Origin of the sequence: Pseudoalteromonas sp. PS5 (assembly GCF_004103255.1) — a bacterium.
GTDB classification, from domain to species: domain Bacteria; phylum Pseudomonadota; class Gammaproteobacteria; order Enterobacterales; family Alteromonadaceae; genus Pseudoalteromonas; species Pseudoalteromonas peptidolytica.
On record NZ_RCSQ01000083.1, the window covers coordinates 1 to 47,292 of the forward strand.

General features: G+C 42.5%; 36 protein-coding genes and 2 pseudogenes. 31 read left to right on the forward strand and 7 right to left on the reverse strand.

Features of this window, described 5'->3' with window-relative positions; all coding sequences use genetic code 11:
* The first annotated feature begins 99 nt into the window (after positions 1–99).
* Positions 100–2,154 (forward strand): TonB-dependent receptor, encoded by a 2,055-nt coding sequence (locus D9603_RS11705; protein WP_128731447.1) that lies wholly within the window; start codon positions 100–102, stop codon positions 2,152–2,154.
* Positions 2,155–2,333: 179 nt separating this feature from the next.
* Here the strand turns inward: D9603_RS11705 and dapD are convergent, their stop codons facing one another.
* Together dapD and glnD are read right to left on the reverse strand one after the other, a co-directional pair.
* On the reverse strand, positions 2,334–3,161 hold the full coding sequence (gene dapD, locus D9603_RS11710; protein ID WP_128731448.1) for a 2,3,4,5-tetrahydropyridine-2,6-dicarboxylate N-succinyltransferase: 828 nt from the start codon (positions 3,159–3,161) through the stop codon (positions 2,334–2,336).
* Between the two features lie 10 nt (positions 3,162–3,171).
* Positions 3,172–5,789 (reverse strand): annotated as a pseudogene (gene glnD, locus D9603_RS11715) ([protein-PII] uridylyltransferase).
* A gap of 297 nt (positions 5,790–6,086) precedes the next feature.
* Here glnD and D9603_RS11720 point away from each other — a divergent pair.
* The 5 genes from D9603_RS11720 to D9603_RS11740 all read left to right on the forward strand — a co-directional run bounded on the left by D9603_RS11720 (position 6,087) and on the right by D9603_RS11740 (position 12,566).
* Complete coding sequence (locus D9603_RS11720) at positions 6,087–7,175, forward strand: efflux RND transporter periplasmic adaptor subunit (protein ID WP_128731449.1); 1,089 nt, start codon at positions 6,087–6,089, stop codon at positions 7,173–7,175.
* A gap of 10 nt (positions 7,176–7,185) precedes the next feature.
* The gene (locus tag D9603_RS11725) at positions 7,186–10,320 is read left to right on the forward strand and encodes an efflux RND transporter permease subunit (protein ID WP_128731450.1); all 3,135 of its coding nucleotides are present in this window, start codon (positions 7,186–7,188) and stop codon (positions 10,318–10,320) included.
* On the forward strand, positions 10,317–10,919 hold the full coding sequence (locus D9603_RS11730) for a TetR/AcrR family transcriptional regulator (RefSeq protein WP_161972738.1): 603 nt from the start codon (positions 10,317–10,319) through the stop codon (positions 10,917–10,919). Before D9603_RS11725 ends, D9603_RS11730 begins: the two co-directional genes overlap by 4 nt.
* A 171-nt stretch (positions 10,920–11,090) precedes the next feature.
* Positions 11,091–11,924 carry a sulfite exporter TauE/SafE family protein gene (locus tag D9603_RS11735; protein ID WP_241651647.1) on the forward strand — a complete coding sequence of 278 codons (834 nt, stop codon included), beginning with the start codon at positions 11,091–11,093 and terminating at the stop codon, positions 11,922–11,924.
* 27 nt (positions 11,925–11,951) lie between these two features.
* Positions 11,952–12,566, forward strand: a complete 615-nt coding sequence (locus tag D9603_RS11740; protein WP_128731452.1) for a TetR/AcrR family transcriptional regulator — start codon at positions 11,952–11,954, stop codon at positions 12,564–12,566.
* Between the two features lie 43 nt (positions 12,567–12,609).
* Here the strand turns inward: D9603_RS11740 and D9603_RS11745 are convergent, their stop codons facing one another.
* Positions 12,610–13,845, reverse strand: coding sequence for an FAD-dependent oxidoreductase (locus tag D9603_RS11745; protein WP_128731453.1), 1,236 nt, complete (start codon positions 13,843–13,845; stop codon positions 12,610–12,612).
* A 13-nt stretch (positions 13,846–13,858) separates the two neighbouring features.
* Entirely contained in the window at positions 13,859–14,179 is a 321-nt protein-coding gene (locus D9603_RS11750) for a 2Fe-2S iron-sulfur cluster-binding protein (RefSeq protein ID WP_125253119.1), read from the reverse strand.
* Between the two features lie 166 nt (positions 14,180–14,345).
* Between D9603_RS11750 and D9603_RS11755 the strand changes: the two genes are divergently transcribed.
* The 4 genes from D9603_RS11755 to D9603_RS11770 are packed head-to-tail and all read left to right on the forward strand — an operon-like array spanning position 14,346 to position 19,314.
* Positions 14,346–15,419: an alpha/beta fold hydrolase gene (locus tag D9603_RS11755; RefSeq protein WP_125253118.1), complete on the forward strand. Its 1,074-nt coding sequence runs from the start codon at positions 14,346–14,348 to the stop codon at positions 15,417–15,419.
* Positions 15,419–16,639 (forward strand): NAD(P)/FAD-dependent oxidoreductase, encoded by a 1,221-nt coding sequence (locus D9603_RS11760; RefSeq protein ID WP_128731454.1) that lies wholly within the window; start codon positions 15,419–15,421, stop codon positions 16,637–16,639. Before D9603_RS11755 ends, D9603_RS11760 begins: the two co-directional genes overlap by 1 nt.
* Positions 16,640–16,678: 39 nt before the next feature.
* The gene (locus D9603_RS11765; RefSeq protein WP_128731455.1) at positions 16,679–17,821 is read left to right on the forward strand and encodes an acyl-CoA dehydrogenase family protein; all 1,143 of its coding nucleotides are present in this window, start codon (positions 16,679–16,681) and stop codon (positions 17,819–17,821) included.
* Positions 17,818–19,314, forward strand: coding sequence for an amino acid adenylation domain-containing protein (locus D9603_RS11770; RefSeq protein WP_128731456.1), 1,497 nt, complete (start codon positions 17,818–17,820; stop codon positions 19,312–19,314). Before D9603_RS11765 ends, D9603_RS11770 begins: the two co-directional genes overlap by 4 nt.
* Positions 19,315–19,454: 140 nt before the next feature.
* Here the strand turns inward: D9603_RS11770 and D9603_RS11775 are convergent, their stop codons facing one another.
* On the reverse strand, positions 19,455–20,102 hold the full coding sequence (locus D9603_RS11775) for a helix-turn-helix transcriptional regulator (RefSeq protein ID WP_125253114.1): 648 nt from the start codon (positions 20,100–20,102) through the stop codon (positions 19,455–19,457).
* 712 nt (positions 20,103–20,814) lie between these two features.
* Between D9603_RS11775 and D9603_RS11780 the strand changes: the two genes are divergently transcribed.
* Complete coding sequence (locus D9603_RS11780; protein ID WP_128731457.1) at positions 20,815–21,492, forward strand: hypothetical protein; 678 nt, start codon at positions 20,815–20,817, stop codon at positions 21,490–21,492.
* Between the two features lie 203 nt (positions 21,493–21,695).
* On the opposite strand, the pseudogene map reads toward D9603_RS11780, so the two are convergent.
* Positions 21,696–22,486: pseudogene (gene map / locus D9603_RS11785) on the reverse strand (type I methionyl aminopeptidase).
* A gap of 280 nt (positions 22,487–22,766) precedes the next feature.
* On the opposite strand from map, the gene rpsB reads away from it, so the two are divergent.
* The 19 genes from rpsB to D9603_RS11880 all read left to right on the forward strand — a co-directional run bounded on the left by rpsB (position 22,767) and on the right by D9603_RS11880 (position 43,950).
* Complete coding sequence (gene rpsB / locus D9603_RS11790) at positions 22,767–23,495, forward strand: 30S ribosomal protein S2 (RefSeq protein ID WP_128731458.1); 729 nt, start codon at positions 22,767–22,769, stop codon at positions 23,493–23,495.
* Positions 23,496–23,716: 221 nt separating this feature from the next.
* Positions 23,717–24,568: a translation elongation factor Ts gene (gene tsf / locus D9603_RS11795; RefSeq protein WP_125253110.1), complete on the forward strand. Its 852-nt coding sequence runs from the start codon at positions 23,717–23,719 to the stop codon at positions 24,566–24,568.
* Between the two features lie 139 nt (positions 24,569–24,707).
* Positions 24,708–25,445, forward strand: coding sequence for a UMP kinase (pyrH, locus tag D9603_RS11800; protein ID WP_125253109.1), 738 nt, complete (start codon positions 24,708–24,710; stop codon positions 25,443–25,445).
* Between the two features lie 127 nt (positions 25,446–25,572).
* Positions 25,573–26,130: a ribosome recycling factor gene (gene frr / locus D9603_RS11805; RefSeq protein WP_125253108.1), complete on the forward strand. Its 558-nt coding sequence runs from the start codon at positions 25,573–25,575 to the stop codon at positions 26,128–26,130.
* A 171-nt stretch (positions 26,131–26,301) separates the two neighbouring features.
* A complete protein-coding gene (locus tag D9603_RS11810; protein WP_128731459.1) occupies positions 26,302–27,075 on the forward strand; it encodes an isoprenyl transferase in 774 nt (257 codons plus the stop codon).
* 10 nt (positions 27,076–27,085) lie between these two features.
* On the forward strand, positions 27,086–27,952 hold the full coding sequence (locus D9603_RS11815; RefSeq protein ID WP_128731460.1) for a phosphatidate cytidylyltransferase: 867 nt from the start codon (positions 27,086–27,088) through the stop codon (positions 27,950–27,952).
* A complete protein-coding gene (ispC, locus tag D9603_RS11820) occupies positions 27,949–29,139 on the forward strand; it encodes a 1-deoxy-D-xylulose-5-phosphate reductoisomerase (protein ID WP_128731461.1) in 1,191 nt (396 codons plus the stop codon). Before D9603_RS11815 ends, ispC begins: the two co-directional genes overlap by 4 nt.
* 2 nt (positions 29,140–29,141) lie before the next feature.
* Complete coding sequence (gene rseP / locus D9603_RS11825) at positions 29,142–30,494, forward strand: sigma E protease regulator RseP (RefSeq protein WP_128731462.1); 1,353 nt, start codon at positions 29,142–29,144, stop codon at positions 30,492–30,494.
* Between the two features lie 166 nt (positions 30,495–30,660).
* Positions 30,661–33,132, forward strand: a complete 2,472-nt coding sequence (gene bamA, locus D9603_RS11830) for an outer membrane protein assembly factor BamA (protein ID WP_125253103.1) — start codon at positions 30,661–30,663, stop codon at positions 33,130–33,132.
* 11 nt (positions 33,133–33,143) lie between these two features.
* Positions 33,144–33,662 carry an OmpH family outer membrane protein gene (locus D9603_RS11835; RefSeq protein ID WP_125253102.1) on the forward strand — a complete coding sequence of 173 codons (519 nt, stop codon included), beginning with the start codon at positions 33,144–33,146 and terminating at the stop codon, positions 33,660–33,662.
* On the forward strand, positions 33,662–34,705 hold the full coding sequence (lpxD, locus tag D9603_RS11840; RefSeq protein ID WP_128731463.1) for a UDP-3-O-(3-hydroxymyristoyl)glucosamine N-acyltransferase: 1,044 nt from the start codon (positions 33,662–33,664) through the stop codon (positions 34,703–34,705). The genes D9603_RS11835 and lpxD overlap by 1 nt, the downstream gene beginning before the upstream one ends.
* Positions 34,706–34,715: 10 nt before the next feature.
* The gene (fabZ, locus tag D9603_RS11845) at positions 34,716–35,168 is read left to right on the forward strand and encodes a 3-hydroxyacyl-ACP dehydratase FabZ (protein WP_128731464.1); all 453 of its coding nucleotides are present in this window, start codon (positions 34,716–34,718) and stop codon (positions 35,166–35,168) included.
* Positions 35,168–35,941 carry an acyl-ACP--UDP-N-acetylglucosamine O-acyltransferase gene (lpxA, locus tag D9603_RS11850; protein WP_125253099.1) on the forward strand — a complete coding sequence of 258 codons (774 nt, stop codon included), beginning with the start codon at positions 35,168–35,170 and terminating at the stop codon, positions 35,939–35,941. The genes fabZ and lpxA overlap by 1 nt, the downstream gene beginning before the upstream one ends.
* A 72-nt stretch (positions 35,942–36,013) precedes the next feature.
* Entirely contained in the window at positions 36,014–37,168 is a 1,155-nt protein-coding gene (gene lpxB / locus D9603_RS11855; protein ID WP_128731465.1) for a lipid-A-disaccharide synthase, read from the forward strand.
* Positions 37,158–37,751, forward strand: a complete 594-nt coding sequence (gene rnhB, locus D9603_RS11860) for a ribonuclease HII (protein ID WP_125253097.1) — start codon at positions 37,158–37,160, stop codon at positions 37,749–37,751. Before lpxB ends, rnhB begins: the two co-directional genes overlap by 11 nt.
* 2 nt (positions 37,752–37,753) lie before the next feature.
* The gene (gene dnaE / locus D9603_RS11865) at positions 37,754–41,245 is read left to right on the forward strand and encodes a DNA polymerase III subunit alpha (RefSeq protein WP_128731466.1); all 3,492 of its coding nucleotides are present in this window, start codon (positions 37,754–37,756) and stop codon (positions 41,243–41,245) included.
* Positions 41,246–41,261: 16 nt separating this feature from the next.
* On the forward strand, positions 41,262–42,218 hold the full coding sequence (accA, locus tag D9603_RS11870; protein ID WP_125253095.1) for an acetyl-CoA carboxylase carboxyl transferase subunit alpha: 957 nt from the start codon (positions 41,262–41,264) through the stop codon (positions 42,216–42,218).
* 90 nt (positions 42,219–42,308) lie between these two features.
* Positions 42,309–43,628: a tRNA lysidine(34) synthetase TilS gene (gene tilS / locus D9603_RS11875; RefSeq protein ID WP_128731467.1), complete on the forward strand. Its 1,320-nt coding sequence runs from the start codon at positions 42,309–42,311 to the stop codon at positions 43,626–43,628.
* Positions 43,600–43,950 carry a hypothetical protein gene (locus tag D9603_RS11880; RefSeq protein WP_241651648.1) on the forward strand — a complete coding sequence of 117 codons (351 nt, stop codon included), beginning with the start codon at positions 43,600–43,602 and terminating at the stop codon, positions 43,948–43,950. Before tilS ends, D9603_RS11880 begins: the two co-directional genes overlap by 29 nt.
* A gap of 34 nt (positions 43,951–43,984) precedes the next feature.
* On the opposite strand, the gene D9603_RS11885 is transcribed toward D9603_RS11880, so the two are convergent.
* Positions 43,985–44,881 (reverse strand): GGDEF domain-containing protein, encoded by an 897-nt coding sequence (locus tag D9603_RS11885; protein ID WP_128731468.1) that lies wholly within the window; start codon positions 44,879–44,881, stop codon positions 43,985–43,987.
* A 152-nt stretch (positions 44,882–45,033) separates the two neighbouring features.
* Here D9603_RS11885 and D9603_RS11890 point away from each other — a divergent pair, with 152 nt between their 5' ends.
* Entirely contained in the window at positions 45,034–47,004 is a 1,971-nt protein-coding gene (locus D9603_RS11890; protein ID WP_128731469.1) for a monovalent cation:proton antiporter-2 (CPA2) family protein, read from the forward strand.
* Positions 47,005–47,292 lie beyond the last annotated feature (288 nt).

Consider the following 47,292-nt stretch of genomic DNA (forward strand, 5'->3'; position numbering starts at 1 on the left):
AAAATTTTTGCCTAGTTATCGACAAGATTTTATCGCCTCAAAATAGACCACTTAATTAAGAAAATTGGTATTAATTAAGTTAATTGAATTGGTAATAGAATGAAAAAATTAGTGTCTGCTCTAGCAGTGCTTGGTTTTGCGCCACAGTTAAGTATCGCTGCATCAAGTAATGAATTGGAAACTATAACCACAACCGCATCACGGCTGGCGGTTACTAGCACAGAGAACCCCGTTAGCCTGTCAGTATTGTCCGAGGTGCAGTTAGAGGATATCGGTGTTACTCATATTGAAAGGGCGCTTAGACTAGTAGCGGGTGCCAATATGCAGCATGGAAATGGGCAAGAATATCTGCCAGCGCTAAGATCACAAGTACTATCCGGTGCAGGAGCCTGTGGAGGACTCTTAACGGCGGAGGATGGCATTGCGCTTAGAGCCGCTGGATTTTGCAATATCAATGAACTATTTGAATCTCATTTTGAAGCAGCAAAACGTATAGAAGTGCTGAAAGGGCCAAACAGCGTACTTTATGGCTCTAATGCCATTCATGGGGTGGTGAACGTGATCACTTCTGACACTACCTCGGATGAAGCACGTATTGGCTTGGATATTGGTTCGTATGGCTATAGTCGAGCACGTATGCAAGCGGGCAGTGAGTCATTAGGGCTCGGCTCAGCGCTGACGATCACAAAAGATACTGGTTATCGCGATGGTGAAGGCGTAGAACAGCAGAAGTTAAGCCTCAAGCACAAACACCAAGGTCAGTTTGCTAGTGTTGTTTCAGGTATGACGTATACTCATTTAGACCAGCAAACTGCAGGCTATATAACAGGTGCTGATAGTTATAAAGATGAGACACTAGCAAAGCAAAATGAAAACCCTGAGGCATTTAGAAAAGCTTCATCATTTCGGGCATGGAGTGAAGTTTCTTGGCTTTGGAATAATACCGATACAGTATTACTAAAACCTTACTTACGTTGGCAGGAGATGGATTTTGTTAAACATTTTTTACCAGGTAAGCCCTTTGAAGAAAATGGTCAAACGGGTGTCGGGTTGCAGACTCTAGTGCAAAGTGAACTAAGCACAAATATTCAATTAGACTGGGGGTTAGATGCCGAGTATACCCAAGGTGAGATGTTGCAATATCAACCAACCCCAACGCAAGGTTCTCCTTTTTTACAAGCTACGATCCCAACGGGAAGACACTACGACTATGAAGTAGATGCTCGCCAAATCGCACCTTTTGCAAAATTCACCTGGCAGCAAGATAACTGGTTGCTTGAATTAGGCGGGCGTTATGAATCAATGCGTTATGACTATCATAACTTCTTACCGGTAGGACGAACCAAAGAAGATGGTTCAGAATGTAGCAAAGGGGGGTGTCGTTATAGTCGCCCAGCCAGTGACATAGACCGCTTTGATTATTTTTCCCCAAAGTTTGCGATACGTTATGCGTTTGCGCAGTCTCATATAGCCTACGCGAATATATCTAGTGGTTATCGTGCCCCACAAGCCGCTGAGTTATATCAGTTGCAACGAGCACAGCGCAAAGCATCGCTCAAAGAGGAAAACGCTAACAATATTGAGTTTGGCGTAAAGGGTAGCACAGAAAAACTGACATACCAGGCAGCCGTTTATGTCATGGAAAAAGAAAACCTAATTTTCCGTGATAGTGATTTTTTCTATATTAATAATGGACGTTCGAAACATGCAGGGATGGAATTAGAATTACGCTATCAGCTATCATCAAATTGGAAGATTGACCTGGCAGCGACTCATGCCAAACACACCTTTGAACAAAACAGCATCCTCAATGGCATTAATATCAACGGGAATGATTTAGACTCGGCACCAAGGCATTTAGCGAATGTGCAACTACATTGGCGGGCATTAGAAAATCTACGCTGGTCGTTAGCTTGGCATCATGTTGGAGACTATTTTACTGATCCTGAAAACCAACATCGTTACGCAGGTCACGATCTGCTTACACTAAGAGGAAGGTGGCAGATCAGCCCTCAACTTGCATTGACTATGAGAGTGAAAAACCTCACGAATACGCGTTACGCAGAGCGAGCTGACTATACGTCGTTCAGCGGTGAAAGGTATTTTCCTGGTAGGCCGAGAAATGTCCTCGTTTCACTAGATTATCGTTGGTAATACCTGAAAAAAGGGAGCCTCAAGCTCCCTCATACTAAAAGTGTGATTGTTATACCAATTAGTCTTAATGCTTGCTTACAGTAGGACGTAGGTACCTCGCTGTGAGCAGGGCAAGAAAGCAGTGTTATCGACAAGAGTTCTTTGCCCCAAAATAGACCACTTAATTAAAGTAATGAGTATTAATCGTCTATTGAGCGAAGTAGTGCATTAATGCCGACCTTTTCACGCGTTTGTTGATCCACTTTTTTCACAATAATAGCCGCGTATAGGCTATGAGAGCCATCTTTGCTTGGAAGTGAACCTGGCACTACAACTGCGCCAGCTGGTACTCGACCATAATGGATTTCACCAGTCTCACGGTCATAAATACGTGTACTTTGTGAAATATATACCCCCATCGAAATAACTGCACCTTCTTCAACAATAACCCCTTCGACAATCTCAGAGCGAGCACCGATAAAGCAATTATCTTCAATAATGGTTGGATTAGCTTGTAACGGCTCTAACACACCGCCGATACCGACACCGCCAGATAGATGAACGTTTTTACCAATTTGTGCACACGATCCTACCGTAGCCCAAGTATCTACCATCGTGCCTTCATCAACATAAGCACCAATATTTACGTAAGATGGCATCAGCACAACGTTTTTACCCACAAAGCTACCTTGACGAGCCACCGCATTTGGTACAACGCGCATGCCGCCTAGTTGGAACTGCTCAGGTGTGTAATCAGAAAACTTCAGTGGCACTTTATCGTAAAACTGATTTACACCATCGCTCATCGGTTGGTTATCACGAATTCTAAAAGACAGTAACACCGCTTTTTTTAGCCATTGGTGCACAACCCACTCACCACTAATCTTCTCAGCAACGCGCGCAGCACCAGAGTCCAAAAGCTCAAGCGCTTGAACAATCGCTTGCTTTACTTCGTCTGATACTGCCGTTGGGGTAATGGTATCGCGGTTTTCCCACGCGGTTTCAATCGTCGTTTTTAAATCAGACATAAATTCCTCTTTACTCTGTTTCAGCATTTAATTTTTTAAGTAGCGCTCGGTGAAGCTCGGCTTTTTGTACTTCGTCGAGCGCCTCATAGTCTTTGTTCGAGACCACGAAAAAGTCTTCTGCACGTTCGCCGACGGTTGTAATGCGTGCGGCATGAATATGAAGTGAATAGGCTTGGAACACCTCAGCAATTTTAGTCAGCAGTCCAGGAATATCAATAGCCTGAATTTCAATTAGGCTACGATTTTCGCGTGCATGTGGGCGCAAAATAATTTTTGGTCTGATGTTAAAGTCTTTAAACTTTTGCGAGCGGTTCTTTTTAATTCGGATTTTTTTCTTCGGATCTTTAAGTAGCGTTTCCAGACCTTTTCTGATGCCAGCTGCACGGCTGGTACTGAGCGGATCGCCGTTCACTTCTAAAATGACAAAACTAAAGACGACGTAGCTGTCTTTGGTTGTCATTACCTGTGCGTGTTGGATCTGTGCTTTTTTAGAGCCAATGACACTGACTAGCTTGGCAAACAGTGCCGACTCATAGGGACTATACACAAATACTTGCGTGCCACCGTGCATGGGTTTATTTGAAACAATAACACTTGGCTGGCTAAGGTCGTTTGATTGCAGTAAGTGCTCTGAGTGCCACGAAATTTGTTGCTCGCTAAAGGCAGTAAAGTAATTTGCTTTAAAGCGTGACCAAATTAAATCAATATATTCCTCAAAATAGCCTAAATTAATCAACCGCTGTTTTGCTTGGCGCTTTTTATCCCGGATTTGATCGCGCATATCCATAGGGTTTTCAAGACCCAATCTGAGCGCGCGTTGAGTATGTAGGTATAGCTCTCGTAATAACGTGTTTTTCCAGTCATTCCAAAGATTGTCATTGGTGGCTCTAATGTCGGCAACTGTTAAGCAATAAAGATAATCTAGTTGACGTTCGTTTTTTATTTTTTGTGCAAATTCCGCGATAACATCAGGATCGTTAATATCCTTGCGCTGAGCCGTCACTGACATCAATAAATGGTGCTGCACCAACCACGCCACAAGCTTCGCATCTGACTGTGTAAATCCGTGCATCTTAGTAAAGGCCATGGCATCTACTGCCCCAAGTTCGGAGTGATCGCCGCCCCGGCCTTTGGCAATATCATGAAAAATACCGGCTAAGTACAGCAGCTCTGGTTTGTCCATGCGGGCAACTATCTCAGAGCAAATGGGAAATTCACTGATGTGTTCTTTGTCAAAGTAGCGATAAATATTGTTGATAAGTTTGTGCGTATGCTCATCAACGGTATAGGCATGGAATAGGTCAAACTGCATTTGGCCGAAAATATTGCGCCATTGCGGTAAGTAAGCGGCAATAAGACCGTGCTTGTGCATTAATGTAAAGGCTCTACCCATGCCATTTGGATGTTTGAGCAAGCGTAAAAAGGCATCTCGACACCCTGCATAATCTTGCAAGTCGCCCAATAAACGACGTCTTACCTGACGCATCGTACGGATGGTACTTGGGTCAATTTGGGTGATCCTTGGGTTATCCGCAATATGCTCAAAAAGAACAAAGAGGTTTTCACGACGAAAGAATACTGAGGGGTTTTTCACTCGGATCTTATTACCGAGCCGCTCAAAATTTCTATCAAGAGGAATGGCTTCAAGTTCAACCTGCTCTGGTAAAATACTTTGCTCAAAATACGACAGCAGCATTTGGTTCATTTCGCGTACTCGGCTCATGATCCTAAATAAACGCTTCATCATTCGTTCAACGGATGCCTTACCTTCAGAGCCAAACCCAAGTAGTTCTGCTGCGTGAGGCTGGTGATCAAACAATAATCTATTTTCGCTGCGCCCAGCTGCTAAATGCAGTGCAAAGCGGATATTCCAGAGGTTTTCGATACATTCCAGTAACTCTTGGTACTCCTCATGAGTGAGGTAACCATGGTTAATTAGCTCTTCGAGGGTTTCAGCATGAAAGTGCTTTTTGGCTACCCAGAATATAGTCTGTAAGTCTCTCAGACCACCGGGGTTTTCTTTGATATTTGGCTCTAAGTTATACGCGGTACCATGACATTTTTTGTGGCGAATTTTTTGTTCGTTGACCTTAGCTATGAAAAAGTCACTCGATTGCCAAATAGGAGTTTCTATGATGTGTCGCTTAAGGCGCTCATATTCAATGTGATTACCGCAGATCAAACGGCTCTCTAATAGACTAGTAGTGAAGTGCACATCATTCTGTTTTTGATCAAGTACCTGTTCGTGTGTTCTCACACTATGACCAATATCAAGACCGAGATCCCAAAGATATGTGACAAATTGCTCAAGTCCAGTGGTCACTTGCTCGCAAGGAGTATCTTTGTTAGTACCAGGAAGTCGATGTCAGAAAACGGGTGTAATTCTCCTCGCCCGTAGCCGCCGATTGCGATAAGCGCAAGGTCAGGGTGCTGTGCAAGACCGGTATCATTAAATAATTTGATAAGTAGTCGGTCGATAAACTCAGCGCGCGAGTTAATTAGGTTTCGAACGGGCTGTTTGGAAAACTGGTTACTTAACCATTTATAAAAATAAGCCAGGCAGTCTCGATAATCTGACAACGCTTGTGCTTCATCAAGGAGCGTTTTTACTTTGTTCGGTAATGCCACTTAGGATCCTGTATCGTGCACGCAACATCAATAGAAACCTGTTTTACACTAATTAGATAACAATTGCGAGTGATGAGCGCGCGATGGTGCAAGGTTTGATCAGTAAGCTGCTAACTGGCGCGAAGTAATAAATTAACTGCTGATAAGTTGCAGTTATTTTGTTCGTTTTAGTTTAACTTGCAAATAAACTAAACCGTGTAGTATAGTTTTGTCGTCATATACATTTCTCACGTCGGATCAGTGGCGCCATTTACTGTTCACGATAAGAAACTTACTCACAGGCATAAGGGATAAATTATGTTGGTATCGAGAGTTAATAGCCTTTATTTGGTTGGTTTTTTGGCGTTACATTTATCAGGCTGTGGCAGTGCTGCACCAAATAAAGACGAGGTTAAACAAAGACCTCAAGTGAGCATTACTCGGGTAGAGCCTGGTAATGACTATATTGAGCAATCTTACTTGGGCTATGTACGAGCGCATGACCGCGGTGAGTTAAGTTTTGAGGTTAGAGGTAAAATTGTTTCATTGGATTTGGACATCGGTGATAGTTTTAGCAAAGGTCAGATACTATCAAGGTTAGACCCAATTACCTCTGAGCTTGCTTTGAAAGAAGCAGAAGCGAGTGTAAATCAAGCTAAATATGATTTAGAAAACGCAGTCATTGAATTGGAGCGAAGAAAAGCACTGAGCAAACGCTCATTAGTTCCCGATACTGAAGTCGATTTATGGAAATTAAAAGTAGACAGTGCATTGGCGCAAGTGAACCTACTTGAGGCTAAACGAGATATAGCAAAAAAAGGGGTATTGGATACTAAAATCATCGCGCCTTTTGATGGTAGTGTAACTGGAAAGTTCGCGCAAAAAAATCAGCATGTATCAGCCAATCAAGCCATATTATCAGTAAAATCAGACAATACCACGCTAGAAGTATTGACGCGGATCCCGTATCAACATGTTAATCAGCTTACTGTAGGTCAGCAGGTATCCATGTATACCTTAGAGCAGCATCAACTTTACGGGATGATCAAGAGCATTAATCGCCAGGCAAGTGCCAATGGCCTTATTGAAGCGTTAATCGTATTAAAGAGTAAGTATTCAGAGTTTGTGCTACCGGGCGCTCCAGTTAATGTTTCATTGAATATTAAAAGCACACAGCACAATTATTCTATCCCAGTCACAGCATTACGTCGTGATACCAATAATAGTCACTTTGTTTGGGTTTTAGAGCCTGATACCCAAACGGTATCCAAAAAAGTCGTGAAAATCGCGCGGATCCGCAGCGGCCGAGTATTTATACATGGTGAATTAGAAGTAGATAGCAAAATTATTTTACATGGTGGTCAGGGGCTTGCAAGTGGACAAGCTGTTGAGCTAGTTAACTTGTAAGGAGCCTGTTATGTCTATTTCGGTAATCGCGTATAAACAACGAGCGTTAATCTTGACCTCAGTATTACTAGCCATGTGTTTTGGAATAGTGAGCTTTTTCACTTTACCAGCAAGGGAAGACCCCGAGGTGATCATCCGAGAGGCTGTGATTTCAACTAATTTTCCAAATATGAAGGCCGAAGATGTAGAGAGGTTGGTTACAAGGCCATTAGAGGCTGCCATCGTTACCTTGCCTGAACTGGATGAAGTCAGGTCTTCCTCTATGGATGGACGCTCTATTATCCATGCGAAGGTTGAGGACAAGTATAGTGAACTTGACCAGATATGGGATGAACTAGCCGAAGCCGTGGAATTTGCTAGCCTCAGCTTGCCTCAAGGTGCGAGTAAACCGGTAGTTAATGACGACTTTGGTGATGTGGCTGTTATGACCTTTGCATTGACATCAAAGTCAATAGCATTGGACGACATATACGATGTTGCACAAGGTATCAGAGATCAGCTAGTTTTTATCGAGGGGACGCGTCGAGTAGGCATTCATGGTAGCCCTGAAGAAGTGTTTTATATTGATTTTAATGATGCTGCACTAGAGGCCTTTGGGCTGACCAAAAATGAAATTTCACAAGTGATAAAAAAGAACAATAACTATGAAGCGATTGGAGCTGTAAATACCAATGCGTATTCTATTCTTGTGAGCGCCAATATCGGATTGGATAGAGAAGACAAGTTACTGAACTTACCCATTTTAATTCGCGATAAAAGCAATACTGCTCCGCATGGGATCATCACGCTAGGCGATGTCGCGACTGTCACTAAAACAACGAAAAGTCCCTATCAACAAGCGGCATTCTTTAACGGATCGCGAGCCGTTGTGTTATCTGTGGTGATGCAACCAGAGCAAAGTGTGATCAATTACACTAAACGCCTCGACCAAGCATTATTCGATATCCAGAAAAACTTATCCCAAGAAATAGAACTGAATATTGTTTCAAAACAGAGTATTGAAGTGGAAAAAGCGGTTTACGGTGTGTCTCTAAACGTGTTACAAACGCTGTTTATTGTACTGGCAGTAGTGATGGTCTTTTTGGGTCTTCGGATGGGGCTAATCGTTGGTGCCATAGTACCGTGTGTGATGCTAGCCACACTTGCGGTAATGGGACTGTTTGAAATGCAGCTAGAACGAATGAGTCTTGCCACTTTAGTCATTGCGCTAGGTTTGCTTGTGGATAATGGAATTGTCGTGGCAGAGCAATTTAAACGACGGTACGAAGAACACCAAGATAAATATCACGCGTTAGCTGAAGTCGGCAAAGAACTAGCATTACCGCTACTTTCTTCAACAGCAACGACAGTGATTGTATTCATTCCGTTGATGATGGCTGAACATGGGGCTGGTGAGTTCACTCGGAATATCTCACTGGTAGTATTGATATCATTGGCAATTTCATGGTTATTTGCGATGACAGTTACCCCTACTATGTGCTACTTCTTTGTCTCTAAAAAGCCGGTACAAACAACATCGGTCACGCGAGTATTTAAAAAGCTGGAAACACAATACCGAACGTTACTAACGCTTGCACTTAACCATAAAAAATGGGTGATATTGGGTGCGCTGGCGCTATTTTTTGTCGGTGTAAAGCTAATTTCATCAACGCCAAAGCAATTTTTTCCATCCAGCGAGCGGCATCAACTCTTAGCTTATATCAATACGTCAGCGGGAAGCTCTACCTTAGTCACAGAGGCGGCCATGACAGAACTGACAGAAGCACTTAATGATGACGGCACTTTTCCTTATGTGAATCATGTAATGGGATATGTTGGATTTGGCGGACCAAGGTTTATTTTTTCCCTTGCGCCATTAGACCCTGCAAATAACGTTGGCTTTTTGCTTATCGATTTAACATCCCGTGAAGCGGTAGAGGAAACATTAGTGCAGCTTAGAAAGGTTGCCAAGCTTGTGATACCTGATGTGCAATTTAGGGTATCCGGGATGTTTACAGGTCCCTCTGATCCGACAGTGTTACAAGTCCAGTATAAAGGCCCTGATTACGCCCAAGTCTTTAACGGATCACAGCAAGTGATCAAAATGTTTGAAGCATATCCTGATATGATCCACATTTGGTCAAATTGGTTCAATTTGTCGACAAGAGCCAATATTAGTGTCAACAAGATATTGGCAGAGCAAGCTGGCATTTCAGAGGTTCAAGTCCTTACTACTATTTCTCAGTTTTTGAATGGCACGGTTGTGTCTGTATCTAGGCAGGACGATGACAACGTGCCGGTGGTATTAAGAGGAGCTGAACATCTAGATGTGATTGCATTAAAAGCGGAGACAATTATTTCACCTCTTTCAGGTGAACCAATTCCATTGGAACAACTCATTACCGTGAGTTATGAAACAGGGTTTCCAGTCATTGAAAAAGAAGATGGTATACCTACGGTGACAATCGAAGGGCGTAATTTGAAATATTCACCAGAAGATCTTGCGCCGATGGTACAGAAGCAAATCACAGAGCTAAATGCGCATCTACCGGAGGGTTACTCCATTGAATTTGATGGTATCATTGCAGATTCTAAAAAAGGAAAAGCGGCGTTGGCGGCTAATTTTCCATTGGCATTTTGTATCATCGTCTTGATATTGATTTCACAGTTTGGTGGATTTAGGCGACCAATAGTCATATTGTTGACCATACCTTTGGTGGTATTTGGTGCAGGCAGTGGACTACAGCTGATGGGAGGAGAGTTTGGCTTTATTGTGATCCTTGGTTTACTCGCGCTTGCGGGTATCATTATCAATAATGCAATTGTGTTGATTGACCGTGCCGACATTGAACGTAAAAACACCGGTGTGTCGTGTAGAGAAGCACTTGTTGAGGCGGCCAGTGTAAGGATGAGACCAATATTGATCACATCAATTACAACAATAGTGGGGTTATTGCCACTCATTATGGGCAATGATGTATTGTTTTTTTCCATGGCTGTCGCTATTGCGTTTGGGTTAGGGATCGGGACGCCATTAACCTTGTTTGTGATCCCAGTATTATATGAAATTCTAACCAGTAAAGAAAAAGTCTTTCATCGTGATGCCAGCAATAGCATTGAGATTAATGAGCAGCCACTCACATCATCGGGAGAAGAAAATATTTGAGTACCAGAGCAGAACAAAAAGACAAGGCTATCAAAGATGCGGCAACCAAACTTTTTATCAAAAATGGTTTGGATGGTGTATCAGTCGATGACATCGCCAAAGCAGCTAAAGTGAGTAAGCCGACTATTTATTCTAGATATAAAACGAAGGAAAAGTTGTTTGTCGCTATCTTAATTGGTGAGTGTGAAAAGCAGATAGAAAAGATGTTTGAACCGCGTGGTGACAAGCAAACATTAGAGGACTTTATTTACAAAAAGGCTTTTGAGTACATCAGTTTTATCACCGATCCATGGTATGTAAACTTGCTAAGAAATGCTATTTACTATTCTGGACACTTTGATGAGATAGGAGAAGCATTTTTACGGTTTGGGCCTAGAAAAGGAGTCTCAAAGCTTGCTAATTCACTTGCCGTTGAGATTGACAAAGGGGAATTGAAGGCAGTAGACCCTAGTGATGCTGCAGAATTTATTATTTCTCGTTCTAAAAGTAACTGTTTTTTTAATGCAATCCTCGCCCGCACCTTGGAAAATGCTGATGAAGATATAAAGGTTGAAGCGATGAAAATAAAAAAAGAGTTCTTACTATTATTCAAAGCTTAAAAGTGAGTTGAATGTGGCGTTAGTCAACATGGTCCACATTGACTATTTTTTATTTATATTTGTTGTGTAGTATTTATTTATATTTTTGAAATTTTATAAATAAAAATGGTCTATTTAAATAAATTATACCGAACAAGCTATTTCCCTTTATATTTCACCCTATTGGTTTATTTGTCACTAATATGGCTGCAAGGATTTAGCTCTGCGCTATATCAAATCGTGAGTGAGTTTCAAATTGCCTTGACTATGGTATTTGGCTCATTCGTGGCTGGTGGTACGGCGCTAGGCGGTGGTGCCGTCGCGTTTCCAATTATGACTAAAGTACTTAATATTGAACCGTACACAGCGAAAGTATTTTCTCTAGCGATACAGAGTTTTGGTATGACTGCGGCGGCATTAACCATTATTTCTCGTGGTATACCTTACTACCGACGTGAAGTCTTAGTCGCTTTGCCGATGTCGGCAGTAGGTATTGCACTGAGTTTAATCATTTTGGCTCCGATAGTTGAAAGCACTATTGTCAAAGCTATTTTTAGCTTTTTATTGCTTTGTTTTGCTATCACAATGATCTACAGGATCCGAGGAAAGTTACACCATCAAGTGACATGTTTCTCAATACAACCTAAAAAACGTCAGATTATGATGGTTGCCTTGATTGGCGGCATTGCAAGCGGACTCGTGGGGTCTGGCTCGGACATCATACTATTCGCGTTTTTAGTTATTTTTTGTCATGCGGATATGAAAAAAGCGACAGCAACCTCTGTTATTGTTATGGCGTTTGTATCTGTACTGGGGAGTGTTATTAACGCATGGCATTTAAATGTAATTGACCATCAAATACAGGGCTACCTGTTGGCTGCCATTCCCATTGTGGTTATTGGTGCGCCGCTCGGTGCATACGTTTGCTCAAAAGTGAGCGTCGGCCAACTCGTTAGCTTTTTATTGCTATTAATAGCGGCTGAGGTTGGCTCAACAAGCTATCATATTTATTTACATTATCACTAGTTTTATAATAATAACAAGAATCTACCTATGAAGAATACAAAAAAGGGTCGTCCGGTTGACGGTGAAAGACAAGCCAAACAAAAAAGTAAATTAATAGAGGCAGGAAAGTCATTACTAGACAATAAACCATATAGTAAAATTACAATCAGAGACATTGCAAATGAGGCACAGCTAAACTCAGCAATGATAAAATATTATTTTGGCAGCAAAGAAAATCTATTTATTGCAGTTGTTGAAAGCTTGTCAGCCCCTTTACTGGATAAGCTTGAAAAAATAGAGAGTGAAAATAGGCCGTTATACGAATTTATAATATCATTAAGTGATATTGTAAATTTTAACCCAGCAGTGGTTTCGATTTTAAAAGAAGAGGTTATGTTTAAATCAACACCATTGAGTGACGCTTTTATCAATGCTTTTCCTGGTAAAGTGTCTGAATTGCTACCTAAACTAATCATGAAAGAAACCTCTATTGAAGATGAAGTAAAAGCAAATCTCGCAGCATTTAATTTGGTTTCTTTGATTATATCACCCTTTCTACTTGATGATATTAGAAAGGGTGTTTGGAATATTAGTGATGATCAAGTCTTTGGTGATGAGTGGGCAGACTATATTTATAGCCTATTTATAAATGGTATAAGCTAGGAGCTAATGCTGGAAGCGATAGTTATATACTTCCAGCAGAGTATTAAGCTGGTACAGGACTGGTGTTAGGTATAATTGGGTTAACTACATTTTTTAATTCTGATAAAGAGATAGTAATATTTTCTTTTAGAATTTTCTTACCAGCTTGAAAGTCAGAAGGACAATTAATGCAAGTAACCGCAATTATTTTATTAGACTTTACATACCAGTAGCTCTTACTATCGCAGTTATACACTCTCTCAATTACCGTGTCGTAACCTTGATACAAACCAGCTATTTGTAATTTACAATCAAAGATATCAGACCAAAACCACGGCACTTGTATTTGTGGTTGGGGGACGTCACATATCGCTGCTGCTACCATTTTGGCCTGTTGCACAGCACTAGGTACAGACTCTAAAGTGGTATTTTGGCCACTAAAGGGCTCAATACCAACAGTGCAATCACCAGCCGCATAAATATCAGGCACAGAGGTTTTTCCTTGCTGATCGACTTCTATTCTACCTTGCTTTGTCATGACGCCAGCATGGTTTGCTAGGCGAGTGTTTGGCTCTGCACCTATGCCGATCACAACGATATCTGCTTTAAAAGATTCTCCTTCACTACAATGAACTGCTTGCACAGTTTTCTCTCCAGTCAATGCGATGACGCTTTTGTCGGTGAAAATACTGACGCCCTGAGACTGATGTAGTTTTGTGATATGGGCGGCAATGGGTTCGGCTGCAATACGATTTAAAATGCGGTTGCCTCTCTCCAAAATAGTGACGTGATGGCCTAGCTTTTTAAAAGATGCAGCAGTTTCCAAGCCTATATACCCACCACCAATCATGACGATATGTTTAGGGGGCTGGTTACTCCCAAGTGCGCGTGCAATATGTTCGATGTCGTCTAATGTTCTAATTGAGAATACATTGCCAAGTTCAGCGCCTGGCACAGTCAGTTTTCTTGAACTACAACCTGTGCATAGGATCAATTTATCATAATTAAGTAACTCACCTGAATCTAAAGTGATAGTATGTTTTAGTGCATTAATATCAACTACTTGTGCTGTCAACTTGATACTGATATTTGCTTTTTCGTAGGCCGCCGCTGGTTTAATGTACAGCCGCTTGAGAGGTGTCTCTCCCGTTAAATAAGTTTTTGAAATAGGAGGACGATGATAGGGTAAATAACTCTCTGCACTGACTATGATGATTTCTCCTTGCCAGCCTTTTTTGCGCAGCTCAAAAGCGGCTTCTGCTCCAGCATGGCCACCACCAACGATAATACACCTTTTCATTGTGCTTCCTTTTTTAATATTGAGACTCGGGCAGCGTAACGCTTAATCCATTATGCTCTTTGGTAATTTTTACTTGGCAACTTAGGCGGCTAAAAGCTGTTGTATCGTTAACCATTTCCAGCATTTGACTTTCATTATTGTCAGGTTGCGTCACTTTATCTGACCATTGTTCTGACAAATAACAATGACAGGTTGCACAGCTTCCCGAACCACCACATTCTCCTTCAATACCTTCCACTAGGTTTTCTATTGCAGCCTGCATAATAGACATACCTGGCTCCACTTCGGTCTCGATGGTTTCACCGTCATGCTGAATAAATGTGATTTTTAGCATAGTAACTCCATTATTAATTTTTAAAATAAGAACTAATAAATTACCTGTTAGTTTGTTTTTTCATATAGTCCGATGTAACTAATTTTATAGTCCCACTTGGCTATTTTATTGTTTTAATATTTCTATATTGTTTTATTTGAATTTTAATCTAATGGAGTTTTAAAAGGTGGAAAAAGAATTAATAGACTTTATAAATAACGATCTACTCGAAGGTGCTGCGCCAGATTTGGATGAAAATACACCATTGCTTGAACTTGGTATATTAAATTCTCTATCTATGGTTCGGTTACTTGCACATGTCGATCAACGTTACGGTGCAAAAATCCCTGAGAATAATATTACACCAGTGCATTTTGAAAATATAAAAACACTTTCACTGTTAATTAAATCGTTATCTGGAGTTGATAACACTGAGCGCAATGATGATGTATCAGAGTTGGAGCGTCTAGTCTGTCTACAAGAGAGCTACGGGATCCAAAGAGAACTTGTGGATGCAGGCAATGGATTTAAACAGCATACGCTACGAGTCAAAGGCAAAGGCCCTTTGTGGATCATGCTTCCGGCACTTGGTAACCCTTCAACCTCATGGTCTTCAACATTGCGCTCTTTGCAAGGTCGTCATAATGCAGTGGCATTAGACTTAGCAGGATTTGGCTTGAGTCAGAGTCAAAACGAAGCACCATCATACGTAGACCATGTAGAGTTTACCTTACAGTATCTAGAAACGTTGGAAGAGCAGGAGTGGGTATTAGTGGCCAACTCAGCTGGTAGCATGATCGCAACAGAAGTAGCACGTCGTTATCCTGATAAAGTCAAAGCACTAGTTTGTACAGGCTTTGGTTTGGTTGATGATGTCGAGAGCTGGTGGGGTGATCTGAAGAAAATGTCCTCAAACCCAGAACAATTTTTAGCTGCTGCGTACTACCATCCTCCAAAAATGACACCGGCTCTGGAAGACTTACTTAATGATGTACTTTCTCGCCCTGCATATCATTCTTTCCTCGATGAATATGCACGTAAATCAATGGCAACTACGTTTGATGACGTGAAGGTACCTACTTTATTTATTGCCGGTAACCATGATCAAATTATTCCCCCTGAGTGGAGTGAAAAAGCAGCCGAGCGCCTTGAAAATGCGACGGTTACGCGTTTATCACGTTGTGGACACTTTTCTGCCTCAGAGCGACCAGAAGAGTTTGTATGGGTAGTTGAAGATTTTTTAAATAAGGTGGCAATGTAATGAACGGATTTACACATTATGACGTGGTAATTATCGGTAGTGGACCTGCTGGTAGCTTGTGTGGAATAGAATGCCGTAAGAAAGGCCTATCTGTTTTGTGTATTGAGAAAGAGCAATTTCCAAGGTTCCATATCGGTGAGTCGTTAACAGGAAATGCAGGACAAATTATCCGTGACTTAGGTTTAGCGGAGGATATGGATGCTGCGGGCTTTCCTGACAAACCGGGCGTAAACGTAATTGGCTCACTGTCAAAAAATGAATTCTTCATCCCTATTCTTGCACCCACGTGGCAAGTACGTCGAAGTGACTTTGACGATATGATCAAGCGCAAAGCCGTTGAGCATGGAGTAGAGTATAAGCTTGGTATGGTCACTGATGTGATTAAAGATGGAGAGAAAGTGGTCGGTGCGCTTTACAAAGCCGATGGCGTCGAACACCAAGTTAGGTCAAAGGTATTGGTTGATGCCAGCGGTCAGAATACTTTCTTATCGAGAAAAGGCGTGGCTGGAAAACGACAAATCGAGTTTTTCTCACAACAAATTGCATCATTTGCTCACTACAAAGGTGTGGAGCGAGACTTGCCACCATTTTCGACCAATACCACCATACTGTATTCAAAGCAGTATCACTGGTCTTGGATCATCCCAATTTCACCAGATACTGACAGCTTGGGTGTGGTTATTCCAAAAGATCTTTATTACAAAGAGTGTAAAAACCCAGATGATGCGATCGCATGGGGAATGGATCATATTAGTCCTGAACTTAAGCGACGCTTTAAAAATGCTGAACGTCAAGGTGACTCTCAGTCAATGGCTGATTTCTCATACAGAATTGAGCCATTTGTAGGTGACGGTTGGATGTGTATCGGTGATGCACATAGGTTCTTAGATCCCATTTTCTCTTACGGTGTGTCATTCGCGATGAAAGAAGGGATCCGAGCTGCAGAAGCAATTGCACAGGTTGTTGCTGGGCAGGATTGGAAAGCGCCTTTCTATGCTTATCGTGATTGGAGTAATGGCGGCCAGCAGATTGCAGCTGATCTGATCCGCTATTTTTGGATTTACCCTATTTTCTTTGGCTATCAAATGCAAAACCCAGACCTCAGAGATGAAGTTATCCGTCTGCTCGGTGGCTGTTGTTTTGATTGTGAAGGGTGGAAAGCGCCTGCCATCTTTAGAAATGCGATTGAAGAATACGACCGTAAACAAATGGCAAGTTAAGGGAATTACCCAATAACGTATAACAAGTAGGGGATACAAATGAATTTTGAATGGAATGAGGCACAGCTGTCATTATTTGAGCATGCTTTAAGTTATTCGTCTGACTTAAGGTCTACCACCCAAAAAGCAGGGGAATTTCCGTTTGATTTATGGAAATCTTTAGGTGATTTCGGTTACTTTGGATTACCTGTCGACAGTAAATACTCACCTTGTGGTTCTGGCCTAGATATTTTAACGACAGTAAAAGTATTAGAAGGGTTAGGGCAAGGCGGTGCAGACACAGGGTTATTGTTTGCAGGAGCCGCACATACTTTTGCTTGTGTCATGCCAATTTACGAACATGGTAGTGAGGAGATAAAGCAAGAGCTATTACCTTCGCTCACCACAGGAGAAAAAATTGCTGCAAATGCGATATCAGAAGCAGAAGCAGGTTCCGATATCGCGAAGTTAGCGACAACTGCACGTCTTGAGGGTGATTATTATATCATCAAAGGAGCAAAATCCTATGTGACCAATGGCAGTGTTGCTGACTACTTTATTGCCTATGCAACGACCAATGCTAAGTACGGGTACCTCGGTCAGACAGCATTTGTTATCCCCGCTAACTTACCAGGAATAGAGGTAGGTAATAGTTATAAAAAGCTGGGTTTGCACTCGGCTCAGCTAAATCAGGTTTTTTTTGATGATGTGAAAGTCCACAAAAAGTACGTATTAGGTGACGAAGGCCAAGGTGCGAGGATATTTGCGGCATCAATGGATTGGGAACGCTGTTGCTTATTTGCATTATTTATTGGTGTGATGCAACGCGATATAGACTGCTGTATTGAGTATGCAAACTTGCGAAAGCAGGGCGACAAGACGATAAGTAAATTTCAGGCGGTATCACACCGTATCGCCGATATGGAAGTGAGACTTCAAAGCGCAAGATTATTACTTTATTTTGCCGCTTGGCAGAAGTCGCAAGATGTAGACAACACCAAAGCAGTGGCCATGAGTAAACTCGCCATCAGTGAAGCTTTCGTCCAATCAGGATTAGATGTGATTAGAATACATGGAGCACTGGGTTATCTTGATGAAGGCGGCGTAAATGGAAGCATTAAGGATGCGTTAGGGTCAGTACTTTTTTCTGGCACGTCTGATATTCAAAGAGAATTAATATGTAACAGGCTGGGCTTACTATGAAAAATCTAAATGAGGTTTTACTCCAAGGTAAGTCTATTGCAGGTGAACACAAGTTGGCTGTTCATGATGGTTTGTTAAGCATGGATTATGATGAGTTGTGCGAAGCGGTCTTCCATTTTGCAGGACATTTAGAGCGTTTGGGAGTCCGCTCTGGTGACCGTGTTGGCTTATGGGTAGACAAGTCATGCCGTGCCCTCGCTGCTATGCTTGCTGTTACTCATATTGGCGCGATTTACGTGCCAATAGACCCTGCAAACCCAATTCGGCGTGTTGAGGAAATAAGAAAGGATTGCCAGCTTAGTGTATTAATTACCTCAGCTGAGCAGTTAGATCAGTGCACTCGCGACTTTTCGATTCAGTGCCAAGTTATTGTGCTGAATGAAGAGTACTATGGCAAAGCTGAACTTATTTCGTCATTGACTTGCTGGAATGATGCGATGCAAGCGACGAGGCTTTCATCCCCTGTAAAGGTCAATCCGCAGGCCGTAGCCTATATGTTGTATACATCAGGTTCTACAGGTACACCAAAAGGTGTCCAGATAACCCATGAAAATGCGCTAGCATTTATTGGTTGGGCGAAAGAAAAGCTCACCTTGAGTGAGCAAGATAGGTTTGCAAACCATGCTCCATGGCATTTTGACCTTTCAGTATTCGATATTTATGTGTCTTTACTGTCTGGTGCAAGCGTACATTTGGTGTCTGAGTTATTAAGTTATGTGCCAAAGCAGTTAATCGACTTCATTGAGCAGCAAAAGATAACAGTGTGGTACTCAGTGCCTACTGCACTTAAGCTTATGTTAGAAGCAGAACCGCTATTTGGCGAGCGCTGTGAACGCTTAACACACGTTATTTTTGCTGGAGAGGCGTTCGAGATAAAAGCATTAAAAGTATTACGAGCACAATTACCGGATACGCGACTATACAACTTTTATGGCCCAACAGAGACTAATGTGTGCACCTACTATGAAGTGGGTAAGCATGTTCCTGATCTTCTTCCTATTGGCTATCCCGCCAGTAACAGCGTTATCACCATTAGAAACCAGCAAGGAGACAAACTTTCACAAGGTTTACGGGGCTTTATTTGTGTTTCAGGACCTACCGTATTTGCCGGATACTGGGGAAAGACTGCTCAGAATAGTGAATACTATAATACAGGGGATCTAGGCTACTTTAACGAGTTCGGTGAACTTATGTACAACGGTCGAGAAGATCATATGGTTAAAGTAAAGGGCTATCGCATTCATTTAGGTGAAGTAGAGCATGCTTTGAATCAACACAAGCACGTAGCAGAATGTGTTGTAGTACTAAATGAAGACAAACAATTACATGCCCACATTACAATCAAGGAAAAAGCACCGACCTTGCTTGAATTGAAAATGTATTGTGCAAAGTTGTTACCAAAGTACATGTTGATTGACAGGCTACAGATCTGGTCACAATTGCCATTAACACGTAACGGCAAATATGCCCGTAAAGCACTAATGGCGACTTAAAATCTTATGTCGAAAAGTCTGTATTTCTTTAATTATGTAAAGGTGGCTCAGAGATGGGTTGCAATGTGAATAAAAAAGCCTCTGAATAATAATTTCCCCTCTGAAGCCCCATATCCAGCATATAGGGGCTTCTTTATGCGCTAGTTGCACAGTGCTAAGGCCGCAGAGCGGTTTGGAGCATTGAGCTTATCTAAAATACTCGCCACATGATTTTTCACTGTGAAAGGGCTGATCCCAAGAATAAGGCCTATTTCTCTATTCGTTTTTCCTGCCGAAAGCCAGTCATATACTTCTTTCTCTCTTGCTGTCAAAGCATCTAGCGGGTGTTGCTCCGCCCATTTAGGTTCTAGGCTTGTGGTATATGCTTTGTGTAAATAAGGAGTGATCAAATCAATAAGGTATGATGCGGGTGTCAAAGTGCTAGAAAGGCTATTTTGGAAAATGACCAGCAACATAAATGCAGCACTGGGATCGTCCTGACCATAAAGTGCTACGTCGGACAAAATACTGCTGGTTTTACAGACATCGCGTAACTCTTCCAGCGGGAACTCATCGTTGTAAATCATTTCTTGTAATTTTTTCACTAATTGGCTGCAAGCTGATATATTGATGTCTGAGACTACTTTTCTTTCTTTTTTCTTTACTAACGCGATATACAGGCCGGAATTGTTGGCAAAAGACATGACGCTCTGAAACGTATCATGATTAAAATTCTTGTATTTTGCGGCTGCTTTTAGTTGCATTATCGCGGACGTTACTACAATCAGCTCGTTATTTGTGTTTGACATGGCTGCTTTCCTTAACAATTTTGTTTCATTTTGTATTCAATGTGTTTCTTTTGTTTACTTATGCAGATAATGGTCTTTTTTTTTCACAATGGTCAAATTATTTAATCAATTGATTACATATTGTGTCTAGACGTCTTGATGGTGTTTTTTTTGCGCTTGACTGCGCAGGCTGGTTTGACCAGTGCTATCTAAATCTTAAAGATTAAGGTTCTAATTTTTAAGCATTAAATTTTTATTAAGTTATTTTTCTGGTGGGGTACAAGGAGGCAGTTTTTATATCGAAGTGATTGTTAGTTGTGATGCTGTAGGGTGTTGTATTTGTTAAATTTAGTTTCAGAGATAGAAACGTTTATCTCGATATTGAGGTTAATACTAATTTACTATATAGCTCGCTTGCTAATAATTAAGATTGCACAATGATGTTAGACCAAAGAGCGCGAAAAGGAGTTGGAGACGGTTTTGATTGTTTGAGAGTACCTCGGATTGCAGCAAAAGGCGGTTGATAAGAAAGTTGATCATGAGTATTACCATGTTTGCGGTGATGAGGAGAATGTTTGCCGCTTAATGTTACCATTGATATTGTACCGCGTGGAGCTTGTGAAGTTTAAACCTTTGTAATTAAAGGTTTTAATAGGATTTTGTTGAAGTGTTATTTCTGGCTTGAAGGTTGCTTGTTTTTTAAGATGAATACATTCAACACAAAAGGATTAGTATGAATATTACGCAAACCATGCAAACACAAGCTGCCACACTAAATCAATCTGCTCACCGTAAGCAATATTCTGCTCAGAGTGATTTTGCCACGGCACTGTCAGCGGCTCACGCTGGCAGTGAGAACGGCGAAAGCAAGGCTGCAACGAGCAGTAACAGCTATTACACTATGATGACAAATGAAGGGAAGACAGCCCTAAACTTAGATAATCACTTTAAAGCCGCGGCTAATGTGCCTGGAAGTACAGCCTTAACTAAAGCTGTGCTTATCTTACCGACTAAGCAAAATGTTGATAATTTGTCAGCCTATTCTGAGATGAAAGTAAAAGCCTTACTCGCTGAACACGATATCCCTATTCCGCCAAAAAGCATTACCTTTGATGATGAGGGGAAGCTTGTTTTGCCGAAGGATTACAAATACAAAGATGAATTAATCGCTGCGTTTGAAGCAAAGCCTGAAGTGCTCAATGCTGTGCGAGCAACCATTGGTATTGCCAGCCAATATCAGGGTCTCATGGAGTCGCAACCATTCAGAGATGAAATGGCAATGGCTAAGGATGAGCAAGCTAGAAAAGCCATACTAAAAAAGTATAGTTACTTATTTGATGAAAATCGCCAACACCCTCAAACACTGTTATCCTTTTTGGAAGACGGTCGTATGTCGGTGGTATCTGGATAGAATTTAGAGGGAGATGTTAGACTAGGTTGTATCCTAAGCTGAGAGCGCTCAGAGACTGGTGATGATAAAGCTACTTTTCATTTTGAATTAGCAAACTGGTAGAATGCAAATTTGTAGCAACAGAAAATCATCGCCAGTGAGAGAAATTAAAAAGCCAACGACATAGCGCTGGCTTCGGGTTTATTACTGTTGTTATTAGTAATTTACGCTGTGTGTTCGATCACTCTATCAATCGTTTCGTCACTGCGCAGCGTTAATATTTCAACGCCATTGTCAGTCACTAACAGAGTATGTTCCCATTGAGCTGAAAGGCTACGGTCTTTAGTTACAACTGTCCATTCATCTTTAAGTAGTTTACATTGGCGCTTACCTGCATTGACCATAGGCTCAATGGTCAAACACATGCCCGCTTTAAGCACTTCACCAGTACCTGGCTTACCATAGTGCATTACCTGTGGCTCTTCGTGGAACTCTTTACCAATTCCATGTCCGCAGTTTCGCGAACGATAGAATAGTTAAAGCCTTCTGCATACTTTTGAATTGCAGCGCCAATATCACCCAAACGAGCGCCTGGTTTTACCATTTTTATTGCAAGATATAGGCTCTCTTGTGTAATTTCGCTTAGGCGTTTACCTTGGATAGTCGGTGTGCCTACATAAAACATTTTTGAAGTGTCACCGTGATAACCATCTTTGATAACGGTAATGTCTATATTGATGATATCACCTTCTTTGAGCGGCTTGTCATTTGGAATACCATGACAGATAACGTGGTTAACTGAGGTACAAATTGACTTTGGAAAGCCGTGGTAATTTAGTGGCGCAGGAATAGCTCCTTGCTCATCAACAATGTAATTGTGACAAATGGTGTTTAATTCGTCTGTGGTCACCCCTGGCTTAACATACGGCTCGATCATTTCCAGTACTTCCGCGGCTAAGCGCCCGGCAACACGCATTTTTTCGATTTCTTCAGGGGTTTTGATCACTGCACTCATTTAGACTCCAAGTCAATTTAGATGAACATTCATTATGCACAAATTTTACGCATAAGATTGAGTTAATTCTTTATATATGGTATAAAGCGCGCCGTCTTTTTACAAATAATTCTTCATCACTTGGTGAATATGAATGTTTGTAGTTAAGACAACACACTTAATTAATATTAACACACACACATATCGACACATACACTTGGGTGCATGTAGCTTAAAAACTTCGTGTTGGTGCTATGGGATATGTGGAGGCCTAACCCTAAACTATTAGAGGAAATATACAATGGCAAACGTTTCAATGCGCGATATGCTTCAAGCTGGTGTTCACTTCGGTCACCAGGCACGTTACTGGAACCCTAAGATGAAGCCGTTCATCTTCGGTGCACGTAACCGCGTTCATATCATCAACCTAGAAAAAACAGTACCTTTATTCAACGACGCTCTTAAGTTTCTTTCGAACGTTGCTTCAAACAAAGGTAAAATCCTTTTCGTAGGTACTAAGCGCGCTGCAAGCGAAGCAGTTAAAGAAGCGGCTATCCAAAGTGAGCAGTTCTATGTAAATCACCGTTGGTTAGGTGGTATGTTGACTAACTGGAAAACAGTTCGTCAATCAATCAAGCGTCTTAAAGAGCTTGAGACTCAAAGCCAAGACGGTACTTTTGAGAAGCTTACTAAGAAAGAAGCGCTAATGCTTACTCGTGAAATGCAAAAGCTTGAAAAAGGCCTTGGCGGTATCAAAGATATGGGCGGTCTTCCTGACGCTATCTTCGTTATCGACGCTGACCACGAGCACATCGCTATCCGTGAAGCTAACAACCTAGGTATTCCAGTAGTATCTGTTGTTGATACTAACTCTAACCCAGATGGTGTTGATTTCATCATTCCAGGTAACGACGATGCTATCCGTGCAATCCAGCTATACACTGGTGCAGTAGCAACGGCTATCACTGAAGGCCGTGAAAGCAACATCGTTGCTCAAGCAGAAAACGACGACTTCGTTGAAGCTGAGTAATTACCTGATTAGGTATTAGCTGTCATCAAGTCTTCATCAAATTTTTGGTGAAGACTTGATATTCTTTATAAGCGATTGACTGCTTACCCCGTTGTTTGCCAAGCAGACCTTGAAAGATAACGGATTTTTATCAAATTGAGGCGTGCTGTACTTGATTTGATATTCAGCCAACTTAAAGGTTGGTTTTATCAAGAACTGAATTCAGATTTGAGGATATTCTAATGGCTGTAACTGCTGCCCTAGTAAAAGAACTTCGTGAGCGCACTGGCGCTGGTATGATGGATTGTAAAAAAGCACTAACTGAAACTAACGGTGATATCGATCTAGCTATCGAAAACATGCGTAAAAGTGGTGCTGCAAAAGCTGCTAAAAAAGCAGGTAACATCGCTGCTGAAGGTACTATCATCATCAAGCAAAGCGAAGGCGTTGCTGCACTAGTTGAAGTTAACTGTCAAACTGACTTCGTAGCAAAAGATGCAAGCTTCCTAGGTTTTGCTAATGAAGTTGCTGACGCTGCACTAGCTGAAAAGCTAGACATCGAAGCGCTTAAAGCTAAGTTCGAAGAAACGCGTGTTGCACTAGTTGCTAAAATTGGTGAGAACATGAACATCCGCCGTGTTGAATTCATCGAAGGTGCAAAGTTAGTTGCTTACCGTCACGGTGAGCGCATCGGTGTTGTTGTTGCAGGTGAAGCTGACGAAGAAACACTTAAGCACGTTGCTATGCACGTAGCTGCGTCTAAGCCTGACTACCTAAACCCAGAAGATGTACCGGCTGAAGTAGTTGAAAAAGAAAAAGCGGTTCAAGTTGAAATCGCAATGAACGAAGGCAAGCCAGCTGAAATCGCTGAAAAAATGGTTGTTGGTCGTATGAAGAAGTTCACTGGTGAGATCTCTCTTACTGGTCAAGCTTTCATCATGGAACCTAAGAAATCAGTAGGTGACTACCTTAAAGAGAAGAGTGCATCTGTTTCTTCATTCATTCGCCTAGAAGTAGGTGAAGGTATCGAGAAGAAAGAAGAAGACTTCGCAGCTGAAGTTGCAGCACAAATCGCTGCGGCGAAAGGCGAGTAATCACCAACGGTGATGCCTAATGACGTAAAAGCTGACATTAGCTTTGCGTCATTGCTGAAAATTCTCTAAAATAACCGCGCATTTATGTCTAGCATAAGCGCGGTTATTTTTTACCTCACTTTTAATTGGCCCGGATATTATGACTATCAATAAAAAACCTGTTTTTAGACGCGTTCTTTTAAAGCTTAGTGGTGAAGCTTTAATGGGAGATGAAGGCTTTGGTATTGATCCAAAAGTTTTGGATCGTATGGCACAAGAAATCAAAGAGTTAGTAGAGCTCGACGTAGAAGTGGGTTTGGTTATCGGTGGCGGTAACTTCTTACGTGGTGGTTCACTTGCTGAAGCGGGCATGAACCGTGTTGTTGGCGATCACATGGGAATGCTAGCAACGGTTATGAATGGGCTTGCGATGCGTGATGCGCTACATCGTGCTTTTGTAAATGCACGCCTGATGTCTGCTATTCCATTAAATGGCGTGTGTGATGCTTACAACTGGGCTGAAGCAATCAGCTTGTTAAAGTCTGGCCGTGTGGTTATTTTCTCTGCAGGTACGGGCAACCCATTCTTTACAACCGACTCGGCTGCATGTTTGCGTGGTATCGAAATTGAAGCTGATACGGTAATTAAGGCTACCAAAGTTGAAGGTGTATTTAGCGACGATCCGGTGAAAAATCCAGAGGCAACGTTATACCGCACGTTGACGTATAACGAAGTTATCGACAAAGAATTGAAAGTGATGGATCTAGCCGCTTTTACATTGGCACGTGACCACAATATGCCAATTAGCGTATTCAACATGAACAAACCAGGTGCATTGAAAAATGTCATCATGGGTGAAGAAGAGGGGACGCTGATCTCTTCTCAGGCTGCAGAATAATCTAACGTCGATTTTGGCAACGCATAGTTTAGATGACGGAGTCTAATTAACCGACGTGAAGGTGAAGTAGCGAATCTCTAAATTGCGAGTATAATCTGGCATAACAAGAACAGACTAGGAAAGTATTGTGATCGAAGATATTAAAAAAGACGCTCAAGAGCGCATGAAAAAAAGTGTGGCAGCTCTTGCAAGCCAACTTTCTAAAATTCGTACGGGTCGTGCACACCCTGCGCTATTAGATGGTATTTCTGTTTCTTACTACGGTGCGGATACACCATTAAACCAAGTAGCAAATGTAACCACAGAGGACTCTCGTACACTGGCTATCAGTGTGTTTGACAAGTCTCTAGCTCAAGCTGTAGAAAAGGCAATTTTATCGTCTGATTTAGGTTTGAACCCAATGTCTGCTGGTACTGTTATTCGTGTTCCGCTTCCTCCACTTACTGAAGAACGTCGTAAAGATCTGATCAAGATCGTACGTGGTGAAGTAGAAGGTGGTCGTGTTGCTGTTCGTAATATCCGTCGCGATGCTAACGGTGATGTAAAGTCTTTACTAAAAGACAAAGAGATCTCGGAAGATGAAGCACGCCAAGCTGAAGATGAAATTCAAAAGTTAACAGATAAGTTCATCAAAGAAATGGATACACAGCTAAGTGCTAAAGAAGCTGAGCTAATGGAAATCTAAGCGTCTTTTACCTAGCAGGTGTGTACAGAGTTCATTAAAACAAAGTAGAAAAATCTGTTTTGTTTCTGAGCAGTTAGCGCATTTTTGCCTAGGTACAAGGACAAATTTATTAGGTTTGAAGCGCGCCTAGGGTATACTAGGCGGCGTTTTTTTTTCACTAAAATTGGAATTATGGTTTTAAAAGCAGAGGTTATTTCTCAGCAGTCACTGCCAAAACATGTTGCGATAATAATGGATGGCAACGGTCGTTGGGCTCAAGCTCGTAGGCGCCCTCGTGCCTTTGGGCATAAAAAGGGTGTGGACTCTGTCCGAAGTGCTGTGCAATTCTGTTCCAAACTGGGTATAGAGTCTTTGACACTATTTGCATTCAGTAGTGAGAACTGGCGTAGGCCAGAAGACGAAGTAAGCACATTGATGGAGCTATTCATTTATGTGCTGTCTAAAGAAGTTAAAAAATTACATAAGAACAACGTAAAGCTAACCATTATTGGCGATCTTTCTCGTTTTCCAGACGCGCTTCAGCAGCGAGTTCATGAAGCTCAAACATTGACCCAAAACAATACTGGGCTTAACTTAAACATTGCTGCAAATTACGGTGGGCGTTGGGATATTACACAAGCTGCACAACAACTCGCTCAGCAAGTCGCCTCGGGTGAATTGCAAGCCAGCGATATAACCGAAGATGCACTCACCAAGCAAATGACTATGTCTGACCAAGCAAGTCTTGATTTGTTGATCAGAACGGGAGGTGACTTCCGCATTAGCAACTTTTTGCTTTGGCAAGCAGCGTATGCTGAACTCTATTTTACCGACACGCTATGGCCTGATTTTGACGAGCAAGCATTCTCTGAAGCCATTGCTTGTTACGTGTCTAGAGAGCGACGCTTTGGATGTACGGGAGAGCAAATTAAGCAACTCCTTGCAGAGAAAGACGCAACAAGTTAAGGGTTCAAATTTGTTAAAACAACGCATTTTAACGTCAGCTGTGCTTGCACCTCTGGCACTACTTTTGGTGTTTTATACGCCGTTGGCAATGTTTAGTACCATTGCCGCACTTATCGTTTTACTGGGTGCATGGGAGTGGTCAGCGCTTGCTGGTCTGTGTCAAAAGCGTCAACGAATTGCTTTTGTAGGCGTCATGGCTGTATTGATACTAGTGCTTAATAGCCATTGGCCGATACAAGAGTTATGGCAACAAGGGCGCTTAGTTGCAGATGCAAATTACGTTTTTACGTTAGCGTTTGCATGGTGGCTAGTCGCAACTTTCTTGGTGGTAAAGTACCCTCGTGCTGCGAGAGCTTGGAACGAAGGTATTATGATGCGTTCAATCGCGGGAGTATTAACATTGATCCCGCTTTGGCTGGCGCTGAATGTGATGCGAAGTGCGGGATACCAAGAAGGCGAGCATATTGGCTCGGTGCTCATTATGGTCGTACTAGGGATTGTTTGGAGTGCCGATATTGGTGCTTACTTTGCTGGCAAAAACTTGGGCAAGCATAAGCTTATGCCCAAAGTCAGTCCAAACAAAACCATTGAAGGCTTAGTTGGCGGCTTGGTGACCGCTGTGTTATTTGTATTGATTTTCTGCCATTTTGCAGCGATTGATATGAATATGTGGCCGATATATGCGGTCATGACTGTGGTTATTGCACTTTTTTCCGCGGTAGGTGATTTACTAGAAAGCATGTTCAAACGTGAAGTTGGCCTTAAAGACTCTGGTCGTTGCTTGCCAGGCCATGGTGGCATTTTAGATCGCATAGACAGTCTTACTGCCGCAGCGCCGATTTTTGCATTTTGCTACGCGTGGACGGTTGTACTATGAATCAACAAAGCTTGGTCGTACTTGGTGCAACAGGCTCCATTGGACTATCAACACTCGATGTTGTGAGTAGAAATGCACATCAGTATCGCGTTTTTGCCTTAGTTGCTGGTCAAAATGTTGAGAAAATGACAGAGCTTTGTTTAGCATATCAACCACGCTATGCAGTAATGAATTCTGAGCTGGCCGCTCAACAGCTTGCTCAACACTTAGCTCATACTGCTACCGAGGTGCTCAGTGGTGTTAGCGCGATGGCAGATATGGCGCGACATGATGATGTTGATATTGTGATGTCCGCTATCGTCGGTGCAGCGGGTTTACTACCTACCCTAGCGGCGGTTGAAGCAGGGAAAAAGGTCCTGCTTGCAAACAAAGAATCTTTGGTTATGAGTGGTCAGCTATTTATGGATAAAGTAAAAGCGCATGGCGCGACTTTGCTCCCTATAGACAGCGAACATAATGCCATCTACCAATGTTTACCAAACTCAATACAAACAGGGCAAAGCAACACCCTGTGCGAAAGTGGTGTGAGTAAAATCTTATTAACCGGATCTGGTGGACCATTCTTGCAGCGGCCATTAGAGACGCTACCGAATGTTACTGTTGAAGAAGCTGTAGCCCATCCAAACTGGTCTATGGGTCGAAAAATCTCTGTTGATTCAGCAACTATGATGAACAAAGGGCTTGAGTTTATTGAAGCTAAATGGCTCTTTAATTGTTCTGCGGATGATATTGACGTGGTGATCCATCCTCAGAGTATGATCCACTCTATGGTGCAATATCGTGATGGTTCTGTTATTGCACAGATGGGGCAACCTGACATGCGTACACCCATTGCCTATGGGTTGGCATACCCAGAGCGAATTGATGCGGGCGTTGAGCCTTTGGACTTTTCACAAATAGTTGATTTCACTTTCACAAAACCAGACTTTGAACGTTATCCAAATTTGCGATTAGCAATTGATGCTTGTCGTAGTGGTCAAGCTGCGACAACGACGATTAACGCTGCTAATGAAGTAGCGGTCGCAGCCTTTTTAGATAAACAAATAGGCTTTTGTGACATCTACCGAGTGAACGCCTTAACACTTGAGCAAACCACGCTTGGCGTATTAGAATCCGTTGAGTCTATTATGGAAGCAGACCAAGCTGCACGTTATCGAGCTAAGCAAATCATTACAACATTGAGGTAACTATGTTTGAATTTTTCTGGCACTTAGGTTCATTTATTCTTGCTCTAGGGATTTTAGTTACGGTGCATGAATATGGCCATTTTTGGGTTGCCAGAAAAGCCGGTGTTAAAGTTCTACGATTTTCTATTGGTTTTGGAAAGCCTTTGCTTAAATGGTATGACAAACACCAAACTGAATATGTCATCGCAATAATTCCACTGGGCGGCTATGTCAAAATGCTCGATGAGCGTGTTGATGATGTCGCAGAGCAGGAAAAGCACTTAGCTTTCAACAATAAGCCGGTCTTGTCACGTATTGCTGTGGTAGCAGCAGGTCCAATCGCTAACTTTTTATTTGCCATCATCGCATTGGCAGCCATGTACATGATTGGAGTGCAGTCAGCTAAACCCGTCGTAGGTGCAATCACACCAGCAAGTATCGCCGCAAAAGCGGGGTTTAGATCTGGCGACCAAATCATTGCACTTAACGACGAGTTAGTACATTCATGGCAAGATGTCACCTTTGAACTGATGGCACATCTCGGTGAACCTAGCTTAGTTGCAAAAGTACAAGATGAAAAAGGTAGCTTGGCAATACGCACATTAGCCTTGTCCAACTGGAAGCTAGATAAACAAGATGAAGCGCCGTTAACGTCAGTTGGTATATCGCCATATCGGCCACCACTAACATTGCAGTTGGGTTACATCGAACAGGGTGCCGCTGCAGATAAAGCCGGTTTTAAGGTACAAGACACCGTTGTTGCAATTAACGGTGAACAGTTAGAGACCTGGCAGCAGCTGGTGAGTCGGGTGCAAAAATCTGCCAATCAGTCATTGGTTGTCGATATTCTAAGAGATGGTCAGACTCAAACCTTAACTGTTATTCCACAAGCAAAAACATCTCCCGATGGTATTGTCCAAGGTTATCTTGGTGTAGTGCCCGTGATGGAAAAATGGCCGAATGGGTATATTGAAACTAGACAATACGGCATTCTAGATAGTATGGTGCTTGGCATTCGTAAAACTTACGATCTCATTGCCCTTAGTTTTGATATGATTGGTAACTTACTAACCGGTCAAGTCTCAGTTAAAAACTTAAGTGGACCGGTGGGGATCGCGGTAAGCGCTGGAAATAGCGTTAGTTACGGTTTAGTTGCATTTTTAGGCTTCTTGGCGCTTATTAGCGTTAACTTAGGGGTTTTTAACTTATTACCGCTCCCTGTCTTAGATGGTGGGCATTTAATGTATTACTTAATTGAACTAATTCGTAGAAAACCAGTCTCTGAAAAGACACAAGAGTTTGGGTTTAAGATAGGAGCTGCGCTTCTGCTTGCCTTAACGTTTTTTGCACTATTTAATGACGTTTCCCGGCTTTAAGCCGTGCGGTGCTAAAAAGCGCACATAACATACAGTTTAAATGTTTGCAGGTTTGGTTAAACATACAACGGAAAACACAATACACAAGCTGTAACATTTGAATGTTGTGATGTAATGGGCCTTAGCGTATCGCGCCAAAATTGTTGTAAAGGATAAAGATAATAAAATGCCTATAAAAAAACACATTGCAGTAACCAGTTTACTGGGCGCTAGTTTTGCTGCCTTAGGGCAAAACTCCTTTATCGTAGAAGATTTAAAAGTAGAAGGGTTGCAGCGTGTAGCATTAGGTGCTGCATTAACACACATTCCGATCAACGTTGGTGACAATATTGATCAGTTTACGATTTCACGCACAATCAAGGCGCTGTACAAATCAGGACATTTTGACAACATCGCGGTATTTCGTGATGGCAACCAAATTATCTTTAAAGTCAAAGAGCGTCCTACAATCAGCTCTATTGAGTTTGATGGCAACAAAGACATTAAAGATGAACAGCTCAATGAAAGCTTAGAACAGCAAAACATTCGCCAAGGTGAGCCGTTAGACAAGACGGTGCTTGATAGCATCGAAAAAGGTCTCACAGAGTTTTTCCACAGTATTGGTAAGTACAATGCGAAAGTGGAAGTAAGTATTGTTGAGTTACCTCGTAACCGTGTAAAGTTGAAGCTTAAATTCGAAGAAGGTGATGCCGCGTCTGTACGTCAAATCAACCTTGTTGGTAATGAGCTGTTTTCAGATGAAGAGTTACTTAATCTCATTGAGTCACAACAAGACTTACCTTGGTGGCGCTTTTTATCTAATGACCGTTATCAGAAGCAAACCATTGAAGGTGACTTAGAAAAAATCCGCAGCTACTACCTAGACCGTGGTTATTTGCGCTTTAATATTGACTCGACACAAGTTTCAGTAAGTCCAGAGCGTGAGTCGGTATACGTTACCGCGAATATCACTGAAGGTGAAAAATATACTGTCAAAGGGTTTGACTTTATTGGTGACTTACTAGGGCGTGAAGATCTGATTAAAGAAATCGTGCCACTGCGTGCAGGTGAGCTTTACAATGGCTCGGTAGTGACCGCAACGGAAGATTTTATTAAGAGCTATCTTGCGCGCTTCGGTTATGCCAATGCGGAAGTTCGCACCGTGCCAGAAATTAACGATGAAGATAAAGAAGTACAATTAACGTTGTCTGTCGACCCTGGCAAGCGAGTATATGTACGTCGCATCGTAGTAAACGGTAACCAAAATACTGCGGATGAAGTACTTCGTCGTGAAATGACTCAGCTAGAAGGCGCTTGGCTTTCTAATCAAAACCTTGAACGCTCTAAATTACAAATACAACGCTTGCCATATATGGAAACGGTTGAGTTTGAAGTTAAGCCAATTCCGGGTGTAGAAGACCAAGTCGATGTTGACTTTACCGTAAAAGAGCAGCCTGCGGGTAGCTTCCAAGCCGGTGTTGCGTATGGCTCCTATGCGGGTCTGCAATTTAACATTGGTGTCAGTGAATCAAACTTCCTTGGCTCTGGTAATCAAGTGGCGTTCAATATTAACACGTCACGTGGCTCTGAGCGTTATAGCGTTTCCTACACAGATCCATACTTTACGCCAGATGGTGTGTCACAAGGTAGTAGTATTTTCTACAGTAAGTTTGACGCCAGTGAGTTTGGTATCGTCGACTATAAATCAACGAGCTATGGTTTAGGTACTAATTTTGGTTTCCCTATCAATGCCATAAACCGCGTTAATTTTGGTATTCGTTGGATAGAAGAAAGCCTATCGCAAATTTCAGACTTTGAGCAAACTCGAGTACTACGTGAAAGCTTCTTAAACGAAAGTGACCCAGATGCTGATTATGACTTTACGAAATATGAGCTAAGTGCCGGTTGGTCACGAGTTACGGTTAACCGTGGTATGTTCCCAACCGCTGGTTCTCGCCAAAGTGTGAATCTAAGTGTGACTACACCAAATTCGGATCTTAACTTCTTTAAGATCAACTATGATTCTCGTTTTTACTGGCCAATTAGTAACGACCACCGCTGGGTATTCTCAGCAAGAGCAGGCTTAGGCTATGGTAATGGTTATGGCGAAACCAATGGTTTTGAACAAGTATTACCATTCCAGGAATTCTTCCGTATTTCTGAACAAGAATTACGCGGTTTTGATCGTAATACTATTTTACCTAGAGCGGTTCAGCGTGCGCCTAAATGTCTACCAGGTACAGCTAAACCAGACGGTAGTGCTGGTAGCTGTATCGGTGCTGACCCTGAGTTCGACACGTTATCTTTAGGTGGCCGTATTGGTGGTAATGCCAAAGCGCTTGCTGGTCTTGAGCTAATTGTGCCAACGCCATTCTTAGATGAAGAAAACACCAGTTCAGTAAGAACCAGCTTCTTTGTTGATGCGGCCAACGTTTGGGATACCGAATTTGATGTAGACCGCTACAACAACTTGACGGAAGATCAATACAAATTACTTTCTGATTTCTCTGATCCAACGAGGTTCAGAGTGTCAACGGGTCTATCGATTCAGTGGATCTCACCAATGGGACCTATGCTGATCAGTTTCGCCTACCCGCTTAAAAAAGAAGAAGAAGACGATACGAAGACGATCAGCTTCAACATCAGTAATACATTCTAAGGAGTTTTATTGTGAAAAAATTTATCAAATCATCAACATTAGCGATGACAGCAGCACTTATGATGGGTGCATCAGGTAGTGCGTTTGCACATAAAGTTGGAGTTGTAGATATGCAAGAAGTGTATAAACAAATTCCACAGATGGCGAAAATTGAGCAAACACTTCAAGCTGAATTTGCTGAGCGTCGTCAAGAGCTTGAAAAAATTCAAGGTGACATTCGTTTTGAAGCAGAAAAGTTCAAGCGTGAGTCAACAACGATGAGCGAAGAGCAAAAAGAAGCGCTACGCGAAAAAATTCAAGGGATGCAGAAAACACTGGCTGAAAAAGGTCGTCCGTTAGAGCAAGAAATTAAAGTTCGTCAGAACCAAGAGCTTGCAAAAGTACAGAAGCTAATTGTAGATGCAATTGAGTCTGTTGCTAAAAAAGGTAAGTTTGACGAAGTTAAAGTAAAAGATACGACAATTTACTTTAATCCTGATAAAGTAGCCGACCTTTCTGATGAAGTGGTAAAAGCGGTTAGCAGCAAGTAATGACAAAACTTTACACCTTATCTCAACTAGCTGAGTCCTTAGGTGCTCAGCTACAGGGTGATGGCGATAAACCAATTAGGAATATTGCCACCTTGGCGATGGCGCAAGAAGACCAAATCGCATTCTTAGCCAATAGTAAGTACCGTAGTCAGCTCGATAGTACAGCTGCTGGTGCCGTGATCCTGAGCGAAAAGGATGCGGAATATTTCTCCGGTAACAAACTTATTATTGCGGATCCCTATGTTGCATATGCAAAGCTGGCGCAAAAGTTAGATTCTACGCCACGCTCGGCAGATGGTATTCATGATTCAGCCATTATTTCAGCTACAGCAACCCTAGGCAAAGATGTCAGTGTGGGTGCAAATGCTGTTATTGAAGATGGTGCAGTGATTGGTGATGGTGTTGAGATAGGGCCTGGTTGTTTTATTGGTAAATATACCAAAATAGGCACAAGGACTAAACTCTGGGCGAACGTAACCGTCTATCATGAGGTTCAGATTGGTGAAGATTGCTTATTCCAATCTGGTTCTGTTATCGGAAGTGATGGCTTCGGCTACGCAAACGAAAAAGGCGAGTGGGTTAAAATTCCACAAGTTGGCACAGTAATTATAGGTGACCGCGTTGAAGTTGGTGCAAGCACCTCTATAGATAGAGGGGCACTTGAAGATACCATCATCCACAGCAATGTTATTTTAGATAACCAAATTCAGATTGCTCACAATGTTGAGGTCGGTTATGGCACGGCAATAGCTGGCTGCACGGTACTTGCGGGTAGTGTAAAAATCGGCAAATACTGTCAGATAGGTGGTATGTCAGCGATAAACGGCCACAATGAGGTCTGTGATGGTGTTGTTATTACCGGTATGAGTATGGTGACCAAAAGCATTACGCAGCCTGGGATCTACTCTTCTGGTTTGCCTCACCAAACAAATAAAGAGTGGCGTAAGTCGATTGCACACTTACGCAATTTATCTGACTTTAAGTCGCGTCTGAAGGCACTTGAGTTGCTAACAGCACAGCTTAAAGATACTGATGTAGAATAAGGAAGCTATTTTGGCTAACGAATTAAACAGCTTTGATATCCAAGAGATTTTAAAACTTCTTCCACACCGTTATCCCATGTTATTGGTTGATAAGGTGGTGGACTATAAACCGGGTGAGCATCTTCATGCGATTAAAAATGTGACCATCAATGAACCTATTTTCACCGGTCACTTCCCAGAGCAGCCTATTTTTCCTGGAGTACTGATCCTAGAAGCAATGGCACAAGCGACGGGCTTACTTGGTTTTAAAACTGTCGAGAATCGCAGTGAAAATGAACTATACTTATTTGCAGCGATCGACAATGCACGTTTTAAACAGCCAGTACTTCCTGGCGATACAATGCATTTGCACGTTAATTTTGTAAAAGAACGCCGTAATATCTGGAAGTTTAGTGCTGAGGCTAAAGTTGAAGGTAACATCGTGTGCTCAGCTGAAATCATGTGTGCTAGAAGAGAGTTTTAATGTCTATTCATCCTACCGCAATTATCGAGTCAGGCGCGCGTTTAGGCGAAAATGTATCCGTAGGTCCTTATAGTTACATTGGCAACGATGTTGTCATCGGTGATAACTGTAAAATTGAATCACATGTTGTGATTAAAGGGCCATCTGAGATTGGTTCAGGTAACCACATTTTCCAATTCGCGTCAGTAGGGGAAGCCTGCCAAGATAAAAAGTACAAGGATGAACCAACCAAGCTGATCATTGGTGATAATAACGTTATTCGCGAGTGCGCCACGATTCACCGTGGCACAATCCAAGATGAAGGGATCACCAAAATCGGCAGTAACAACTTATTCATGGCCTACACTCACGTAGCTCATGATGCTGTAATTGGCAGTAATGTTATTTTTGCCAATAATGCCAGTGTGGCAGGGCATGTGCATATTGGTGACTGGGTTATCTTAGCTGGTAATTCAGGGGTGCATCAATTTTGTAAAGTAGGGTCACATGCTTTTGTTGGTATGTACTCTGGCGTTAATCAAGATGTCCCACCTTTTGTCACAACCACAGGCACGCCAGCGAGACCTGTTGCGATTAATACTGAAGGTTTAAAACGTCGTGGTTTTGAGTCAGATGAAATTATGGCTACTCGACGCGCTTATAAAACGTTATTCCGTAAAGGTTTGCGCCTAGAAGATGCGCTAGAAGCTTTAAAAGAAGAGGCTTCACAGTTCTCAGCCGTACAGCAAATGATTGACTTTATTGCGACCTCTAACCGTGGCTTGATCCGCTAAACTTGAACCGCAATAAGAGTTATACTTACGCCATACAAATTGTATGGCGTTTTTTTATACTGAAAGACAATAATGGCTAACGAAAAAAACATTACCATTGGCGTGGTTGCAGGGGAATTATCAGGCGATATACTCGGCGCAGGCCTTATTAATGCTCTAAGAGTTCATTACCCCAACGCTCAATTTGTGGGCATTGGCGGACCTAAGATGCAACAAGCAGGATGCAACAGTCTATTCGATATGGATGAATTAGCGGTCATGGGGCTAGTCGAGGTACTTGGTCGCTTACCTCGGCTGCTAAAAATCAAAAAGCAATTGGTTAATTATTTCATCAATAATCCACCTGATGTATTCATAGGTATTGACGCTCCAGACTTTAACCTTAGAGTTGAAAAGCCATTAAAAGCCGCTGGGATAAAAACCATTCAATATGTAAGCCCTAGTGTTTGGGCATGGCGTCAAAAGCGTATTCACAAGATCGCTGAAGCGACTAATCTAGTACTCTCCCTGTTGCCTTTTGAAAAAGCCTTTTACGACAAGCATGAAGTACCTTGTACATTCGTAGGCCATACGCTGGCGGATGAGATCCCTCTTGAACCGGATATCGAAGGTGCAAGGGCGCAGCTACATATCGGCCCTGACGATACAGTATTGGCTTTACTGCCTGGAAGTCGTGGTTCAGAAGTGGGATTATTAAGTCGTACTTATCTTGCAACGGCAAAAAAATTAGTTGATAAAATTCCCAATTTAAAAATAGTTGTGCCACTGGTAAATGAAAAGCGCAAAGCGCAGTTCTTAGATGCGCTGCAAGAAGTCGCACCAGAGCTTAATCCAATTATGCTAGATGGTCAGTCTGCATTGGCGATGCAAGCGGCTGATACTGTTTTATTGGCGTCAGGCACAGCGACACTAGAAGCGATGCTCTATAAAAAACCTATGGTTGTAGGCTATAAACTAAATCCGAAGAGCTACTGGATATTTAATACCTTTTTTACCTTTAATATCAAATACTTTGCTTTGCCAAATCTACTAGCCGATGCGCCGCTCGTGCCGGAGTTTTTGCAGGCAGAATGTAACCCAGATGCGCTTGCTGATGCACTGTTTCCGATGTTAAAAGGTGATAACAGCAAACTTATTAGAAAATTTTACGAAATACACGAAAACATACGCTTAGATGCCAGCAAGCAAGCGGCTCAAGCAGTGATGGAGTTAATAGATGCAAATTGAACGTCCTGATGTGCAGTATATTGCAGGCGTTGACGAAGTCGGGCGCGGCCCATTAGTGGGCGACGTTGTGACAGCAGCCGTTATTTTAGATCCAAATAAGCCGATTGCGGGTTTGACTGACTCTAAGAAATTGTCAGAAAAAAAACGCATCGCATTGGCACAAGAAATAAAAGAAAAAGCGCTGTGCTACCATATTGCCAGAGCAACGGTTGCCGAAATCGATGAGCTAAATATTCTCCATGCAACCATGTTGGCGATGACTCGAGCGGTGGAAGGCTTGGAAGTTCAGCCTCAGCATGTATTTGTAGATGGTAATCGATTGCCCAAATTGAATGTTGCAGCGACCGCAGTGGTCAAAGGTGATAGCCTTGTGGCGGAAATTAGTGCAGCTTCTATCTTGGCGAAAGTGACTCGAGACAACGAGATGTTAGCACTGGATGCTGAATATCCTGAGTTTGGTTTTGCAGGCCATAAAGGCTATCCGACGAAAGCCCACTTTGCTGCGCTTGAAGCACATGGGGTAACACCCCATCATCGCACAAGCTTTAAGCCTGTGCAGCGTATCATAGCTGGGAAGGAGTAAGTATGCCAGCCCCGCAGTTTGTCCATTTACGTGTACACAGTGATTTTTCAATGGTGGATGGCCTAGCCAAGACTAAGCCGATTGTTGCAAGAGCTGAAGAGCTTGAAATGCCAGCCCTGGCCATTACCGATCAAATGAATTTATGTGGTTTGGTACGCTTTTATAGTGGCGCACATGGGGCTGGGATCAAACCAATCATCGGAGCGGATTTTTGGTTGAAGTCAGATCAGTTTCCTGATGAGCCTAGCAGGATCTTAGTGCTAGCTAAAAACAACCAAGGATATAAAAACCTTACCTTACTCATTTCGGACGCCTATCTTCGTGGTCACGTATTTCACCGTCCGGTTATTGATAAAGCGTGGTTAGCAAAATATAAAGAAGGCTTGATCTTGATCTCAGGTGCCAAAGACGGTGACTTGGGAAAAGCCATCTTAAAAGGCAATCCGAAACTTATTGAAGAAACACTCGAATTTTACGAAACACACTTTCCCGATCATTTTTATATCGAGTTACAACGTACCTCCAGAGCACAAGAAGAAGAATATCTCCATAGCGCTGTAGAGCTTGCAGCGGCAAGAAACTTACCGGTTGTAGCGACTAATGAAGTGGTGTTTCTCCACGAAAAAGATTTTGATGCCCATGAAATCCGAGTGGCTATTCATGATGGCTACACATTAGAGGATAAAAATAGACCTAAGCGCTTTTCCAAAGAGCAGTATCTAAAAACGTCTGAACAAATGCAGGCGCTTTTTAGCGATATACCCGAAGCGCTCGAAAATACGGTTGAGATCGCCAAGCGATGTAACGTTACCGTACAACTTGGTACGTATTTCTTACCTGACTATCCAACCGGCGATCTAGCCATTGAAGACTTCTTGGTAAAAGTGTCGCGCGATGGTCTAGAAGAGCGATTACAGTTCTTATTTCCTGAAGAAGACGAACGTAAAGAAAAACGCGGTGAGTACGATGAGCGCTTGCAAATTGAGCTAGACGTTATCAACCAAATGGGATTTCCTGGTTATTTCTTAATCGTAATGGAGTTCATTCAGTGGAGTAAAGATAACGGTATACCTGTAGGCCCGGGTCGTGGTTCTGGTGCGGGCTCTTTGGTCGCTTATGCGCTGAAGATCACTGACCTTGATCCGCTTGAGTTTGATCTGCTATTCGAACGATTCCTCAACCCAGAACGGGTATCTATGCCTGACTTCGACGTCGACTTTTGTATGGATAGGCGCGATGAGGTAATCGATCACGTTGCAAAACTCTATGGCCGTGACGCAGTATCCCAGATCATTACCTTTGGTACTATGGCGGCAAAAGCCGTGATCCGTGATGTTGGCCGTGTACTCGGGCATCCCTATGGCTTTGTAGATAGGATTTCTAAGCTGGTACCGGGTGACCCTGGTATGACCTTGGCAAAAGCGTTTGATGTTGAGCCACGTTTACCTGAAGCGTATGACAGTGATGAGGAAGTTAAAGAGCTAATTGATAAATGTCGTATTCTTGAAGGTTGTACGCGTAATGCCGGTAAACATGCCGGTGGTGTTGTTATCTCGCCTACGACGATCACCGATTTTGCGGCACTGTATTGTGACGAAGAGGGTAAGTTTCCGGTTACTCAGTTTGACAAGAACGATGTAGAGACCGCAGGCCTTGTTAAGTTCGACTTCTTAGGATTGAGAACGCTGACTATTTTGCAGTGGGCGCTCGATATGGCAAATGAACGTTTAGCCAGAGAGAACCGCGAACCCGTTGACATTGCAGCAATCCCTTTAGACGATCCGGCAAGCTTTAATGTACTACTCGATGCCCAAACTACGGCGGTCTTCCAGCTAGAATCTCGCGGAATGAAAGACCTCATTCGCCGCTTAAAACCTGACTGTTTTGAAGACATGATCGCATTGGTTGCGTTATTCCGCCCAGGTCCACTGCAATCGGGAATGGTAGATAACTTTATCGACCGTAAGCATGGTCGAGAGGAAGTCTCTTATCCTGACGCACAATATCAACATGATAGTTTACAACCTATTCTAGAGCCGACTTACGGGATCATCCTGTACCAAGAGCAGGTTATGCAGATTGCACAGGTACTTGCAGGTTATAGTTTGGGTGGCGCTGACTTACTACGTCGCGCAATGGGTAAGAAAAAACCCGAAGAAATGGCAAAACAGCGTGCAACGTTCGAAGATGGTGCCAAAAATAATGGTGTTGATGGCGAACTGGCCATGAAGATCTTCGATTTGGTAGAGAAGTTTGCAGGTTATGGTTTTAACAAATCACACTCTGCTGCTTATGCCTTAGTGTCGTATCAAACGCTGTGGATGAAGACCCACTTTCCTGCAGAATTTATGGCCGCAGTAATGTCCGCCGATATGGATAATACTGACAAAATTGTTACCTTGGTGGATGAATGCGAAAACATGAAGTTGACGCTACTACCACCAGATGTCAATGCCGGAGTTTACAAGTTTACGGTCAATCTTAAAGGTGAGATAGTTTATGGAATTGGCGCCATAAAAGGTGTCGGTGAGGGACCGGTAGAGGCAATTCTTGAAGCGCGTGAAGCAGGTGGTGAATTTAAAGATTTATTTGATTTCTGTGCTCGCGTGGATTTAAAACGTCTTAATAAACGTGTAATTGAAAAACTCATTTATGCAGGTGCGCTCGATAAGCTGGGCCCAGATGGAGATCAACCCGGACGTGCGACTTTGCTGGCAAGCTTACAAGACGCAATGAAGTCTGCGGAGCAGCATCACAAAGCTGAATCGCTAGGACAAAGTGACTTGTTTGGATTATTGGCTGTCGAACCCGATGAAGTAGAGCAGGCCTTTATTAAAGCGACGCCACTAAGTGATAAAGAGTGGCTGCATGGCGAAAAAGAAACGCTGGGCCTTTACCTTACTGGTCACCCCATTAACCAGTATCGTAAAGAATTAAAATACTATACCTCTGGTAAGTTGGTTGACTTGCAACCGGGTAATCGTGATACGGTAGCTACCGCAGCAGGATTAGTTATTAATGCACGTACGCTAATAAATAAAAAAGGTGCGCGCTGGGGACTTATCACTTTAGATGACAAAAGTGCCCGAATTGATGTACGCTTATTTCCTGAACAGTTTGAAATGTACCAAGAATTGCTGCAAATTAACCAAATCTTGGTAATATCTGGACAGGTCAGCTTTGATAACTTCTCTGGTGGCATTACAATGACCGCAAGAGAAGTCTCTACCATTGCTCAAGCGCGAGAAAAACGCATTAGTGCAATAAAAATGACGCTAAATATGGCTCAAATTGACGCGAACTTCTTTGATAATTTCAAAAAAGTACTAGAACCATATAAATTTGGAACATGTCCAGTAATCATAAAATATCAGCGTCCTGATGCATTAGCAGAGTTAACATTAGGAACACAATGGTGTGTGACGCCCAGTGATGAACTTTTAACTCGTTTGTCACTGTTGGCGGCGCAAGAATTAGAATTAGAATTTAACTAAACAGGTAGTTTAGAGCATGAGCCTCAATTATCTTGAATTTGAACTTCCAATTGCAGAATTGGAAGCAAAGATCAAAGAATTACAAAACGTTAGCCGTTCGGGTGACTTAGATCTTAGCCTTGAAGAAGAGATCAGCCGCCTAAAAGACAAGAATGTCGAGTTGACCAAGAAAATTTTTGATGACTTGGGTGCATGGCAGGTGTCGCAGTTAGCACGCCATCCGCTTCGTCCATATACTCGCGATTATATCGAACGCATTTTTACCGAGTTTGACGAATTTGCAGGTGACCGCACATTTGCCAACGATCCAGCTATTTTAGGTGGTGTGGCACGGTTAGACGGTAAACCCGTGATGATCATCGGCCAGCAAAAAGGCCGTGATACCGCTGAGAAAATTAAGCGTAACTTTGGCATGCCAAAGCCAGAAGGTTACCGTAAAGCACTGCGCCTTATGGAAATGGCTGAGCGCTTTAAAATGCCAATCATTACTTTTATTGATACTCCGGGAGCATACCCAGGTGTTGGTGCTGAAGAGCGTGGTCAAAGCGAAGCTATCGCACGCAACCTTAAAGTAATGGCTGCACTAAAAGTACCGACTATTTGTACGGTAATTGGTGAAGGCGGCTCGGGTGGTGCATTGGCTATCGGTGTCGGTGACAGAGTAAATATGTTGCAGTACAGCACATACTCAGTTATATCACCAGAAGGGTGTGCTTCTATACTATGGAAGAGCGCAGAAAAAGCATCGTTGGCAGCAGAGGCTATGGGTGTATCTGCATCTCGCGTTAAAGAATTAGACTTGATTAATAACATCATCGAGGAGCCACTAGGTGGCGCACATCGCAATTATGATGCGATGGCGAAAAACCTTAAGGCACAGCTAAAGCGTGACCTTGCGGATCTTGAAGCGTTAAGCTCAGAAGAGATGCTCGATCAGCGATACAAGCGTTTGATGTCGTTCGGATATTGTTAATACAAATTGAGTTGTGTATTGATAAGCAACTGGATTTAAGATAAAAAGCCGCTATTAAGCGGTTTTTTTATTGGGGTTATGGCTGAGGATATGAGAAATAGCCACGTGTACCATCAGGTGCAGCGAAATCTGGAGCAATTTATTGCTACTTCGCCTGGGCTTTGTGTAGCTTTATCTGGTGGCGTAGACTCCGTGGTGTTGCTGCACCTTTGTAAGCTTTATGCAGATAAGCATGGTCTTGCTCTACAAGCTGTGTATGTTAATCATGGGCTATCTGAACATGCTCAAAAGTGGCAGCACTTTTGCCAGTCACTATGCCATTCGTTGGCTGTGCCGTTTACTGCTAAATCGGTCTCTATTACCCAAAAAAGCCGTACTAGTTTGGAAGCTCAGGCCCGCGATGCTCGCTACCAAGCATTAGATGAAGCCGCGCAGCCGGAATATATTCTCGTGTTAGGCCAACATGCTGATGATCAGGTTGAGACGTTTTTGCTGCGATTAAAACGCGGCTCAGGTTTATTGGGTTTAGGTGCAATGAAGCCATACACTCAGCTTAAAAGTGGACGAGCGTGTATGCGGCCTTTACTCAATACTACACGGGATGAAATCGAGGCATTCGCCCAGCAGTTTGGCCTTAGCCACATTGATGATGAGTCTAACAAAGATGATGTATTTGATCGTAACTTTCTACGTAATCAAGTTATTCCGTTGTTGAAGTCGAGATTTAATGGTTTTGTTGCTAGTGTGCTGCGAACTGTTGAGATTTTACAAAGCCAGCAAGCTATCATAGATGAAATAAGCGCAGAAGATTTAAAAAAATGTCAGCACCAAAACACATTAGACATTACTTCTTTGTCTCAATTATCGCCGGCGCGACGAGATAACGTCATACGCCGGTGGCTGGCACATCAGAATGTTGATATGCCTAGTCAAAAGCAGCTAGATCAAATAGTGCAGCAGGCGTTTTCAGCAAAGCAAGATAACCAACTAAAAATCGCGCTTTCACAAGGTGCTGTGCGTAGCTATCGAGGCGCTCTACATTGGGTTACACCGGTTAAAAAGAAGCAAGATATCGTTATTGCAGAGCACAGTGTACTCAATGAACATAGTCACCCTCTAGCGATGATGTCAGGTAATGGCTGTCGGTTACCATTGTCAGATGAGGTAGTCAGCGTTCGTTATGGTAGGTTAAAAGATAAAATTAGGCCAAAGGGCAAACCTGGCTCAAACACACTAAAGCATTGGCTAAAAGACCTACGTATCCCAAGCTGGACGCGTGAATCTATCGCGGTAATTTATTACAATGATACACCGGTTGCAGTAGTCGATTTGTTTGTTAATGCTGAATATGCTGACAACGATGGAATTAATTGGATAATAAATGATGACAGAAAATCTGAAAATAGGTAGACAGCTTGCAAGAAAAGCGCCTTACGCTTTGGCAATCACATTCATTATTTTTGCCCTACTGTTTGTATTTGGTGAAGTAGTGTGGATGAATCAAGTGTTTGCATCAGCTTCAGGGGTGATGAGCGTAGTTTTTTTATTGCTTTACTGGCATGAGAAAGGTGGTCTTTACTTTATTCTCGGCTTACTGTCGCCTTTATTTGCGGTCGTATTTTCGACACTACCCGACTTCCTTGCATTGGCGTGGGTTGTGAATGGGTTTTTTAATGGAGCTGCTTTCACTTTAATCGCTTATCTGTATGTAGATAAAGACGCTCAGCGCTAGTGATAACACTGAGCAAAAGGGGAAAGCGTGTTGTTTATACTGCGCGTGCGCAGTTTCGTCCGGCGGCTTTAGCGCGGTAAAGCCCGCTATCGGAACGCGCAAATATATTGTCGGCATTGTCATGGCTTGATGCTAAGGTAAAGCCAATACTTGTCGTTACAGTGTATTTAGCCAACATCGTCGACTTTCTGACAGCATCCATAATTCTTTCTGCGATCACTTTATTAGTGGTAAACGCAGGATCGTCGATTAAGATGGCAAACTCATCACCACCAAACCTAAACACAGCATCTGTCGCTCGCGTTGAAGTTTGTAAAATACGTGAAAATTCGATCAACACCTCATCACCAGCTTTGTGCCCATAAACGTCGTTGACCTGCTTAAAATTGTCTAAGTCTAAAAGCATCAAACTAAAGTTTCTGTGTTGACGACGACAACGCTCAAGCTTTTCTTCAAGGTTGTCTGTAAATTGACTACGATTATACAAGCCCGTTAGTGAATCCTTGGTTGCTAATTGTAATACCCTGTTATACATCAAGGCATTACGCATTGGGTAGATTAGGCAAGCATGTAACTTGACCAGTTTGGCTTTAATCGCCTCACTAAAAGGAAACTCACTAAAATATACCAATTGCCCCAAGTGCTCTTTTCCTAGCTCCAAATCAAAGCTATTTGCAGGGTAGTGGCTGTCGCTATTTTTCATCTGAAAAACACCGAGATTACAGTGAAACTGAATACCAGCAATTTTCGATATTTTAGCAACGTGTTCTGCATAGATTGTAAGTAACTCTTCTATGTCCAACGTTGTTTGTAGTTTATCTACTAAGCGAGCATATTGCTCACCGTTTTGCTTATTATACTGCTCAGAATTGAACGGCAAATAATCGCCTCTGATCGGCAGTCTTTGTGTCAAAATATGGACGTTTTCCATATTTCTTCCCCCTAAATACAACAATACGCATAGACTATGCGAACTTTATGCCAAAAATCTAAACTGGCTTAAAAACAAACGCTTGCTATATTTAATAGGGAGAAAAATAAATCCACTTAAATTTCCCGTCATTTTTTTGCTCAGGAGGTCGATTGCAAAGTATCTTCGCGCAAGTTTTTGCCTTGTTGTTATGTGCTGTTATTTTAGTCTGGTGCTTTAAAAGGATTGGATTGCCGCCTATTTTGGCATACTTACTAACAGGCGTAATCGCGGGTAGTCATGGTATCGGTTGGATGAGTGATAGCCATGAAATTCACTTTATGGCTGAGCTTGGGATCGTATTTTTGCTGTTTAGTTTGGGTCTTGAATTTTCGGTTCCAAAATTAATGGCAATGCGTAACGTGGTTTTTGGTTTAGGTAGTTTACAAGTCATTCTCACAACGGTAATTGGTATGTTAGTGTTGCGTTTTATACAACATGATTGGGTTGCCGCGTTTGTTATCTCAAGCTTAATCGCACTTTCCTCAACAGCCGTAGTGGTTAAACTATTGAAAGAGTTGGGGATGCTTAATACTCGGCACGGCCAATTGGGGATAGGCATGTTACTGTTTCAAGACATTGCCGTCGTGCCGTTATTGATTGCCTTTCCACTCATTTCTTCAGCAAGTAATTCACAACTGGCGTCAGCATTAGTTTTTGCTTTTGCAAAAGGCGCGATTGTTTGCTTTGTTCTATGGGCTGTTGGTAAGTGGTTGCTACCTAAAATATTCAACGAAATTGCGCTTGTTAGAACGGATGAGTTATTCGTATTGTCAACTTTGGTGGTGGCCTTGTGTGCCGGCGCATTGACCTACTCATTTGGGTTATCTATGGCTCTTGGGGCATTTTTGGCCGGTATGATGCTTGGAGAAAGCCAATACCGTCATCAACTCGAAGCGGAGATACGACCCTTTAGAGACATTCTAATGGGGTTGTTCTTTGTCACTGTTGGGATGCAATTAAACATTCCCTATGTGCTTGACCAATTCATCTACATTGTCGCCGCACTTGCTGCTGTGCTGGTAATTAAAGTATTGGTTATTGCTGCTATTGCGCAGCTCATGGGTGAGCGTAGAAAAGACGCATGGGGAGCGGGTATTTTGATTTGGCAAATGGGTGAGTTTGGATTTGTTTTACTTGCTTTGGCGAGCAAGCACCAACTATTGGCGCAACACGTTGTGTCATTTTTGATTGCGGTAGGTGTTTTATCTATGGCTCTCACTCCTTATCTTATCGGTAAAACGGCACAAATACTTAATATCTTGCGTATAGAAAAAGACTGGCAACCAGAAGTGCCCAGTGGTTATAAAACTTCAGATTTAAAAAACCATGTGGTGATATTTGGCTATGCTAGAGTTGGCCAGACCATTGCCCGCTTCTTACGACCAGAGGCCATCCCTTATGTAGCAATTGAGCGTAATCCGCAAATAGTTCAGGATGCACAGCTTGCCGGAGAGCCTGTTTTATATGGTCATGCGGCGCAAAAAACGTTACTAAAATCAGCCCATATAGACAAGGCGCGTTTGGTGATCATCACATTTGACGATTTTGAGCAGACACAAGTTATCGTGGATGCGATTCGTCGCCGTACAGAAGAGGTCAAAATTTTAGTACGAATGAAAGATGATAACCATATGGAACAGTTAAAAAGTATGGGAGTAGCGGAGGTTGTACCTGAAAGCTTAGAGGCTAGTTTGATGTTGGTTTCCCACGTTCTTTATATGTCGGGCGTGCCCATGCGCAGGATCTTTCGTCGAGTCAGTCAAGAACGAGAAAACCGTTATCCTTATTTACATGGATTTTTTGCAGGTGAAAGTAGTGACTTAGATGAAATGAAAGGAGAGCGGTTAGAGTACCTGCATGCGCTAGCACTACCAGACAATGCCTATGCCGTAGATAAGTCGATAGCTGAGCTTGGACTTAGTGGTAAACGTGTCGATATCACCGCGCTCAGGCGAGACGGCGAGGAAATTGAACAGCCTGATGAGCATACTGTACTGCGAGTGAACGACGTTTTACTGCTGCGCGGGAAACCCCGGCGCGTTGAAAGGGCAGAGCAATTCTTGCTCGACGGCCTTCCGTAATGATGTTGCATCAGCGTAATACATGGAGTAGGAGCAGGTTTACCCTGCGATCTTGCGGGTTTTTCTGTTTTCATAGCTCGCCACATAAAGCGTCTCCTACCACATGGAGTAGGAGCAGGTTTACCCTGCGATCTTGTGTGCTTTTCTGTTTTCACAGTTCGCTGCATAAAGCGCCTCTGACAACACGAAGTAGGAGCAAGTTTACCTTGCGATCTTGTGTTTTTCTGTTTTCACAGCTCGCCGCATAAAGCGTCTCCGACAACACGAAGTAGGAGCAGGTTTATCCTG

Excerpts from the sequence above, each read along its gene's own strand:
- D9603_RS11775 (WP_125253114.1), bottom strand. The coding sequence starts at position 20,102 with ATGTCAAACACAAATAACGAGCTGATTGTAGTAACGTCCGCGATAATG.
- D9603_RS11780 (WP_128731457.1), top strand. The coding sequence starts at position 20,815 with ATGAATATTACGCAAACCATGCAAACACAAGCTGCCACACTAAATCAA.
- D9603_RS11750 (WP_125253119.1), bottom strand. The coding sequence starts at position 14,179 with ATGCTAAAAATCACATTTATTCAGCATGACGGTGAAACCATCGAGACC.
- D9603_RS11885 (WP_128731468.1), bottom strand. The coding sequence starts at position 44,881 with ATGGAAAACGTCCATATTTTGACACAAAGACTGCCGATCAGAGGCGAT.
- D9603_RS11740 (WP_128731452.1), top strand. The coding sequence starts at position 11,952 with ATGAAGAATACAAAAAAGGGTCGTCCGGTTGACGGTGAAAGACAAGCC.
- rnhB (WP_125253097.1), top strand. The coding sequence starts at position 37,158 with ATGCAAATTGAACGTCCTGATGTGCAGTATATTGCAGGCGTTGACGAA.
- ispC (WP_128731461.1), top strand. The coding sequence starts at position 27,949 with ATGAATCAACAAAGCTTGGTCGTACTTGGTGCAACAGGCTCCATTGGA.
- dnaE (WP_128731466.1), top strand. The coding sequence starts at position 37,754 with ATGCCAGCCCCGCAGTTTGTCCATTTACGTGTACACAGTGATTTTTCA.
- D9603_RS11770 (WP_128731456.1), top strand. The coding sequence starts at position 17,818 with ATGAAAAATCTAAATGAGGTTTTACTCCAAGGTAAGTCTATTGCAGGT.
- bamA (WP_125253103.1), top strand. The coding sequence starts at position 30,661 with ATGCCTATAAAAAAACACATTGCAGTAACCAGTTTACTGGGCGCTAGT.
- D9603_RS11720 (WP_128731449.1), top strand. The coding sequence starts at position 6,087 with ATGTTGGTATCGAGAGTTAATAGCCTTTATTTGGTTGGTTTTTTGGCG.
- pyrH (WP_125253109.1), top strand. The coding sequence starts at position 24,708 with ATGACTATCAATAAAAAACCTGTTTTTAGACGCGTTCTTTTAAAGCTT.
- lpxB (WP_128731465.1), top strand. The coding sequence starts at position 36,014 with ATGGCTAACGAAAAAAACATTACCATTGGCGTGGTTGCAGGGGAATTA.
- accA (WP_125253095.1), top strand. The coding sequence starts at position 41,262 with ATGAGCCTCAATTATCTTGAATTTGAACTTCCAATTGCAGAATTGGAA.
- lpxD (WP_128731463.1), top strand. The coding sequence starts at position 33,662 with ATGACAAAACTTTACACCTTATCTCAACTAGCTGAGTCCTTAGGTGCT.
- dapD (WP_128731448.1), bottom strand. The coding sequence starts at position 3,161 with ATGTCTGATTTAAAAACGACGATTGAAACCGCGTGGGAAAACCGCGAT.
- D9603_RS11880 (WP_241651648.1), top strand. The coding sequence starts at position 43,600 with ATGATGACAGAAAATCTGAAAATAGGTAGACAGCTTGCAAGAAAAGCG.
- D9603_RS11765 (WP_128731455.1), top strand. The coding sequence starts at position 16,679 with ATGAATTTTGAATGGAATGAGGCACAGCTGTCATTATTTGAGCATGCT.
- rseP (WP_128731462.1), top strand. The coding sequence starts at position 29,142 with ATGTTTGAATTTTTCTGGCACTTAGGTTCATTTATTCTTGCTCTAGGG.
- D9603_RS11760 (WP_128731454.1), top strand. The coding sequence starts at position 15,419 with ATGAACGGATTTACACATTATGACGTGGTAATTATCGGTAGTGGACCT.
- D9603_RS11745 (WP_128731453.1), bottom strand. The coding sequence starts at position 13,845 with ATGAAAAGGTGTATTATCGTTGGTGGTGGCCATGCTGGAGCAGAAGCC.
- D9603_RS11725 (WP_128731450.1), top strand. The coding sequence starts at position 7,186 with ATGTCTATTTCGGTAATCGCGTATAAACAACGAGCGTTAATCTTGACC.
- lpxA (WP_125253099.1), top strand. The coding sequence starts at position 35,168 with ATGTCTATTCATCCTACCGCAATTATCGAGTCAGGCGCGCGTTTAGGC.
- rpsB (WP_128731458.1), top strand. The coding sequence starts at position 22,767 with ATGGCAAACGTTTCAATGCGCGATATGCTTCAAGCTGGTGTTCACTTC.
- D9603_RS11705 (WP_128731447.1), top strand. The coding sequence starts at position 100 with ATGAAAAAATTAGTGTCTGCTCTAGCAGTGCTTGGTTTTGCGCCACAG.
- D9603_RS11810 (WP_128731459.1), top strand. The coding sequence starts at position 26,302 with ATGGTTTTAAAAGCAGAGGTTATTTCTCAGCAGTCACTGCCAAAACAT.
- tsf (WP_125253110.1), top strand. The coding sequence starts at position 23,717 with ATGGCTGTAACTGCTGCCCTAGTAAAAGAACTTCGTGAGCGCACTGGC.
- tilS (WP_128731467.1), top strand. The coding sequence starts at position 42,309 with ATGAGAAATAGCCACGTGTACCATCAGGTGCAGCGAAATCTGGAGCAA.